Below are 57,671 nucleotides of genomic sequence, written 5' to 3' on the forward strand. Positions count from 1 at the left end.
CCCAAGCCCAAGCCCAAGCCCAAGCCCAAGCCCAAGCCCAAGCCCAAGCCCAAGCCCAAGCCCAAGCCCAAGCCCAAGCCCAAGCCCAAGCCCAAGCCCAAGCCCAAGCCCAAGCCCAGCTCCTTGCGGATATGCACTTTTGTGCATACACTCGCCGCATGGCTTATCAGTGGGATCCAGCGAAAGCGCACTCGAACGTTAAGAGGCACGGCGTTGACTTCGCAGACGCTGTTACCTCCCTGGAAGATGAACTGTCCCTTGTCACCGAAGATCAGCTTAGTGAAGGCGAGGAGCGCTTTATCTGCCTCGGGCGGAGTGCTGAAGGCTTCCTTCTGGTGACTGTGTTCTGTTACCGCGGCGATGACATTCGGATCATTTCCTCTCGTCACGCCACCGCGCATGAGCGTCGCAAGTACGAGGAACCGTAATGAAAGACGAGTATGACTTCAGCAACGCCCGCCGCGGCCCAGTCGTCGCCCCAGCGGCGGGCAAGACCCGGATCACCATCCGCCTGGATGACGAAGTGCTGGGTTGGTTCAAGAAGCAGGTGACTGAGGCGGGTGGCGGCAACTACCAGTCGCTCATCAATGCTGCTTTGCGAGACTACATTGCCGGTAGTCGTGAGCCTCTAGAGGAGACTTTGCGGCGAGTGGTGAGGGAAGAACTCCAGCGTGCTAGCTAACAAGTGCCTGCAGTGGTCACTTGACCCGAGCACCACTCCGGCTACCGCCGGAGCGGCACTCGCCTCAAGCGCCACTGAGGCGAGGCGTTAGGCGGCTTGAGCGCCATAGTATTTTGGAGAAGTTGTAGAATGCGGCCTGGGAACTCGACACGGCGAGGCGGAAATCAAGACATCGACGTCTCGCTGGTCGATGAGTTCTTCGCCGTGTTTGTTGGTGTGTTTGCGGCGTTGAGCTTTGAAGGTTGGCAAGTAGAGTTCCCGACCATCGTTGCAGGTGTTCTCGGAGTCATTCTGGTGGTCCTCATTTCCGCTGTTGTGACTGCGAATCAATGCGCTGCAACAAGCCGGTTCGCGGGCTATTCGCTCACGATTGCGATGGCCGTCGCAGGCTACTGGTTGATCATGGCGCTCTCCCATGGTGACCTCCACCCAGAGCGCTGGCTCATTGCTACCCTTCCAGTGGGAGTCGTTGTTTGGACGCTCGCGCGAGAGGGAGCAAACGCAACTACACGGGTATTGCGAACTAGAGAGGTCGTCGTGGATCCGTACCTGAGAGAATATCGACTACAGGACATAGTCGGGCTCCTTCAATTCCTGGGGGCGTACAAGGAGCACCAACTGTCTCCAGAGGACTGGTACAGCAAGCTCGACTACAAACCGAGAAGCGCAGCGACTTGGGCGGAAGTCTTTCGAGATCACCCCGAGTTCTTTCGAGTCAACGACAACGGCCAGGTTGGCCTTGTTTGGCGGAAAGCACTTCCTCGCGTCTCTACATCTCGGCAAGTGCTGTCAGAAGAGCAAATCGGCCAACTCATCGCCGTAGCACTGGACTTTCATAGCAAAGCTAGAGACCGAATAAGAGATTCTCGTTGGTGGATCCCGATCGCCGCTGCACTACTAGCCTTCCTCGGAGCACTTCTGGGCGCCATGATTCGAGCCGGCGGGACGCCAGGGCCTTCCTAGCCTGTAAATGGAGGGCCGCGGAGTGCGCAAGTACTTGTCTGCCGCGCACTAGAATGGTCGCCCTGAGTCCCAGGCCATGTCGCGCAGTCGCATTCTCCTACGCAAGCCCGAGCCAGAAGCTAGGATGTGTTGCGGAGGCGCCGCCTAACCATACGTACATGGACTCCTCCCGCAAGCCGCGATTGAGCGCTGCTGATCGTGAGCGGTGACAGAGAAGCGGCTGCAGTCGTACATCCGGCCTGTTAGGTGAGCGTCGTCGCTCCGACATGTTGGAGCGGGATGCTCTGGCCTTCATGGAATCAGCGTTCGAGGAGCCACACGTTGCTAGGTGCTTTGATGCACGCGCTGGTTATCGGCTTTCCCGCGAACCGGGCCGACCTGTCATGCCATGATCGCTAGTGCTCTCCTGCGCAACCTACGTGGTAGGTGAGTTGTTGTTGTGGTTGTTCGGTGGTTACGCGGCGGCGGGCGATGGCTCGCGCGCGTAACATGTTTCTTGCACCCAGCAGGCCCATGCGATGCGAGCCATCTTGTTGGCAACCGCGCACGCGGCCTTGTTGTGGGTCGTTCGCTCCTGCAGCTGCATTGCCCAGCGTTGGAGCCTGTCGAGCGGTCTACCGCTCTTGAGCCTCTGAGATGCTGCGCGGAGCAGGGATCTCGCACCATGTATCAACAGCATTCGAAGGTACGGATCACCGCGCTTTGAGATTCCCCCGAGGGTCCGCTTGGATCCACTGGAGTGTTCTCGCGGCGTCAGGCCGATCCAGGATGCCATATGACGACCTGAACGGAAGTAGGAAGCGCTCCCAGCGCTCCCAGCGCTGGCGAGCAATGCGGTTGCCGTGAGTAGGCCGATGCCAGGGACATCCATCAATCGCTTGGCAGAGGTGTTTTGCTTAGCGATGGTGGCAAGCTGTCGTTCGATCGTATCGATCTGGGATTCGAGGTGGTTGATCTCGTCGAGCAGCAGCACCAAGGCGGGTTTGATCGTCTGAGGAACGGCACTGTCATCGATAGACTCGGCGAACATCGATCGAGCCCGCTTGATCCCTTCAGGCAGGGCGATGCCGAACTCGCGCAGATGCCCGCGCAAAGCGTTGATGCGTGCGGTGCGTGTGGCCATCCAACCTGACCGGATGCGGTGTAGGCCTTGCAGCGCTTGTGCGTCGAGGGGCTTGATGGGCACGGAAAGGATGTCGGTGTTCTTGTCGGCCTCGAGCATTGCGAGGCAATCGGCATGGTCGGTCTTGCTGCGCCTGCGATAAGGGCGCACATAGGGCGCGGGAAGCATGCGGACCTCATGCCCTCGCTCGGCCATCATGCGTGCCCAGTGGTGGGCACCGCCGCAGGCTTCCATGACGAAGCGAGCGGTCTCGTGGTTGGAGATGAATGAGCGGAATTGTTCACGAGACAAGCGCAGTCGCTGGCGCTTGGGCTTGGAGTCGATAACGATCTCGAAGACGTTCTTTGCGGTGTCTACGGCGATCGTCGTAAGCTTCTGCACTGGGCTCCTCCTGGCGTACAGCTTGTGAATTCAGCAGCACTAGCTTGGCACATTGATGCCGAAAATCGGCGGGAGGAGTCCATTCCATCATTGCTGCTGTCGCTGGACCCTGCCACCACGCTGGCTACCGCCAGCGCGGCGTCAGCGTCAAGCGCAGCAGAACATAGGCGTTAAACGGCGATGGAAACCATAGAGCTACTTGGCCGGCCTGATCTGGACGCACTGAGATGCCTCCTTGGAAGGCCGCTTCTTCAGATGTTTACGAGATCGATTGATCTCTACCGGCACGTTGCGGTTGCTCGGAACTTCTCGATCCCGTTGGAGGGTGGCAAGTTCTGCGTCATCGAGAGTGATTGGAACGACACGGTCGAAAACGCGATCGATTACCATATTCTTGAGGTCCGAGTCTGTGACACTCCAAAGGGGTTCTCTCTAGTCACTGGGCGGGATGGTGCGCTGTTGCTAGGCAGTCCATCATCGATCAATCTCTTGACTGGCTCGCGAGTTACGAAGATTGAGGTACTTGAGCATCGCGACGAGTTTAAGGGCGAGAAAGTTCACTTCGATCTCGCAATCGTGTTTAGCACCGCCGATAGATACCGATTCGCTTTGTCAGCTCAACAGTCAATCGCCGGCGGGCTAGAGTTCTTTGATCAGGAGTCTCTGGTCGGCGAACTCCTAGAGAGGCACTCGGTGAGAGTGACCCTTGACTAAAGCAGGGAGGGCCTTCGGTTGCGGCCAAAGTAGTTCGCCATTGCTGACCTTTGTGTCACCGCGGTGCATCATATGACTATTCTCGCCGAACACGGGGTAGGGGAGCTGCTGTTGTGAGTAGGATGGTCTGGCTTGTCGCGTCGCCGTTTAACCAGCGCCTGCAGTGGTCACTTGACCCGAGCACCACTCCGGCTACCGCCGGAGCGGCGCTCGCCTCAAGCGCCACTGAGGCAGGGCGTTAAACGGCAATCCGGCCCCAATCGCGGAGTTCTTCTCACCACTGCCTCCACGCCGTAGGATAGAGCCATGGCAACGTAGAGCCGAGGTGGCGATGAGTACCGACTTGACAAAACTACCGCTAGATCAACGAATTCGGCTCGTTCAGGACCTGTGGGAGAGCATTGCCGCGGAGTCAGACGCCATTCCGGTGGATCCCGAGCACGTGGCTGAAGCGAAGGCGCGGTTGCAGGAGTATCGGCTTGATGGTGAGCCCGGGGATTCCGCTCGGGCCGCTGTCGAGCAGATTCGGCGGGGCCTGTAGACCGGGTGGAGGTGTTGCTGCGCCCCTCGGCGCGCCGGCAGTTGCAAAAGGCAGCAAAGGATTATGAGTCGCAGTCCGACGGACTGGGCGAGGAGTTCTTGGATGACTTTCTGCTGGTCATTGGGCACCTTGAAGAGCACCCGGAGCTATACACTCTTGTAGCCGAGGGAATACGGCGTGCCCCGATGAAGCGGTTCCCTTACTTGGTCTACTACAACTACAGCGTCGAACCGACGCATGTCCAAGTGCTCACGATCCGGGCGGGACGCAGGCGCGAACGTGTTCCGCGTCGCAGATGAATCCGTGCAAACCCACCGCTGCAGGATCGCCCGTGACCCATTTTACTAGGGGTCCATCGCAGCAGCCGTTTAACCAGTGCCTGCAGTGGTCACTTGACCCGGCCCCCACTCCTGCTGCCGCCGGAGCGGCGTCCGCCTCAAGCGCCACTGAGCTAGGCGTTAAGCCGCAGAGAGATCATTCCGCCAGCGGTCTCCGTTCGCTGGACATCCCATATTTGGTATGTATACCATTTGAGCTATGTGGGGGATCCTTGAGCACCGGAATGTGTCCCGACGGCTGTCCCGGTTGCCACGCGAAGTCCTTGTTCGCTATGAGAAATGGAAGGACATTGTCTCCGTTTCTGGGCCGGAAGGTCTCCGCCTGATCAAAAGCTTTCACGACGAATCACTACGGGGCGAGTGGAAGGGCTACCGCTCATCGAGACTCGGCCTCCAGTACCGCCTGATCTACAAGATCGAGAGAGAAGAGGTGCTGGTGTACGTGATGGAAATCAACGCCCACGACTATCGCCGAAAATGAACCGAAAAGACTTCAAGCCAGCCAAGCGACGCGTGGAGGTCACTCCAGGGGAGTCGGTGCGAGTGCTGCGTGAGCTCCAGGAGCTCAGTCAGTCCCAACTGTCCAAGCTGACGGGTATTCCACAATCGACGCTCTCTGCCATCGAGAACGGCAGGGTGAACCTTGGCGTGGAGCGAGCGAAGGTTCTAGCGCGTGCATTGAGGTGTCATCCGGCTGTTCTGGTGTTTCCGGGGTGGGATGTGTCAGCCGAGTCTGCGGCTTAACCCGTTGCTGCAGCTGTCACTTGACCCATGCACCACTCCGGCTATCGCCGGAGCGGCACATGCCTCAAGCGCAGCTGAGCTTAAGCGTTAGGCCCCAGCCCTTGAAGTTTTTTGGGGCTCTGAGATCCTTGCACCCTAGAATCATGGGTGCTGTGAAGTCAGACAATTCTATCTGGCTACGGGACCCCGAAGAGCTTAGCTCGATGCGACATGAAGATCTCAGTGATACTGGAGCCGCACATGTTGCGCGGTAGTCAGCTGTTCCACCGACTTCTGATGCTGCTAGTGCTCGCAGTTGCTTTCGGTTGGCTCTCTCCAGCGGTGGCAGTGTGTATCGGAAAAGATGCCAATTTCGTTGTAGGTATCCTGAGTCATTGCCGCTCAATCCCGGATGGTATCGGGTACGTTCAGGCTCGGATCGAAGGGGCCGAGATCGTTTTTGGGGACAGCACTGGTCCGGCGGAACCTCGGGTTGTCGGTGTTAAATTCGAATCGACTGTACGCGCGGACGAGTCCCTTGGTTGTCAATCACTCCCAAGCCGGAGTGTGATCAATGGGGTGCGCCAGCCCTTTTGCTGCGATACGAACTTCCGCAGCTATAGGTGTCGAGCACGTTTAGATCACCTCTACCTCCTCAATGATGCACCTGGCCCGAGATCTGAGTGGCTTGATAGTACGCGAGCCCGATTTTCTAGTCGTTATGCTGGGTTCGAGAGCCTCGTCGCTGCTCTGTCAGAGCATTACCGCTCGGTGTTAGACGAGGGACCACCGTCGAGCGCGAACAATAGGTTGGAGCTTTGATTGGTATGCGTTCAGGCTTTCGCAAGTGAGCGGTCCGGGAGATAGGTAACACTATCGTCCAAGGACATGGGTTACAGATTAGTCGGCTTTATACTGCCTCATAATCCTCCCATATGCATCTTCGATGCGGTTCATGCGTTCATGGAATCGACCGGTGATGATCGACCCGAACCATACGTCCCATACGCCATCGTCGATCTCCTCGAAGCCAATGTATTCGCTAGCTAACGTCGTGGAGGCGCAGACCCATTGGCGATTCCAACGTATTCCGCCGTTAGCAGAGACTAGCCTGACCTCGAAGCGATCTGGGTATTCGATAGGTGGGATCTTGTAGGGCATCTCTCGGCTTGAGGCTTGATAGCATTGGGCGGGTGTTCTGCCGTCCAGGGCATCGTGAGGTCGCTCGTGGTTGAACTCGTTGACGAAGGTATTGAACTTGCGCTGCTGCGCGTTGAGATTGCCGGCGGGAGGACGAGTAGCCTCGCGCTTCAAGGTCCGATGCATGCGTTCATGTCTACCGTTCTGTTGAGGTCGGCCCGGTTGGATGAACTCGGGGATGACGCCGAGCCTGACCCACCAGGCAGAGAGCTTGGAGAGTCGTCCTAGAGTGTTGGTGGCGAAGGGGACGCCGTTGTCGGTACGGATGCGGGCCGGCAGACCATACTCGCGGAAAATGCGCGTAAAAACGCGCTTTGCATCGACGACTTTGGTGGAGAGTAAGCTCTGGCAAGCGAGCAACATGCGGCTGTAGTCATCGGTGATGGTAAGTGGGTAGCAGTAGATGCCATTGCGAGTCTTGAACTCGCCCTTGTAGTCGGCGGCCCAGAGTTCGTTAGGTCCGAGGGGTGAGGTATCGGGCTTGCCTGGGTGCCCAGGCTTGCGCCGTCGGGTGGGTGCCGCGGCGACACCGTGTCGCTTGAGGATGTTGCAGACCGTTGTGCGGGAGGGGAAGGCGAGGTTCGGGTGGCGTGGGGTCAGGAACTGAAGGATCTTCTTACCGCCCCAGCTGGGGTGGCGCTTTCGCGTCTGCAGGATGAGCGCTTCGATCTCATCAGGTGTCTTAGTGGGGCTGGTGTAGGGGCGTTTAGAGTAATCCTCGAGGCCTTCTGGGCCGCGTCTGACGTAGCGGCCGATCCACTTGTAGCCGGTCTTCCTGCTAACGCCGTAGCGCTGGCACAGCTCGGTGACGGTGAAGGTGCCTCGCAGGTAGTCGGAGACGAATCGTACTTTCTGGTCCATAGGTGACGTTTCACTCCAGGGCATGGGGCACCTCCTTGCGGTGGGCCCAAGATTGGAAGAAGCTGTTACCTATGTCTCTTGACGAAAGTGTTACCTATGTGTGTGGACCGTACAAAGTGAGCGTCTAACAAGTGCGTGCAGTTGTCGCTTGACCCGAGCACCACTCCGGCTGTCGCCGGAGCGCTCCTCGCCTCAAGCGCAACTGATAGCGAATCGTAGGTGAAGCTCCCGAACCACAACCAGGCCTTAGTCGAGGACGGCAAGATACGGGACTACTTGCTTTCCGAGACGCACCCTATCGGTAGGCCCGGTTCTTCCTGACCTTTGGCTACGATGCGTCGGAGTGGGTTCAGCTCAAATCTGATCTTCTTGCTCTCGTGGCCGCCCACGACGCTGTTGATGCTGGGAGCGGTCCCTGGGGCCGCAAGTACACCGTCGATGGTATGCTCGGGATCTCGTCCAAAGCACGGGTGCGCACCGTGTGGCTAGTACCCAGCGGTGAGGCAAGCCCCCGATTCATAAAGGCTTATCCTGAGTGAGCCCTACGCACAAACAACTAGATTCGGTCGTTCTGACGGTAGAAAAGCCGGATGCTGGCCTGCGGGCCGGTGATATTGGATCCGTCGTGGAAGTACACGGCGCCGGTGCCTACGAAGTTGAGTTTGTGGCGGCCTCCGGGCGCACCCAAGCTCTTCTGACCTTGACCGCTGCGGAACTTCGCGCGGTGGAGGATACGGATCTGCTATCTGTGCGCTCCGTAGTAGAGGCTGCTGGTTAGGCTCCTCGTCTTGCCTGCTCCGTTCACTACCTGCCGCAACTCCGGGGCGATGGCTGTGAGCACACTGGATGTTGCGGCTTAACCAGTGCGTGCAGTTGTCGCTTGACCCGAGCACCACTCCGGCTACCGCCGGAGCGGTACTCGCCTCAAGCGCCACTGTGCATCGGCGTTAGGCTGCTTGGAGAAGTATGAGCGATCGGTTGGTGGAAGAGATCGAGTATCGCGGACGCTCTGGGGCTACACAGACTTGCCTGACCGCGCTCGCGGAGTTGCTGCAACGTCATTGGGAGATTTCTCATACGGCGCTTGTGACTTGCGGTCAAAACCACGGCTTCGTAGTGATAGTGCAGGAGTCGTGGCCTATAGTAATTCGCAGCGGGTTTTCATCTGGCTACAACGGCGAGGGCCCTCGCGGCCTGGCAACCGCGTTGTCCCTGCTCGGCGAGCGGAACACTGAGGTTGAAGAGTACTGCGTTCCTAAGTCGTTTATGCAGCGACTCAACAATGCGCAGCTGCTAGCCAAGGATATTGAGCGCCTGATTGCCCAGAAGCCAGTTCGTCCCACACGCATCTACGACTACATTTGGAGCGGCACTGACGGCAAGAGGCTGGGGTTCTACGACGCCTATCCGTTGACCCTTCCATGTGCCGTCCTGGATCCACGGCTCGACAAAGTTCTACCGCAATACTTGGTGGATCCGGACGCGACCCTCTTGAAGGCGTATGTCCAGCTGGAATCACGGATTCGGGAGCGCTCTCAAGCTGGGAAGGAACCCGGGGTAAGACTCATGCGAAAGGCCTTCAATCCTGACAACGCCTTACTGAAGTGGCATGGGCGTGATCGAGAGGAGGCGCAATCGCTTATGCATATATTCTCAGGTGTTTACGGGGCGTTCCGAAATCGAAGGGCACATGAGCCAGTCACGTCGACCCCCGACCTTGCGCTGCGGGAGTTACTCCTTCTAAATGAACTGTATCGACTAGAATCAGAAGCTGTCGGAGCACTCGAATCAAGCGGCCAAAGCGCTTGTGATGAGCAAGCTGGTGGCGAGTGACAGCGCTAGTGCGACGCAGCCTAACCCGGCGTACATGGACTCCTCCCGCAAGTAGCAGTTGAGCGGCTTTGGATCTGGGCGTCGACAGAGAAGCGACTGCAGTCGTACATCCGGCCAGTTGATGAACCGCGACGCCCAGTTGCTTGTGGGCTTCAGGGCTCTGGCCTTCATGGAATCGGCGTTCGGGGAGCCACACGCAGCAGAGTGCCCTAGGCACGGCCTGGTTATCGGCTTGGCCCCGAACAGGGCCGACCTGTCATGCCACGATCGCTCGTGCTCTCCCGCGCAACCTATGAGGTAGGTGAGTCGTTTTTGTTATCTGGTGGCTTACGCAGCGCTAAGGTTTGGCTCACGCGCGTAAGACGTGTCTTTTCACCAGCATGCCCATGCGATGCGAGCCATCTTGTCGGCGATCGCGCACGCGGCCTTGTTGTGTGTGGTTCGCTCCTGTAGCTGCAACGCCCAGCGCTGTAGCGTATCGAGTGGCCTGTCGCTCTTGACTCGCTGATTTGCTGCTCGCAATAGGGGGCGCGCGCCGTGGACCAGGAGCATTCGCAAGTACGGGTCCCCTCGCTTGGAGATCCCGCCGAGCGTTCCTCGAGAGCCGCTGGAGTGTTCTCGAGGGGTGAGACCGATCCACGAGGCGAGATGATGGCCGGAGCGGAAGTAGCTTGCCTTGCCGGCGCTCGCGAGCATTGCTGTCGCGGTGAGCAAGCCATTGCCCGGGATACCCATCAGTCGCTTGGCAGACGGGCTTTGCTTGGCGAAGCCGGCGAGTTGGTGTTCGACTGCGTCTACCTTGACCTCGAGGTCGTCGATCTCCTGAAGTAGCGTATGCAGCGCTGGTCGGAGCATCTGCGGGACAGCGTCGTCATCGATCGACTCAGCGAACATCGCTCGCGCCTTGTTGACGCCCTCCGGCAAGACGATGCCAAACTAGCGCAGGTGGCCTCGAAGTGCGTTGATGCGCGCAGTGCGCGTGGCCATCCAGCCGGAGCGGGCGCGGTAAAGCGCTTGTAGCGCTTGAGCGTCGACAGGCTTAATCGGAACGGACAAGATCTCTGTGTTCTTGTCGGCTTCAAGCATCGCTAGGCAATCGGCGCGATCGGTTTTGTTGCGCCGCCGATAGGGCCTGATGTAGAGGGCGGGGAGCATCCGGACTTCGTGGCCGTGGGCGGCCATCAGGCGCGCCCAATGGCGTGCGCCGCCACACGCCTCGAGGACGAACCGTGACCGCTCCTGTGTGACGATGAAGGCGCGGAACTCATCATGGGACAGGCGCATCGATCGGCGCTTTGGCTTGGCATCGATGACGACTTCGAATACGAGCTTTGCGGTGTCAACGGCGATCGTCGTAAGCTTCTGCACTTGGGCTCCTCCTGGCGTACAGCTTGTGGATTCGACAGCACTAGCTTGGCACATTGATGCCGAAAATCGGCGGGAGGAGTCCACCCCATCACAGCAGCTGTCGGCAGGTCAGGCACTACGGCGGACACCATGACCCACGATGTGGTGCCGAGAAGGCCGTTAGGGTCTTGTCGTCGAGAGCGCTATGCGCACGGCGGGAGGGGGCGCTGGAACCCTAGTTGTACCGTACACTTGGGTAATTGAGGCTCATTTTTTCGTGCAGGGAGTAGCAGTGATGGGGTTGGGTGGAATCTCGCTTTGGCAGTTGCTGATCATCGTTGCAATCATTGCACCGTTTTGGAGGATTTTCTCGAAGGCAGGCTATAGCCCGTGGCTGTCGCTACTCTTAGTGCTGCCCCTGGTGAATCTTGTCATGCTCTATTTCCTGGCGTTCTCCGCCTGGCCGGCCCTGAGGAGTAGCGCGCCTTAGCGTCGGCGAGACCGTGCCGCGCGTTTGAGCGGCGCTACCCATCTCGTCCGGGTTCGTTTGGGTCACTTGAGAACAGTGCAATCTTGTTGCCATGCGGATCGCGAAGGTAGCCAACGTAGAAACGAGGCCCGTAGGACTCACGGAATCCCGGTTTACCCTCGTCAGAGCCGCCGGCGGCGAGCGCCGCGGCATGAAGCTCGCGCACCTGCTGTTGGTTGCGCGCCTGGAATGCGATCATCGACCCGTTGCCGGCCGAGGCCGGACGGCCATCAAAGGGTGGTCTCACGTAGAACTCGGGCGGAGGAGCGCCCTGACCCGGTGGTTTGGGTTGTGCGTAGGCTAAGCCAGCTGAATTTTCCACGAGTTCGTAGTTGAGGGTGGGTAGGAACGCTGCGTAGAACCGTTTTGCGCGCTCGATGTCATTGGCGCCAACGGTGATGTAGGCGATCATGCTGCGTATCTCCGGCCGTGCCCATCCCTTTGCCATGGAGTGTAGCGCACTGCGCACTGCACCTGTTGTGCACGAACGCGTAGGCTACTCTGGCATCATCGCCCCGGGCGGCTAGGGCATGCGTTCGGACTGATGTTCGGCCATCGCATGAGCCCGAACCGCAAGCGAGTATCGAGTTTGCACTTAAAGGCGTCGCGGCGGTGTTCGCGGCCGTAGAGAAGATGCAGGATGGCGGCGACAGCATCGCGCGCACGTTCGTGAGGAGCCATGGGGTCGGACAGTGGCGCGATTTCTGAGCCCGGAGGGGGTACTCGTCGGCCCGAGCTACTTTCCTTGTTTGCACGAGAAGGGCGTAGAGGCCGCTACCTGACCTATGCCAGGCCGTCCCAGCGAATCCATTATCGAGGTAGCCGTCGAGTCGGCGGAGAGAGCCCATGATTGAGAGCATCTTCAAGCTATCGGACAGCATTCGCTACGTGGCGGTCTATAGGGACGGCCAGCTCGAGACCGAAGCCAAGTCCGACACCCTTGGTGCAAGTGGGTCGCAGAGCGATCGATACGAGGAGCTCCTGGTCAACCCTACGCTTCTCACCCTAGCTAGCCAACGTGGCAATATCGACTGCGGTGGCCTCAACTACCTGCTGGTGCGCTACGGTAACTTCTTCCAGTTCGTTCTGCCCGCCAGCTGGGGGCATGTGTCCGTGTGTATCGAGGTGGAAGCTGATCCTCTTGCCATCGGCGCCCAAGTAGAAGCCCTGGTGCATCGGCAATGACCGCTGTGCTTGTGGTGGAGAGTGGCGCGATCGCGGGACTTGTGAGTGGCTCCAGTGGTAGCTAGCCCCACAATTCCCGTGGACTTCTCCGCTCGAGAGTTAGATGGTGCGATCCGGCTCGATTCGCAGCGCACCACTCAGTTCATCATCGACTATGGTATTCAATTGTCCTCGGGCGCGAGTGTTCGCGTCTCCGATGGTGAGGCAACCGCCCTAGGCGTGTTGGAGTGGCGTTCTGCCGCTTGGGTCGCGAAGGCGCTCAAATGGGAGCCCGAGTAGTGCCCGGCTCCCAGCCGATCGTCCTATCCGGAGAACCTGTCGCCACGCTGGGCAGTGCCAGCGATCGCAAAACCGTTTGCTAAGGTAAGTGCGCGCGAAATGAACCAACGCTTGCTATACGTATCGTTGCTCGTGCGCGACTACGACGAGGCCCTTGCCTTCTTCACCGCTACGCTTGATTTCACCCTGCGAGAGGACACCTACGTCCGCGAGCAGGATAAGCGATGGGTGGTGATTGATCCGCCTGGGTCCTGTGAGGCTGGCATCGTCCTGGCGCGCCCTTCGACACCGGCGCAGGAAACGTTGGTAGGCAAGCAGTGCGGCGGCCGTGTGTGCTTCTTTCTCGGCACAGACGACTTTGCTCGCGACTACGAGAAGATGCGCTCGCGAGGGGTTACCTTCGTTCGAGCGCCACGGTACGAGCCCTACGGCACCGTGGCGGTGTTCGAGGATCTTTACGGCAACGGGTGGGACCTGCTACAAGCAAACAAGCAGACGCCGTAGACTTGGACGAAGTCTATTGGGAGCCTGACCAAGCGGGGGGCTGCCCGCAGCGAATCGGACGCTGCCAAGGAGCTCCGGTAACGCCTAGCAGGAGCAGGCGCCTGGATTGTCGAAGGTTGCTGTGAGTCGCTGGCCGCGCTCCTGTTGGCGCGAGGGCCTTTGTTGATCTGGTTGGATCCCGGCCAGATGGCGTGCCTCTCCCGTTGTCGCGCGAGGCCTTTGGGGGCCGCACAAGTATGCGAGCAAGGATGCTCTGGACCGTAGTCCAAGATGCTCTTGAGCTGGGTGAGCGACCACTACCGGCGCACCGACGAGATGTCGTACAAGGCGCATGCGGCCCTGTACAAAGCCTACAAGGGGTCGAAGGTTCACCTGCTGCGACACCGCAGTGTCGATTCTCGAGCTCTCTGAGCTAATGCAGCAGGCGAAGCCTTGAAGGCTGTCCTCGATAGGCACATCGCCATCGATCACCGTGTCTTCAATAATCTCTCTTCCAGCCTCCTCTGGAGAAAGGCTTGACAGCCCTTGCGCTCGTTCGACATCGTGGCTGAAGCCAACGCGACCTCATGCCAACGAAGCTATAGGGTTGCGTTGGTGTGCCATTGGTATCGACTCTCATGATGCCGAGCGTCATCGACATGCCAATGCGTCGGATGGTCGGGAAGCTCGCCGTGCATTCGTGCGTTGAGTTGTCGGAAGTGCGCCTGCGATGACCGGCGCAAGCGCTGCTCGGAGCACCGTTCGGCGTAAGGACGCTAAGGATGAGGAAACGCCATGAAGATTCAGTACGTCGAGATCGTCACCCCTGAGGTAGATGCAGTTTGCAACACCTATTCGCTGCTAGAGGACGTCACGTTCGGTGATGGTGATCCTAGCCTAGGCGGTGCTAGGACGGCGTCCCTGCCCAGCGGTGGCATGCTGGGTGTGCGAGCGCCCATGCATGATGCGGAAGCCCCCGTTGTGCGTAACTACGTTCTCGTCGCCGATATTCAGGCGGCCGTGGACGCGGCCGCTGGGGCTGGAGCTCACGTGGCCCTGCCGCCCATGGAGCTCCCAGGGCACGGCACCTGCGCCATCGTCATCCAGGGCGGTATCGAATCCGGCTATTGGCAGCTGTGATGTAGTGCGCGGCGAGTGCAGCAGAAGGGCTCGCCGAGGTGTTCCTCGCCTGCCGATGTTCGGCGCATTCCTAGGAGAAGTATCATGAGTGGTCCCTTCGTCGCGTGCGTTGGCGGCGTCGTCAGCGCCGATATTGCCGTGCCCGAGCACGAGCGCGAGATGCGCTTCTACTCAGCAGTGCTCGGCACGGGCGAGCGTCCTTTGTGGCGAGAGGATTTGATGAACAACCTCGGCGCGCCGATTATCGGGCTGGGTGCGCGCAGTCCCGAGTACGCCGACCTCCCTCTTCAATGGATGCCTCACATTCAAGTGACCGACGTGGCGGTCAGCGCTAGTGTTGCAGTCGAGCTCGGTGGTCGTGAGCTGATGCACGGTAAGGACGACGACGGCAACAGTCAGTGGGCAGTCCTGCAAGACCCGGTTGGTGTGGCGTTCGGCGTCATTCCGGTGATCTCGCCACAGGCGATGCCCTCGCTAGACGAGCAGGTCGCCGCGCCAATGGGACGTATCGCTTGGCTAGACCTGACGGTCCCCGACGCTTCCGGCATTCGAGACTTTTACCGCCGGGTCGTCGGTTGGGCTCCCCAAGACGTAGGTATGGAAGACGCGGGGGAGCGCTACGTCGACTATAATATGTGCATGGGCGAGGGCACACCAGCCGCGGGCATCTGCCACGCGCGCGGGCCCAACGCGGTGATCCCGCCCGTATGGCTGATCTATCTCCCCGTGGCGGATCTCGAGGACAGCGTCCGCCGCGCGCGAGAACAGGGTGGTGAGATCATCAAGACGACATCGCAGACCCACGGCGAGCATGCCTATGCAGTGGTACGCGATCCGGTGGGGGCCTGCTTTGCGCTTGTGCCGGGCTGAGGAGGGGCGCAGGCTTGCTGGGGCACGCTCGGCCCGAAGCCGCAGAAACGCCAGTGCATGTCCACGTCGAGACGCGGGCTTGGGTTTTGGTCGGCGGGGTCGCCCTACTGCTGGGGCGCGAGTATGCCAGGTCAGCACGTGTGTTTGCCGACGACGTGTGCAACGCCTACGAGGACTGTAACCTGGTGCAGGCCTCGGTTTACGTGACGCCGAGCAAACGGGCAAGAGCACTAGGTGAAGTGGAAACCGTTGCTGCTGGTCGCAGAGACTGAGCGATGAATGGTAGGCACCTACTGCGGCTTGCGATGGCGATCATCGCCTTCGCGATGCCTCAGATCGCGATGCCTCAGATCGCGACGTCCGACGCGGAGTGCGTGGTGCTGTTGCACGGTCTCGCGCGCACGGCGAAGTCGATGGAGCCGATGGCCCGGCGACTCGAAGCCGAAGGCTATCGAGTGATCAATCAGGCGTATCCTTCTCGCCAGCACGAGATAGCTGTGCTCGCCGAGCGGTACGTGCGCGAAGGGGTCGATGCGTGCGGGCCGCTGGCCCGTATCCACTTCGTGACGCACTCGCTCGGCGGTATCCTGGTGCGTCAATACCTTTCGAAGCGCACAGTGGACGGGCTCGGCCACACGGTAATGCTGGCGCCCCCAAATCAGGGCAGCGAGGTCGTTGACAACTGGCAGCACGTGCCAGGTTACGATCTGCTAAACGGCCCCGCCGGGCGTCAGTTGGGGACGGATGGGCGTTCCGTGCCACTGGCTTTGGGACCGGTGACCTACCCCGTAGGGATCGTCGCCGGTACGCGGTCGATCAACGTGCTGCTTTCGCTCAGCCTGCCCAACCCTGACGACGGCAAGGTCAGCGTCGCGAGCACCAAGGTGGCGGGCATGGCGGACCATATCGAGGTTCCTCAAGCCCACCCGTTGATCATGAGATCGGAGCGAGTGCAGGATCAAGTGGTGCACTTTCTCGCCCACGGGGCGTTTGCGCACTCGGTGGATTGAGGCGGACTGGAGGCTAGCGCAGAAGATGATGCGTGCGATTCTCTTAGGCGCTCTCTGTGTAGGCGTGTGGGTGCAACTTGCCAACGCCCAAGCAGTCGCCGAGCATGACTTCGCTGATAAACTCGTGGCGGCCGCCCACGAGCGGACCGGTCACTCGGTGACTTACGACGGCAGTTACTATCACATGGCATATCCGGGCGGCGACGTGCCAGCCAACATCGGTGTCTGTACTGACGTTATCGTGCGCGCCTACCGGGCTGTCGGTGTCGATCTCCAGCAGGCGGTCCATGAGGACATGTCGGCGCACTTCGGCGACTACCCCGCGTACTGGGGTCTGGCGCGCCCTGATCCCAATATCGACCACCGCCGTGTACCCAACCTGCAACGATTCCTTGAGCGGCACGGGGAGGTGCTGGGCACGAGTGACGTGGCTGCCGACTACCGGCCTGGCGATCTGGTCACCTGGATGCTGCCAGGCAACTTACCCCATATAGGCATCGTCAGCGATAAGCGCAGCGGGGATGGGCGACGGCCACTCATCGTGCACAACATCGGTGCCGGGCCACGACTCGAAGACGCGCTGTTCGCGTTCCCGATCACCGGACACTATCGGTTTCGCAAGATGCCGTGACGGGGCCAAGGCTCGCTTCAGGGGCACGCGAAGCGGTGCCTCCGATTGGCCAGTGGCCACTATTTTTCAATGAGAATTTGACCCCGATGGCCAAGCGAGAGCGTCGATTCGTCGCCCTATTGCGCGGTGTCAACGTGGGTGGACACGACCAGTTGCCAATGGCGGAGCTGCGTGCAGCCCTAGCTGCGTTGCCGCTTAGGCAGGTTGGGACGTACATCCAGAGCGGGAACGTGGTGTTCGTGTCGGCGCTTGGGGCGAGCGCCATCGAGCGTCACCTGGCGGGAACTCTGCGGGAGCACTTCGGCTTGCAAGTACCCATCGTCGTGCGCGATGGCGATCAATGGCATGCTCTGATCGACGGCAATCCCTTCGCCGAGCAAGCGCAGGGCGCACCGAATCGGGTGCAGGTGGGTGTCGCTAAGCAGCCTCTAGCCGCGGACGCAGCGATTCAGCTGCAGGCGCTGGCATCGCGCGGGGAGCTGGTGCTAGCGGCCGATCAGGCGCTGTGGCTGCACTATCCTGCAGGAATCGCCGAGACTAAGCTGACGCCCGCGCGCTTGGACCGCTGCGCCGGTTCATCGGTGACCACGCGCAACTGGCGGACGGTACTCAAGTTGCAGGCGATGATTCTCAGCCTAGCGGTGACCTAGAGAGAAAACGATGCGTGCGATACGGGATGACATCACCACGCTTACGGCAGAGGTGATCGTAAATGCGGCCAACACCACCCTGCTTGGTGGCGGTGGGGTGGACGGAGCGATCCATGCTGCAGCGGGCCCAGAGCTATTGGCCGCCTGTCGGTTACTCGGTGGCTGTGAGACGGGTGATGCGAAGCTCACCCGCGCCTATGGGCTCGCTGCGCGGTTCGTCATCCACACGGTGGGGCCTATCTGGCACGGGGGCGACCGCGGCGAGCCAGACCTCCTAGCCTCGTGCTACCGACGCTCACTTCAGCTCGCCTCCGAACACGGCTGTGCGAGTATCGCCTTCCCGTGTATCAGCACCGGGGCTTACGGCTATCCGCCGATGCTCGCGGCCTCCCTGGCCGTCGACACCGTGCGCGCAAGCCTTGCGCAGCCGGAGACGACGGTGCGCCAGGTCACCTTCTGCTGCTTCTCAGCCAATGATCTCACCACCTACGAAGGCCTTCTCAAAGGTGCATCCTAGGCGGCGTTGAGCGAACGGCCATCGCAACGCGCCCGGCGAGCGTGTCTTCCGCTCGCCGACCCGCTAGGATTGCAAGCTTAGCGATTCGTTGACCTTCGAGGTGAATACGATGGAAGCACCCCCCGTGGCCCAGGCGCTTCACAGCATGTACGAGGCGAGGCTAGCAGCAGATGTGGAGGCCTGCGTGGCGAGCTTCGCCGAGGCGGGCGTGTACCGCATGGCGAATGTCTACGACGCTAGCGGGCAACCGCTTCGCGCTCGCGGTCACGAGCAGCTGCGCGCCGCGTTGGCCGAGCTGGTGAACACCTGGCGCTGGGTGCGCCGCGATGAGCGGTCGCTGGTGGTAGAGGGCGATCGGGCGTGCGCACTCTATCGTCTGCAGCTCGTCCATCGCCCCACTGGGGAGGCAATCGACACGGAGATGATGGACCACGTCACCTTCGATGGCGACGGCAAGGCGACGACGTTCGCGCAGTTTTTGGATACGGCTTTGGTAGCTCGCTTGAGTACCTAGTGGCAACTGACAGCGCCTATTCATCTGGGGGCGCAGCTGTGAGGTTGGTGCCGCCCGCGTGTCCGCGCGACCTTCCCTTAGCGGAGAGGATCCTCGTACATGACACGTCCTGAGACGCTGCGCACCAGACGCGCTTGCTGATCCGGGTTCGCGAACGCCATATCGAGCGCCTCTCCCTTGCCGATGGCGCCCCGCGGGGTAGGTGTGGCGGCGTTTGCGTGAGCCCTAGGGGCTCGCCTCTGGCGCGCCGGCGTCGCCTCCACGGTCTGGTCCGAAGCCCGGAGACCGCGTCCTTGCGGTGAGCCGAGCCACTGCGTCGACCAGGCGTTTCACCCCCACGCCAGCCATCTCACCTCGTCGCGAATGCTCGTCACTCTGACGGATTCGCCTTCAATCGCCCCTGCGTCCCGGTCACTGTGAGCCCTCCCCAATGGCACTTCGCCGTTCGATTCACCGTGTGACGAGGGTTCGCAGCATGTCACTCACTCGCCTGTCCGCCGACCATCCGCCAGCCCTCTTGGCGAGCGCGGCAATGGTGATCATCCTCGGCGTGGTGGGCGTGGCGACGCTGCCTATCCAGATGCTGCCGGATATCGAGTACCCCCAAATCAACATCCACACGGACTGGCGCGCCGCGGCTCCCCAGGAAGTGGAGGCCAACATCATCAAGCCTCAGGAGGATGCCCTTCGCGCCGTCCCCGGGGTGGTGAAGATGAGCAGCCGCATCAATGCGGGCGGCGGCAACATCCGTCTAGACTTTGATCTGGAGACCGATCTGCGCCAAGCCATGCTCGATGTGTTGAGCGCGCTTAACAATACCGATGACTTGCCGAGCGACGCGCAAGAGCCGTCTATACAGGTGGGTGGTTGGGATGCACCGATGGCTACGCTGCTGGTGCATCCGCAGGTGCCCGTGCCCGGCACCGACGTGACCGCTTTTCAGCGCATCATCGAAGATGAAGTCGAGCCCCGTCTGCTGGCGGTGGACGGCGTGCAGCGGGTAGATCTGGCGAGCGAGCGCGAGCCCTTGGTGCTCGTGACCTTCGACCCCCATCGGGCGGCCAACCTGGGCGTGGAGATCTCGCAAATCAGCGAGGCCCTAAACCGGGCCGTGCACAGCACCGGGGGCACTGCCAGCGTGGGTCGACGCCAGTACACGGTGCGCTTCTTGGGGGGCTTTGATCTATCGCAGCTCGGTAATCTCATCGTGGCTCGTCGTGCGGATCAACCCGTTTACTTACGCGATATCGCTGAGGTGAGCACCGAGCTCTATCCGCGCACGGGATTTACTTACCGCACGGGTTACCCTGCGTACTACATCCGCGTGCAGGGCAAGTACGGTGCTAACACGGTGACCGTGCTCGATCAGATCAACGGCGTTATCGACGAGCTCAATGCCGGGCCCCTGGGGCAGGAAGCGCTGCGCATCGTGCTGAGCTTCGATGCGTCTGTACACATTCGTCGCGCCATCGCCCTGGTGAATGGCAACCTGCTCCTCGGGGTGGCGCTGGCTCTTAGCGTGCTGTGGTGCTTCTTGCGCGGGTGGCGCGCCACGCTGCTCATCGCTCTCACGATTCCCTTCTCGCTGCTCTCGGCGTTTATCGCCCTGAGTCTGCTCGGGCGTAGCCTGAACGTCGTCTCCCTGGCGGGTCTCGCCTTCGCTGTTGGCTTGGTGCTCGATGCTGCGATTATCGTGCAGGAGAATGTCGTGCGCTTGCGCCAGGGCGGAATGCCGATAGGGCAGACGATCCGGGAAGGGCCCAGGCAGGTGGTCGGGGCACTGTTTGCCTCTACGGTGACCAGCGTCGCGATCTTCCTGCCCATCCTCTTTATGCGTGGTATCGAGGGGCAGCTGTTCGCGGATCTGGCCCTCACCCTGTCCGTGGCGGTGGCAGCGTCTACGGTCGCGGCGCTGACCGTACTGCCGGTGGCGAGTGGCTATCTGTTGCGGGGTGTGCCTGCGACGGACCGTCTCTCCTCCCTTTGGGATCGCCTGACCTGCACGCTCATGCGGTGGACAGGCTCGCCGCGGCGTCGCCTCCTGTGGGTGGTGGTGTTGCTTTGTGTGCCCCCGGTACTCACGCTCACCTTGGCGCCGAAGCTGGACTTTCTGCCTCAGGCAGACGCCGATGGCGTGCGCGTGTCCTTCAGTCTGCCCGAGGGCATCCCTCTGGGCACGATTGAGCGGGAGCTCATGGCTGAGGTAATGCGCCGCCTCAAACCTCATGTGGACGGCGAGGCGCGCCCGGGCATCCGCGGCTATAACCTGTACTCCTACGGCACCAACGCCTCCGGGGTGTTCATCTATCCACAGGACCCGCGTGAGGCGCCGGAGCTAATGGAACTCCTGCGTGGGGATTTGCTCGCAGGCTTGCCCGGCACCGACGCCTTCGTCTCCCGAGCCTCCTTGTTGAACATCGGTGTCTCTGGCGGCAGGAACATCGACATTGACATCCAGGGGCCGGAGTTGATACCCCTCATGGACGCAGCTCGTGCGGGGCAGGCGGTAATCGACGCTGAGCTAGACGGCTGGTCTGCCCGCGCCATACCAGGCCTCACGCTCTCCAAACCCGAACTGCAGTTGCTGCCGGACGATCTTCGCATCGTGCAGGCGGGACTGGACCGCGCCGACATCGCCGACGCCACCCGCGCCTTCACCGGTGGGCTCTTCGGGGGGCGCTACTTCGACGGCAACGAGGGCTACGATGTGATCCTGTGGGGTGGCGGCTGGGACACACCAGAAGATCTCGCAGCAACGCCCATCGCCACCCCGTTGGCGGGGGTGCAGCTGCTCGGCGAGTTGGCTCAACCCCAGCGTACGGTTGGCCCGACCCAACTGCGTCGCGTAAACGGCCAGCGCACGATCTCCCTGCAGGTGCTGCCGCCTCCCGAGCTGACCATGGAGGAAGCCCTCGAGACCCTGCGCAGGGTGGTCGACCCGGTATTTGCCGACGCAGTATCTGGCGAGGTGAGCGTGTTCTACCGAGGCACGGCGGATCAGTTGGCGGGCGCCATCGCCACCATGGCACGTAACTTTGTGCTCGCGATTCTGATCCTGCTGTTGATCATGGCGGCGATGTTTCGCTCCTTGCGTGACGGTTTGATCGTCGTTTTGGTAATGCCTTTGGCCGTGGTGGGAGGCGTCCTTTCCCTGCGTGTGCTGAACCTGTTCACGCACCAGTCGCTGGAGCTGCTCACGATGATAGGCTTCATCATCATGCTCGGCCTGGTGGTGAACAACGCCATCCTGCTTGTGCATCAAACGCGGGCGGCCGAGCGCGAGGGGACGGCTCGGCGAGATGCGGTTTCGCAGGCCATTCGCCTGCGCACCCGTCCGATTTTCATGAGTACGTTAACTTCTGTATTCGGTATGTTGCCACTGATGCTGGTGCCGGGGGCGGGCAGTGAGATCTACCGCGGGCTGGCCACGGTAATCGTCGGCGGGATGGGGGTCAGCGCGGTTTTCACTCTCGTGCTGCTGCCGAGCATCCTGCGCTTCGGGGAGCAGTGCCATGCATCCGCCGATGGATCGCTCGCGCCCCTGTCCACCACCTAAGGCACCGAGGAGGCTGTCTTCATGAATCGTTCTGTGCTTTCGATATGCGCACTGCTGCTGCCGTGCGTAGGCTTCGGGCAAGTGCCCAACGGGCCTAGCGTGCCGGTGACCGTGTCCCAGGTGATTTCGGAGGCACTGACGCCTCGCGTCGCCAGCGCGGGCACCGTGCACAGCCGCAACGCCGCTTCGCTTACGGCCGGCCTCGACGGCCAGCTGCAGTGGGTCGCGGAGCCTGGCGCCTACGTGCAGGCCGGAGATGCCGTTGCGCGCTTCGACTGCGGCGCCCTGCAACTGCGGCTGGAGGAGCAGCAAGCGGAGGTCGCGCGGGAGAAGATTCGCTCACGGGCCTTAGCAGAGGAGGTCGTGCGCCTGGAGCAGGCGCAGCTGGCGGCCTCGGTCAGCCAGGTTGCGCGGGTGCGAGCTGATCGCGACCTCGCGCGCATGGAGCAGCGCATCGGCAGCGTACGCGTTCGGCAGACGCGCAAGATGCTCGAGCGCTGCACGGTGCCGGCGCCCTTCGCGGGAGTGGTGATCACCCAAGCGCGGCGCGGCGGCGAGGACGTCTCACGCGGCGATGTCCTTGCGCAGATGACGGACACGCGTCACCTCGAAGTGCGCGCAGCAGTTCCCGTGCGCCACCTGCCCCGGGTCTCTACGGGCGTCCTGGTGGACGTGACGCTGGGGGAACTCACCCTGCCCGGTCAGGTGCGCACGGTGGTGCCGGCGGCCGTCGAGGCCTCGCAGACCTTCGAACTGCGCATTGACCTGCCCGGTGACGCCTCCACCTACCTGGCAGCAGGGCAGCTGGTGAGCCTATCGATTCCCATTTCCGCGAACCACGCGCTCACCGTGCCACGCGACGCCGTGGTGCTTGGCGCCGACGGCGCCTTCGTGATGCGCATCGGCAGCGACAATCGGGCAGAGCGGGTGACCGTGCAGTTGCGCGAGGCGAGCGGTCCTCGCGTGGCTGTGGAGGGCTCGCTGAGCCCAGGCGATAGGGTGGCTGTGCGCGGCGCCGAGGCGCTCGATGACGGGGAAGCCGTCGCTGTGCTCACGGCGGAGGGCTGAACGCTGAGCGCGCGTCGATTCAAATCCCCCAGAGCGATGCGCCTGTGCGATTCTTCAACCCATGAACATTAGGGAGTTGATGGCGGACCGTAACCGCTTCTATTGGGCCCTGAACTTAGGCGGCTGGGCTGGCTATGTGGTCACGGCCTACATTGGCGCCTTCGCTTACGACAAGCCGGAGTCTTACCTGTGGGTGATCTCCGTCTCGGGCCTGCTCGGCATCACGTTCACCGTGCCGATGCGGGCGATCTACCGGCGCTGGTGGTCCTTCCCGCCGATGAAGCTGGCCCTGTCCACGCTGGCCCTGTGCTTCGCCCTCGCCAGCGTGCGCTCACTCGTGATCAACCATCTCTACTTCGATTGGGTGAAGGGCGGCTGGACGCCGAGCGACTGGAAGAGCTACTTCGGCGGCTATCTCGGCACCTTCTACCTCTTCGTGTGCTGGAGTGGCCTCTACTTCGGCATCAAGTACTACCAGGAGCTGCAGGACCAGACGCGCCGCGCCCTGAACGCCACGGCTGCCGCCCACCAGGCGCAGCTCACGATGCTTCGCTATCAGCTCAATCCTCACTTCCTCTTCAACACCCTCAATGCGATCTCCACCCTGATCCTCGATCACCGCACTGAGATGGCCAATGAGTGTGTCACGCGCCTAAGCGATTTCTTGCGATACTCCCTCGATAATGACCCAATGCGGCGCGTCACCCTGCGCCAGGAGCTCGAGGCCTTAGATCTCTATCTGGAGATCGAGAAGGTGCGCTTCGGCGAGCGCCTGACCATCCAGCGTGAGGTGGCGGGCGAGGCCCTCGACGCCCTCGTGCCAAGCCTAATCCTCCAGCCATTGATCGAGAACGCGGTGAAGTACGCGATCAGCCCGCGCGAGGAGGGGGGCACGGTCCGAATCGCTGCGCGCACCCATCATCAGTCGTTGATGGTCACCATCGCGGACGACGGTCCGGGCCTGAAAAACGGCAGCATGCCCAGCCACGGTTCGACCGGTGTGGGCCTTAAGAACACTCGCGAGCGCCTAAAGCAACTCTACGGTGATTCGCAGGCCCTGACGCTCGCGCCGAACAGTCCGAAGGGTTTGGTAATCAGCATCAACCTGCCTCTGGAGCACGCCCCCGCAAGCTAGGGCTGCTCCCGCCGGCCGGCTGACTGGGCGTACGTCTCCACCCCCGCCGCCGCGCAGGTCTCCGAGCAGGAGTCGATGACAAGGGGGCGAGCGGTAGCCAAAGGGGCCCGATTGGTCTCGGGCCGACGCCCGCAGCCAGCTTCCTTCGGCGCTTCGGAACCTCTCGTGCGACGCACTGTCTCCTGATTCATCAAGGCTAGGGGAGGTGGCCATCGGCGATGTCCGAGGGGCCGGGGAGCGCGGGAGTGAAGACACTGAGAACGATCATCGTCGATGACGAAGAGCTGGCCCGCCGCGGCCTTGAGATCCGCCTTCGCAAGGAGGAGGACGTCGACATCTGTGCGCGCTGCAGTACGGGCCGTGAAGCGATCGCCGCCGTGCGAGAGCACGAGCCGGATCTGGTGTTCCTCGATATCCAAATGCCTGTGCTTGACGGCTTCGCCACCCTGCGCGAATTCGCCGGCCCGCAGATGCCGATCGTTATCTTCGTCACCGCGTTTGCGGAGCATGCGATCCGTGCCTTTGAGGCCAACGCCCTCGACTACCTCCTAAAGCCGATCGACGATCGGCGCCTGCAGGCCGCCCTGCAGCGCGCTCGGGCCCACGCGGTGGCCCGCGAGGCATCGGATCATCGCTCGCGGCTGTTGAAGCTGATCTGCGACATCACAGGTGAGGAGGTATCCCTCGAGCAGGCACTCGAGAGCGAGGGGGCGTTGCAGGCCAAACCCCGTCGGCTGGCGATCAAAAACGCAGGCCGTACCACCTGTGTGGACATGGAGGACATCGCCTGGATCGAGTCCGCGGGGGATTACCTGTGCGTGCACGCCCTCGGCGAGACGCACGTGCTGCGCGGAACCATGAAGCAGATCGAACAGATGCTCGGTACGGAGCGCTTCGCACGCGTGCACAGATCCACGATCGTCAACATCACTCGCGTCGCGTCGATCCGCGGGCATATCAACGGCGAGTCGTTCCTCGCGCTCGATTGCGGCAAGGAGCTGAAGGTGAGCCGAAGCTACCGTGATTGCGTGGAGCGTATCGCCCAGCAGCTTTCCTAGGCGTACGCTGGCGCGAAACTCAGGCGAGAGAAAGCCCCGTCGCTCGCGAGCGACGGGGCTTCCCACTCAGTCAGTCACGCGATCAGAACTGACCGCGCAGCTTCAGGTACCACAGGCCGCCGAAGAAACCGCTCGGCGAGGTGGTCGGGTACAGGGCGCCCACGATACCGGCGAACGGGTTTTCGTCCGGGAAGGTATCGAACACGTTTTGTGCACCCAGCACCACTTCGATGCGGTTGTCGAACATGGTGGCGGCTGCCTCCATGTCCACGGTCACGATCGCATCGCTGTCAATCGGCAGGTCGCAACCGCCGAGGGCCGGATCGTCGTTCGTGGCGTCGAGGTGACACTCGAAGAACTCACCCCAGTAGTTCAACCGCACCATGCCGCGGAACGGACCCTGGAAATGGTTGAAGGTGAGGTTGCCGCGGAAGTTCGGGATGTTCTCCTCGAGCTGACGCTGACGACCCAGGGACAGGGGCGCTGCCGTGTCCAGGCCGCGATCGGTCACTTCCGTGTCGGTGTAGTTGAACGCCAGGGCCAGCGACGAGCTCGAGCCGTCGTAGATCGTGAAGTCCGTGTTGGCGACCAGGTCGATACCCTGCGTGCGCGTGTCGAAGGAGTTGTTGAAGAAGCCGAAGCTTGCCAAATCCTCCGAACCGGCGAAGTCCGCTGCGTTCAAGATCCCTGCATCGTCCAGGGCGAAGAGCGCCTGGCTGGTGGTGGGGTTGTCCGGCAGCATCACGCCGTTTTCGTTGGCCGTCGCGATCAGCTCACCCTGGAAGTCCTGCTGGGTGGAGATCGAGATGCGGTCGTCCACTTCGATGCGGAAGTAGTCCAGCGTGAAGCTGATCGGACCCGCGTCGAAGGCGGCGCCGATGGAGAAGTTCACCGAATCCTCAGGGCCGAGTTCAGGACGCACACCCGTCTGCGCTTCCAGGCGGTCAGCGATGAACTGACCGGCGGCACTCGAGAGCGGAATCGTGCCCTGGTCGTTCAGCACGCCGCCGGTGAAGGCGGTGGTGATGTTGGTCACGTTGGCCTGACCGGCCGTCGGTGCCTTAAAGCCCGTGCTGATGGTCGAGCGCAGAGTGACGTTATCGTTAGCCTGGAACAGGCCGCCCACCTTCCAGTTGGTGGTGCTCCCGAAGGTGTCGTAGTCCTCGAAGCGAACGGCGCCTTGCAGGACGAAGCGATCGGTGATGTCCGTTTCCGTTTCGAAGTACAGGGCGTAGTTGCTCTGGGTATTGCTTCCGGCGGAGGCGGAGGTGAAGCCACCGAAGCCGTTGGAGCTCGAGGAGAAGCCCTGACCGGCCGGGAAGGCGTCGGACGGGGCGGCGAGGGGACCGATCTCGAAGGAGTTGGCATCACCGGCGATGATCTCGAATTCCTCTTCGCGGTACTGGAAGCCGAAGGCGATACCGATGTCCGAGGCGAAGACGCTGTTCGGGATGCCGTAACCGAGGTTCAACTCGATGTTGTTATCCGTTTGCACGTAGCCGCCCGGGTTGAAGTCGCGGGGCGAATCCGGACCGAGGGACGCGTTCAGCGTGTTGTTGATGAAGAAGTTGATCTCGTTCTCACCCCAGTAGTAACTGAGGTCGTAGGTGAGACCGTTGCCCCAGGGGATCTCCCCGCGCAGGCCAACGGCGACCGAGGCATCCTCCAAGTCACCCCCAAAGCGCGGCGTGAAGCCGCCGGGGATGGTCTCGACGAAGGAGAAGCAGTTCGGGTCAGCCTGCAGCGCGGCGAGGCCGGCTGCGTCGGGCAGGCCGTCGACCACATCCACCACTGGGCAGTTGCCGGAGCCGTCGGGCGTGAGGTCGCCGACCAGCAGCGTGGCGCCGCCGTCGTTTGAGTACACCCCGCCGCGGTTGGTCGGGTTACGGAAGAAGAAGCCGCCGTCTACGTTGCGCTCGGCGTAGTTACCGAAGGCGTAGAGTTCGGCGTACTCGTTCAGGGGCAGGCCAGCGTTGACGAAGACGGATATGTCGTCATTGATGTTCGGCTGACCCCAGATCTGCGTGAACTCGTCGGTGACGCCGTTCACGGAGACGTCCATCACGTCAGTGTTGCCGGCCGCAATGAGGCCGATCGCGTCATCACGCTGCACTGAGCGAATCGTATCGTTAACTTCACTGTACTCAGCGCTGAGGTTGATGAAGCTGCCGTCGGTCCAGAGGGGGAAGCCGATGTTACCGGAGATGGAGAACTGCTCGCCGTCTCCCGCGTAGGCTTCACCGCCCTCGATCTCGAAGGAGGCCCCTTCTGAGGCGTCTTTGAGCACGAAGTTGATCACGCCGGCGATGGCGTCCGAGCCGTACTGGGAGGCGGCACCGTCACGCAGCACTTCCACCTGCTTCAGGGCGATGGAGGGAATCACGGAGATATCTGGGCCCTGGGCGCCATCGGAGATACCGCCGCCGAGGAAGCTGATGACCGCGGCACGGTGGCGGCGCTTACCGTTGACCAGCACCAGGGTCTCGTCCGGCGCCAGACCGCGAAGGTTGGCGGGGCGGATGAGCGTGGCCGCGTCGGAGATCGGCTGGGTGTTCACGTTAAAGGACGGCACGGACGTACGCAGGATGTTTTGGATGTCCGTGTTGCCCTGATTGAGCAGCTCGTCCTGGCCGATCACATCGACCGGTGCGGGCGTCTCTGCGGCGGAGCGTTCGGCACGGCGAGTACCGACGCTGATGACCTCTTCCACGGGACCTTCGCTCTGGGCGAGGGCTAGCGTGGGCAGGCCGCCGCTGACGCAGGCGGCGGCGACGGCAACGACCAGCGGTAGCCGTGCCTGGTGAGTCGATAACTTCATAGGATCAAGTTCCCCCTAGACTCATTTACATTCCCCGCTCGCCAGCACGGCGACGGTTCGCTTGAGACACACGACTTAGAACTGGACCGAAAGCGGTTCCCCTTCGCCAGCCCATCCTGAAGCTCGCTTTCGCGGGTGCCCCCCTCTAATGGATCATCCGCGAAACACGCTGCAGGCCGTTGTCTTTACAACGGGTTTACCCTGCAGTGCAGTGTCATCGACCCGCAATATAGCCCAGCGCCGCGCGAAGTTGTATTAAAGCTTCCTGTCGATCCTCTGTGGGGTGTCGAATTTCCTGTCCGGATGTTGTTTCCGTGCAACGTGGGCCGGGCGCCACGCGGCGCATCGGATGGCCGAACGAACGCGGGCTCGCGCTTACGCGCTGGCGTTCGCGCTGGCGTTCGCGGACACTCCAGCCCATGAGTACGAGGGATGATGATCGCGATCTCGCATCGGTCGCGCGGGCGCGGATGAATGGCAAAGTGAAACCGCTCGGCTCACTCGGGCGCCTGGAGCCCTTGGCGATACAGCTGGCGCGGCACCTGGGGACGCTGACGCCGCACCTCGACGGCTGCCACTTGTTGTTGTTCGCCGGTGATCACGGGTTGGCCGTCGAGCCTGGGATCTCTGCCTACCCGTCGACGGTTACCCGTCTCATGCTGCAGACCTTTCTCGAGGGACGAGCCGCGGCCAACGTCCTGGCCCGTTCAGTTGGGGCTAGCGTGTTCGTAGTAGATGCGGGTGTGGCCGGTGAGGCGATCGAATCCCCTGGCCTCATTTCGCGCCGAATCGCCCCTGGCACCGCGAACAGTCTGCGAGGGCCCGCGATGACGTCCTCCGAGTGTGCCGAGGCGATCGACACAGGCGCTGCCTTGGCGCGCGAGCACGCGGCGCCGGTGCTGTGCTGTGGCGAGATGGGTATCGGCAATACGAGTGCGGCAGCGTTGGTCGCGCACAAGATCACCGGTGTCGAGTTGGCGCACCTCGCGGGTCCGGGCACCGGATTGGATGCCGCTGGCGTCGCTCGCAAACGAGCGTTGCTGATCGAGGCTGCCGCGCGCACGGCGAGCGCACTCCCGGCAGCGCAGGCAATGGCCGAGTACGGCGGGTTCGAGTTGGCGATGATGGCCGGCGCCATGCGTGGCGGCGTCGAAGCCGGCAGCGTGGTGATCGTCGATGGCTTCATCGCCACGGCCAGCGCGTGTTGTGCCCTGAGCCTCGCGCCCCACATCGCGGACGGTTTGGTCTTCGCCCATCGCTCGGCCGAACCAGGTCACCGGCACCTGCTTGCGCATCTCGACGTCCAGCCCCTGTTGGCGCTCGATATGCGCTTAGGCGAGGGCACCGGCGCGCTCCTGGCCTGGCCCCTCGTGCGCAGCGCTGCCGCCCTGATCAGCGAGATGGCGAGCCTTGAGGATATCGGCGTTACGGCGCCCCCCACGTGAGGGCTCGCTGGCGCCTCACCGATGAGCTCGCTGCGGCGGGGCTCGCGCTCCAGTTTCTCACTCGCCTACCGATCTCCTCCAGCGCCTGGTACAGCGAGCGACGGTCGGCAGCTTCCGTGCGCTACTACCCGCTCGTGGGCGCCCTGGTGGGCGCTGTCGCTGCGCTCGCGTGGTTGGCTAGCGATGCGCTCTTTCACGATTCGTTGCTGGCTGCCTTGATGGCGAGCTGTGCAACGATCCTATTCACTGGGGCGTTCCACGAGGACGGCCTCGCCGACACCTGCGACGGCATTGGGGGCGGAGTCACTCGCGAGGGAAGCCTGCAGATCATGCGAGATAGTCGTCTCGGTACCTACGGGGCGGTCGGCTTGACCGCGGTGTTGGCGATGAAGGTCGTAGCGCTCGTGGCCCTCTCTCGCGCGATGCCCATGGGCGTTCTTGCGATGACGCTTCTGGCCGGCCATGGCCTGAGTCGCGCCTCCAGCGTGCTGGTGGTGGCGACGAGCTGCTACGTGCGTGCCGAGGGGATCGCTAAACCTGTTGCCAAAGCCGTGGACGGTGTCAGCCTGGCCGTGGTCCTGGTCAGCGCTGCCCTTATGGCGGGCGGTCTAGCCTATGCGGGTCCCGCGTCGCCGGATATCGGCCGCCTCGTCGGTGGCCTTGGCGGGGCACTTATTGGCCACCTGTCCGCCCGGGTGTTCTTCGAGCGGAAGTTGGGTGGCTACACGGGGGATTGTCTCGGGTGCGTTCAGCAACTCAGCGAGTTTGGGCTATACCTCGGCGTGCTGGCGGCGGTGTAGGGTGGGATCGCTGCACCTGCTTCGACACACGCGCCTACAGGTGGATGAGGGCGTTTGCTACGGCCAGCTCGATGAGCCTTTGGCGACGAGCTTCGAGGCTGAGCGGGCGGCTGTCCTAGAGCGGTCGCACGCCTGCATGCCGACGGCAGTGTTCTCCAGTCCGCTGACCCGCTGCATGCGCCTTGCAGAATCGATAGCGGATGAACACGGGCTTAGCGCTCGCCGTGACAGGCGTCTGCTCGAGATGCACTTCGGCGCCTGGCAGGGTCGGGCCTGGGCAGAGGTACCGCGCCACCAGCTTGATCAATGGAGTGCGGACTTCTACCATGCGTCGCCCCACGGCGGCGAGAGCGTCGCCCAGTTCACCGTCCGCGTCCGCCAGGCGCTGGGTGAGTGTCAGGCGGCGTCGAGGCGCGCCTTGGTGGTGACCCACGCGGGGGTGATCAGAGCGGCGCTGGCGCTCACGCATCGGCCCGACGCTTGGCAGCAGCGCATCGGTTATGGGCAGCTGATTACCATCGACGAAGATCTCGCCGGCGAGGAATTCGTCGCGCCGACCGCGCGTTGACACGGGCGCGGCTGAAGTCCCATAGTGCCGCGCAGATGGTGTCCCCTGTGGACTTGATAGGGAACCCGGTGCAAGTCCGGGACTGTGCCCGCAACTGTGAACGGTGAGCTGGCAGCATGCTCGCCACTGGCGCTCGCGATGCAACGTGAGGGCTGGGAAGGCCGCTGCCCGAAGTGTTGACCCGTGAGTCAGTAGACCTGCCGTCGCGTCGCTCGTCCGGGGCCGGGCCCAGCCCTCAAGGACAGGGATCGACTATTCCCGTGAAGCGACTCGGTGTCCATTATCGCGCCGCAGGTTGCCCTGGCGATGGACTCAGGTTGCGAACGCGCTTGCGTCGGTAACGCCCGCGCGTCATCGGGAATTGACGATGCTCCTACCGCTGCGCCCCACCTCGCGCTTGCTCACCTGCGGGATGAGCCCTTCGGCCGCGCCTGTCGAGAGGGCATCCCGTGCACCGCGCGAGGCTAAGGGCCCTGCCCGCCGGCCGAGTGCGGCGGGCACTCAGGCCGCGCACAGGGTGCTGGGTTCCTGACCTTATCCGGCACCACCGCGCCGCCGTTAGTCAGCGGGGCGCTGATCGCCGAGGCGAGTGAGCGATGACTATCGCTCACCGCCCGCGCGATGCTGCCCTGGTAGTTGTGCTGCTCATCGCTATTGCGTTGTCCCTGTTTGCGGCGACCTTGCTCGGCTCCACTCCAATGCCAACCAGTCGGGTCTTGGCGGCCCTGGCAGGCGTCGGGATGCCAGGGGACGGTACCGTGGTGTGGGAGATCCGCTTGCCGCGCGCCGCTGCCGCTTGCCTCGTGGGCATCGCCCTCGGCGTAAGCGGTGCGGCCTTGCAGGGCCTGCTGCGCAACCCGCTGGCGGAGCCGGGGGTGCTCGGGGTATCGGCCTCAGCGACCCTCGGCGCCACCCTGGTGCTCTACTACGGCCTCGGCGCGGTAAGTGCGCTGTTCGTCCCGATCAGTGCAGCCTTGGCCGCCGTGCTGGCCACTCTGCTGCTTGCCGTGGTGGCCTTGCGTGTGCGTTCGGTGGTCACCTTGATACTCGTAGGCGTTGGTCTATCGAGCTTCGTCGGCGCGGTGATGGCCCTGCTGTTAAACTTGGCCCCGAACCCGGTGTCCTTGGCGGATATGATCAACTGGACGCTTGGCAGCGTTGCCAATCGCAGCGCACGCGATCTGGCCTTCGCCTTGCCGTTTATAGGTGTGGGCATAGTGATTTTGCTAGCCTCGCGGCGTCCCCTGACTGCCCTCGCCCTAGGCGAGGAGGCCGCGTCGGCGGTCGGCGTGCACCTGGCGCGAGCTCGCCTGCAAGTGGTCATCGGCGCGGGTATTGCAACCGGTGGCGCTGTCGCCCTCGCCGGTGCCGTCGGTTTCGTGGGGATCGTCGCACCGCACGTGGTCCGCCCCCTCGTTCAGTACGACCCTGCACGCACGCTAATCCCGGCTGGACTGTTGGGCGGGCTGGTGCTGGTACTAGCGGACATCGCTGTGCGACTGGTGCCCACCACCAGCGAGCTGAAGCTCGGCGTAGTGGCGGCGCTGCTCGGAGCTCCCGCCTTCGTTTGGATTGCGATGCAGCGCCGAACGGTGCAGGGAGAGCGCACTTGAGCGCGCAGGCGCCCATTGCGCTGGTGCTGGCGGGCGTCCGCGCGGCGATCGAGCGGCGCGAGGTATTGCGCGGCATAGACCTGCGCATCTCCCAAGGGGAGCTTGTGGTGCTGCTAGGTGCGAATGGCGCGGGCAAGACCAGCCTCATGCGCTGTGCGCTGGGCTTGGCGCCGCTAAGTGATGGGGAAGCGACCATCGGCGATACGGCGGCCCATCGCCTGACGCCGGTGGAGCGGGCGAAACTCGTCTCCTACCTGCCTCAGACGCGCTCGTTGGCTTGGCCCGTTCGAGTCATCGACGTGGTGTCCTTGGGCCGGTACGCCTACGGCGCGACGCCTGGGCGCCTAGCGGATGAAGACCGCCGGGCGGTGAACGACGCGCTGGCTGCATGCCGCCTGACTGAACTTATTCACCGTCGCGCCGATGCTCTGTCCGGTGGAGAGTTAGCGAGGGTGCATCTGGCACGGGCGCTCGCCGCCGAGGCGCCCTTGCTCGTGGCGGATGAGCCTGTGGCGGCGCTTGATCCCCGCTACCAGTTCGGTGTGATGCACGGCCTGCAGCGCTACGTGCGCGAAGCGGGGGGCGGTGCCTTCGTGGTGCTGCACGATATCGCCCTGGCGGCGCGCTTCGCCGACCGGCTGGTGTGGCTACAGGACGGGCGCGTGGTCGCGGACGGTCCCCCGCGCACCACGCTCACCCCCCAGCGCCTACGAGATGTGTTCGCCATCGAGGGCCGCGTGAGTGAGGATCCGGATGGTCTAACGGTACGCATTGTCGATGCCCTGGCACCGTAGCGGGCACTTGCACGGCACAGCCTGTGGTGGCGGGCGCTCTCCCGGATGAGGGAGTGGATACTGGTCGATGAATCGGAAAATCGCCATCCGGTCGGTTGCCCTGCGATCGCCGACCTTGGCACGCTCGTAGGGTCTTGCGGCGAACAGGAAGGATGATGATGCGAGAGCTTCAAGCGGTACTCACCGCCACGATCGTGCTCCTGGGCAATGCTGCCTGCAGCAGCGTGCACACCTATAGCGGCACTGTTGTCGATGGCTCTGGTGCGCCGATCGAGCGCATACGAGTGGAGCTGATGCGCCAGGCGCCGACCCCGTTCGCTTCGCCGAAGCGTCTCACCACGACGACGGCCGATGAGCAGGGGCGATTCTCTGTGGAGGTGCCGCGCCGATCGACCTACCTACTGATCGGTGGCTGGGAGGTGGACGCCGCGGAGGCAGTCGGCGGGGAGTATCCGCAGATTGCCTTGCCCGGCCCGGAGTAGCCGATGCGCATGAGACGTGCGCTGTGTCAACGTGATTGAAAAGGTTAGGTAGATCTCAAGACTCTAAGCTCGCTCATGGGATCCGAATCCCAATCCCGCGACATAACAGGGATTTCTTGGGAAGTGTGTCCCGGATCCGCGACCGGTCGTCGGATGGGTCACAAATTCCTGACCTTGACACGAGAAAGCGTGGCGCGCGGCACCGCATCGGAGTGATCACCGTGGCTACAATCGGCCCACCGATCGGCCATTCCGCTGAAGGAACTAGCTCTTGCCTCTGACCGGGTCCAAGCGACTTCTCGCGAGTGCGTGCGCCCTACGGCCGCGGCCCGGCGCTGCCACACTCGTGGCGGTGCTCAGCGCCCTGCTGTTGCCTGCGAGCGTTCAGGCGCTCGATCCAGAAAAGCAGATCCACCACTACTTCACCGATACTTGGGGTTTACAGGACGGTCTGCCGCAGACGCAGGTGACGGCCCTGGCCCAAGGCGCGCGCGGCTATCTGTGGGTGGGAACTCGCGGCGGCTTGGCTCGCTTCGATGGCGTGCGCTTTCGCAGCTTCACTCCGCAGACTACGCCCGAGCTGACGGGGGCGATCATCCGAGACTTGCATCGAGATCGTCACGGTCGCCTGTGGGTCGCTACCTACAAGGGGCTCTCGGTCTACGCGGACGAGGTCTTTGGCGCCTTACACCTGGCGCTTCCAGATACCGCTGCGAACACCACCTTCGATGCGCGCGCGATCGCCGAGCAGGACGACGGCGCGCTGCTAGTGGCGACAGACCTCGGGTTGCTACAAACGGCAGGAGATCGACTGCAGCCGTGGAGTGATGCGCGGGAACCGGTACACGCCGTGATGACGCGAGGCGCCGAAGTGTGGGTAGGGGGCGTCGGTCGGGTCTGGCGGATGGACGCTGATGCACCCGCAACGATGTTGCACCTGCCCGACGACTTCGCCACCGCCACCGTCACCAGTCTCCTCGAGTACGAGGGTGCGGTGTGGGCGGGCACCAATCGCGGTGTCATTCGACTCGACGACGCCGGATGGCGACGGGTCTTCAATGCCGAGCAGCCGGTGACCAATCCCGTGACGGCGATGCACGTCGACGGTGACGGGATGCTCTGGGTCGCCACGGACGAACGCTTGTTGCGTTTTTTCAATGGCGCACTCGTCGCCGACTCGCCCGGAGCACCGACCTACCCGGCCATTCGCGCCTTCACCGAAGATCACGAGGGCAGCCTCTGGCTGGGTGATCACACCCTGAGCGTCGTGCGGGTGCGCAACGGTCTGACCAAGCGCTTTAGCGAGCGACACGGGCTAGTGGAGCGAGGGATTTGGTCAGTCGCTGGCGATCCGCTGCGCAGCGATGCGCTGTGGGTGGGTACACTGCAGGGCTTGTACTACTTCGTCGGCGATCGTTTCGACCTTATCGCCCCGCCCCAGGCCCTTCCGCATCCGGAGATCTACACTCTGTTCCCGGAAGGCGACCGCGTATGGCTGGGGACGCGTGGAGGCGGCGTGGCCCTGTGGCAGGACGGCGAGATCAGCATCCCTGCTGGCATGCAGTACCTGGTAGACGCCAAGGTCACTGGGATTCTGCGTGAGCCGGACGGTCCGCTGTGGATCGCCAGTTCCAAGGGGGTGTGTGCCTACCTCGCGGCCGAGCTCACCTGTCATGGCCGCGAGGCTGGACTCGGCAATCCGTGGGTGCGCGTCTTGCACTTGTCGAGCCGCGGTGAGCTTCTGGTGGGGTCTCAGCAGGGGTTGTTCCGCCTGGTCGACGGACGCTTCGAGCAGGTGGCGAGCGAGCTCGTTCCGCTCAGCGAGGACATCACCTCGATCAGCGAGCTCTCGGACGGCACCTTGGTGGTGGGCTCGCTCTCCTCTCACGTCTACCTTCGTCGTCAGGGCGAGTGGTACGCCTATGGTATGGAAGACGGGTTGCCAGAGCTAACGCCTTTCTTCGCAGCTCGCGACCAGTCGCGCTTTCTCTGGCTAGCGGGCCTTCGCGGCTTGTACCGGATCCCCTTCGCCCAGTTCTCGGCCTACGAGCGAGGCGCAGTTGACAGCCTGCAGGGGCAGATGCTGCTCACCGAGCGTGGCGACGTATTGGGTTCGGACAAGGCTTACTGTTGCAACGGAGCCGGTCGAGCTAAGGGTGTGTACCGCGACGGCGTGCTTTGGTTGCCCACCCGCGACGGGGTCATCGCTGTGGATAGCGAGCGCGTGCAGAGCAACCCGCACCAACCGGAGGTGGTTGTCGAGCAGGTGGATGCGGGCGAGGGCTGGCGCGATTTCTCCCGCGGTGGCGCCGTCGAGCTTGCGCCGGGTAACCGTAACCTATCATTGCGCTTTACTGGCTTGAGCTTTGCAGCGCCGCAGAGCGTTCGCTTCCGCTACCGCATGCGGGGCTTCGATACCGCTTGGCGCCGCCCCGGTGACAAGGCGCTGCGCACGGCGTTCTACACCAACCTGCCGCCTGGGCGCTACACCTTCGAGGTGACGGCAGCCAATAATGCGGGCGTGTGGCGTGAGCAACCAACCTCCGTCGACGTGCATGTGCGACCCCAGTTTTATGAGACGCGTTGGTTCGGCCTGTCGCTGGTGCTCGCCGTGCTTGGACTGATAGGACTGGGGCTTCGCCTGCTCCTCGATGGACAGCGGCGGCAGCGCGCGCGCCTGAGGGCTTTGGTGCAGGCGCGCACGCAGGAGCTGCAGGAGGCGAACCGCCACCTGCGCGAGTACAGCCGTCGTTTGGAGAGCGCCTCGAGTACTGATCCTCTGACAGGCCTTTGGAATCGGCGCTATCTCGACGATCAGCTGCCCATCGACTTATCGGTCTTGGAGCGAAAGCTCGAGTCCGACCCTCACAGCGGTTTGGTGACCGTGTTCGCGGTGGTCGACCTCGATCACTTCAAGGCCTTGAACGATCACTACGGTCACGGCGCTGGTGACCAGGTGCTACGGGAGTTCGCTGCCCTGGTCAGTGCCTTGGTGCGAGAGAGCGACTACGTGGTGCGATGGGGTGGCGAGGAGTTCGTGATCGTGCTTCGCGACGTGTTGCCCGCCGACGCGCAGCGTACCTTACAGCGCCTGTGTCAGGCGGTGGCCGATCACCCCTTCGACCTGATGAGCCACGGCGACGAGCCTCTGCGGGTCACCTGCTCCATCGGCTTTGCGTGCTATCCCTTCGTGCCGATAGGTGAGAACACCTTGACCTGGGAGCGTACGATCGAGGTGGCGGATGTGGCGCTCTACATGGCCAAACGCGCTGGGCGAAACCGGGTCCACGGATTGCTTGCTGGGGCTGATGTGAGCGACGGCGTGAGCATCAAGCAGATGCGCGCGCAGACGAAGTCGCTAATCGAAAGCGGCGCCCTGCGCCACCTGGAGCTTGCCAATCCCAAGCGTCCGCCGGCGGAGCACCATCACTAGCTCTGCTGGGCGAGAAAACGGTCGAGCGCATTGGCGAAGGCTTGTTTCTCGCGTTGGCCAAAGGCGCTAGGGCCGCCTCCCATCTCCACTGCGCTGGAGCGCATAGTGTCCATGAAGTCGCGCATGTTGAGTGCGGCGCGGACGTTCTCGCGCGTGTAGAGTTCTCCGCGAGGGCTAAGGGCCTGGGCTTGCTTGTCGATGGTCTCGGCGGCGAGCGGGATATCGGCGGTGATCACCAGATCTCCCGGGCTCACGCGGCGCACGATCTCGTGATCGGCTGCATCGAATCCCTTAGGCACCTGGAGCATGCTCACATTGGCCGCGCGCGGAACGCTTAAGGGCTGATTGGCCACCAGCGTTACGGGCACACCGGTGCGCGCCGCCGCCCGAAATAGGATGTCCTTGACGACTCCGGGGCAGGCGTCAGCATCAACCCAGATATGCATGGCGGATTATCCGTGGCCTCTTGGCAGCGAAAGACAGGCGGAAGGACTCGGCGACCTGGAGCAGGCGGCTCTAGGTTGCCGAAGGCAGACTATCGGCGTGGCTCTTCGTGCTGCCGCGTGTATCCGCCGAATACGCGGGCAGGCCCGCCTGGGGGCGCGCCTGCCCGCGTCACCACGCGTCGCATCAACTCCCAGCGGAGACCAAACCGCCGGCGCCGGTGGTCATGGGCAGCCAGCTGTAGATCTGTAGGCCGGGCTTCACCCGCGCGTGTTCCTGGGCGTTGTAGCAGCGCTTCTTAGACAGGCGCGATCCAAGCTCCGTATTGTCTACGCAAATTGTCTTCGGGATGCGCTTGTTGTTGGAGTAGTGCAGTGACGAGCTGAGCACAGTCATCGCCTTCGGCTGGCCGTCCACCTCGCCGGGGATGAAGCGAGACGCTTCTACGGACTCATGAGCCTGCTCCATGAGGTTGTCCGCATCGGCGGTCAGGGGGTTCTTACGGCTGCGGGCGTTGGCGGGGGCGCCCGAATCGTCCACGTCCACATAGACCACCAGGCGGAAGGCGCCGTCGTCGACGCACGCCTCACGCGGCGCGCGACCGTCGGCGCATATGTCTGCCGCTAACAGGCGCTCGTACCAGGTCTCCCGCCGGGTGAGAATTTCTTGTGGAGCGACGTAGTTGTCGCCGTGCTCTTTGGCGTACAAGCCCAGATTTGGGTAAGCGCTGGTCTCACACCGATCGCCCACGCAGCGCACCTTCACTCGCACGCTCATGACCACGTCGACGGGGTTGCCATTCTCTTCGGCAGGCTTGAACTTTGCGCGACGCAGGCCAGCGTAGGTAGCGCCCAGGACGCTCTCCGAGGTGCTCCCCTTGGCGCCTTCCGCGAGGCCACATTTGGAGCCGGCCGCCTTGCCCTTGCTGGTGACCAGGACCTGGCAGTTGATGGAGGCAGTGCCGTTGGCCCAGCGCATGTTCTTGGGGCGTTCCACCACACTGCTAAGGGGGATCTTGCCCCCGTCAGGCAGCGCGGGAGAGTAGTTTGCATGGGCGGCGGGCCCGACCAAGAGCGCGGCGACCAAGGTAGTGGCGAGGGGCGCCGCAAGGCGGCGTGCAGGGGATAGCTTCATTGGGGAGACTCCTCCGTGTTGAGCTGTTGCGACGGCACAACGTCTGGTCCGATTCTTACTTGATCGGCTTGCCGGGCTTGAGCTTACACCGTTCAGGGATTCGCAGCATTTGATTTAATTTGCGCGCAAATACATCGCGCTGTGGCGGGATCGAGGGAGACGTATCTATGGTGCAACAAAGAGGTGCATCGGCGGCGGTGCTGCTGCTGCTGGGAGCCTTCAGCGGGTTATTCGCGCGGGCAGGTGAGGTCGAGGTGGCAGCCGTTTCCATCCACCACCAGCAGGGCGATCGATACCGTTTTGCGGTCACCCTGCGTCACCACGATGAGGGTTGGGACCACTACGCGAACGCTTGGGAGGTGCTCACCCCGCGCGGTGAGGTGCTCGGGCGGCGCGTGTTGGCACATCCGCACGTGGACGAGCAACCGTTCACGCGGTCCTTGGCGGGAGTCAAGGTGCCTGCCGGTATCCTCGAGGTGACCGTCCGTGCCTACGACACGGTGCATGGGACTGGCGCGTCGAAGACGGTTCCAATGCCGGCGCCCGATTAGCGTGATAATAGTCGTTTGATCAGGGACATATACACGATAATATATACTAGAACGTAAACGCATGAGGACCTGGTGGGTAGGAAATCAACGCTCGATGAGGCGGCTGTCTTTCGCTTCGTCGGGGCGACGCTGGCGAAGGCTGGCGCAGTGACCTTGCAGGGCGTTGTGGAGGGCACCGGGTTTTCCATGGGGTCCCTCTACCATCGCTACCGCTCTCGAGAAGGGCTGCTCGCTCACACCTGGTTGGACGCGCTCGAAGCGTTCCAGAATCAGTTTGCAGCGTTGATCGAGCACGGCGGCGTGGAAGCTGGCGCACGAGCCGCCGCCTTGACGCCCGTGTTTTGTCGCCAGCATCCAGCGCGAGGCGTTGTGCTAGCGTGCTGTCGCGCCTCGGAGTTCGTGGGGGACAAGACGCCGCCGGCCCTTCGCGAGCGGATCGATCTCGCCAATCGTCGTGGCGCTGGAGCCTTAAAGCGTTTCTCCCAGCGAACGCAGGTGGATCTGATTACCTGTCAACTGGCCGTGGTGGGCATGCCCCTGGGGGCGGTGCGGTTGTTCCTGCCAGCGCAGCCGGTACCCCTTGCGCTCGATGAGCGCGTGCAGACGGCCTATCAGGCCCTAATGCAGTCGCCCTAGGCTAGCTTCGTGCGTATGCGCTTTGAGCTGACGCGCAGGTGCGCGAACTTTCGTCCAATACCCGTTGTTTCGCCGCCTGTGAACGGCTGGCCTCACGGAACGGCCTAGAGTTAGCTCCTCACTAGCGGGCTCTCCTCCATGACTGCCTCTACGCTCTACATCGAAGACGGTCGCTTTGACCGGTTGGTCTTTGCTACGCACTTCAAGGCCATGCGGCGCGATGATTTAACGCTCGACTGCGTGGACAGCGTGGAGTCCGCGGTGCACGCCATTCAGGCGTGCATGCCAGCCATTGTATTTCTGGACAATCGTGTTCCGCCCTACGACTCCTTTGAAGAGAGTCTCGCCGTGCTCGTTGACGCGGGCTTTGCTGGGCCCGTGGTGCTGGTGACCGGCTTGCCAACGGACGAGATGCAGCAAGCGGTTGACGGCGTAGGCCCCGTATGTGCGCTACTCGATAAGATCCAGCTGACTTCCCGGCGTTTGACCGAGGTGATCACCCCATTGCTCGCCCGTTTGCCGAATGGATAGATTTGTGGCGCGAGGCAACGACTCGACGAGAAACGTGATCTCCATCACGCTTTTGGTGCGAGGCTATCAATACATTCGTCGTGTGGATTCTGTTAACTAGGCGAGTTGTCGGGTTGGGGTCGCCGCTAGCGCACGCACCCGCCGGGCCGGAGTAAGTGGATGACCCCCGGATCCAGTACCTATCGACCCTCGGCAACCGATAGCGAAACACTGCAAAGCTACATTGCCGAGCTGCAGCAGCAGTACCTGGAGATGTGTCGCGTTCGCGATGAGCTCGAGACGTCGCGCGAGTGGTACCGCTTCATGTTCCAGAACTCGCCCGTCGCTTACCTGTGCTTCGACCGTTTCGGTGTGGTCAGCGATGCCAACGACCGCGCTCTCGAGATCCTCGGCCAAAGCGCCGACCGGGTGATTGGCAAGCCCGGTTTGCTGTTTTTCTCCGCGGCCGGTCGACGTGCCTTCGCGACGCATATCCGCCACGTGCTCGAAGAGGGGCAGCGCGAGATCGAGCTGGAGCTGAACTCGCCCGTGCACGGCTGGCAGCACGTGCTCATGTCGAGTATTCCCATCCCCCACGAATCAGGTACCCCCACTCATTGCCAGTCGGCCCTCATAAACATCTCAGAGTTGAAGCGTACGCAGGAACGCCTGGTGCAGACGCGCGACCACATGGAGACTCTGGCGCATCACGACGCTCTAACCGGTCTGCCGAATCGCCTGCTGTTTATGGATCGCCTTGAGCATGCGATCAATCGCGCAAGCCGAGAGAATTTGATAGGTGCCGTAATATTCTTCGATCTCGATCGCTTCAAGGTCATCAACGATTGCCTGGGGCACGAGGCCGGCGACACGCTGCTCAAGCAGATGGCGCAGCGGCTGCGTGAAACCACCCGCGCGGAGGATACGGGCGCACGCTTTGGCGGCGACGAGTTCACTATTCTCCTCGAGAACATCGTAAATCACGAGAATGCGGAGAACGTTGCGCGCAAGCTGCTTGCTAGCTTTGAGCGCCCGGTGGCGCTGAACGGGCAGACCGTGCGCGTGACGCCGAGCATTGGCATCGCCATGTTTCGAGGTAATGACTTGGAAGCCGGCGAGATCATTCGCAGGGCTGACGTAGCGATGTACGCGGCGAAGGCGAGCGGCGGCGCCACTCACCACGTATTCAAAGCCGCCGACGACGAGTTGGGTGACCGCCACGAGCTTGAGACGCAGCTCTACTCGGCGCTGAACGAAGAGCAGTTCCGAGTGGTGTTTCAGCCCCAGTTCCGTGCCGACGGGGCCACCGTGGCTGGCCATGAAGCGCTCGTGCGTTGGGAGCACCCTCAGCGCGGTACGTTGCTGCCGAGCGACTTCGTGCCCTTGGCCGAGGAGGCAGGGTTTATCGGCGAGTTGGGCCTTTGGGTGCTCCGCGAGGCGTGTCGTCAGAACATGCGCAACTGCGATGGCAACACGCCCGTAGCTCGCATCGCCGTGAACGTATCCCCGCTTCAGCTGGCCGCTGGCAACTTGGTGGAAGCGGTGCAGACCGTGCTGGATGAGACGGGCCACCCGCCTGACTACCTCGAGCTAGAGATCACGGAGACGGCCGTGATGTCAGAGCCTTCTACCGTGGTCGGTGTGCTCGATCGCCTGCGCGCGATGGGCGTGAGTATCGCCGTGGATGATTTTGGCACGGGCTACTCCTCGCTCGTGCTCCTTAAGCGCTTTCCCATCAATCGCTTGAAGATCGACGGCTCTTTCGTGCAGGGAATCGAGGATCAGTCCTCGGATCGCACGATCGCCCAAGCGATCATTTCGCTCGCTCAGCAGATGGCGATGGAGGTGGTTGCGGAAGGCGTAGAGACGCGCGCCCAGTTCGATTTCCTGCAGGATGCAGGCTGCGAGCTGTTTCAGGGCTATCTGTTCTCACCGCCCGCGGAAACGCTCTACCACGCCTGAGCGGCCACGCTTCAGCTCACCGGCAAGGTGAAGCTGACCGTCGTACCCATGCCAACGGTGGACTCCAGCCAGATGTGGCCGCCGTTTCGCTCGATGATGCGCTTGCAGATCGGCAGGCCAGTCCCTATCCCCGTCGGCCCATCGCTTGCGTTAGGTGCGATCAAGCCAAATACTTCGAAGGCCCGTTCGAGCTCACGTTCCGACATGCCGTTCCCCGTATCCTTGATGCGCAGGGTGATCATGTTGTCGTTGCGCTCGTGACTGACATTTACGCGGGCGGGGCGTTCGCTGTAGCGGATGGCGTTGTCGAGCAGGTGGTAAAAGACCCGTACCAGTTGGCTTCGATCCACGTACACTTCCGGGATCTCGCTAAGCTCGATCTGCGCACCGTCGGCGTCGATCAGTGGTCGCAGGAGCTTGATGGCCTCAAGGCAGGCGGACGCGCTGCAGATGGCAGTGGGTTGGGCGCCGCGGGTTTCCACGCGGGAGAACTCGAGCAGCCCCTTGATCATCTGCACCGCCTGATCGGCCGCCTGTCCGGCAGCGCGCAGCATCTCATGCTCATGCTCATGCAAACGATCGCCCATCGATTGCTGCAACGCGCCGCTCGCCGTGCCGACGATTCGCACGGGCTCTTGCAGAGCGTGAGAGACAGCGTAAGCAAAGCGCTGCAGCTCCTCGTGTGATTCGCGCAGCTTGCGGCTAGCGCTCATTACCCGCTCGACGCTGACGAAGGTCACCACGACACCCACGACCTGCTCATCGGCATCCCGGTACGGCGTCATGCGAAGGAGCAAGGTGGCCCCGAATCGATCGCGCACCTCCGTTTCGAAGAGCTGGCGATCCTGCAGCACTTGCTCCAGGTGCGCATTGAACTCGTCGAACTCGATGTGCTTGTCAAGGTGGGCGATCGGGCGGCCGATGTCCTGCTCAAGCAGATTGAACTGATAGGCGGCGGTGGGCGTGAACTTGCGGATGCGCAGTTCGCTGTCTAGGAATACGGTCCCGATCTCCGTGCTCTTGAGGAGATTGTGCATATCCGAGGTGAGTTCTGTGAGCTCGTCAATCTTACCCTCGTGCTCGCGGTTGACCGTGTAGAGCTCCTCGTTGACCGAGTGCAGTTCCTCGTTGGTGCTTTGCAGCTCCTCGTTGGCGGCCATCAGCTCTTCGTTGGTGGCCTGCAGCTCTTCATTGCTCGTTTCGAGGTCTTCCACCGCGGTCTGCAGGTGCTCGCGCGTGTAGCGAAGCTCCGTCTCGAGATCTAGCACCTGATCATCCGTGGCTTCCGAGTAGTCCATCTCAATGGGCGCGGCGCTGGGCATCGGCCGTGCCGACTCCTCGAAGCTGAGCAGGGTGTAAGGTGCCGCTTCCCGCCCTTGCTGGGGCAGCGGTCGAGCGTGGAGATCGATGCGCTTGAGTTCGCCGTCCAGCGCGACCTTGATGCCATTTAGGGCCAGCGGCTCTTCCGTGCTGTGTACCTTCTGCAAGGCACTGATCACGGCCAAGCGCAGATCGGCGATCACGAGCTCCGAGAGGTATAGGCTGGCCACGCCCGTTTGCGGCTGCAGAAAGCGACGTGCATCGCCGAAGGTATGGGCGATCTCCCCCGAGCCGCTGACCAGTATGCTGGCGGGCATGTACTGCTCCATCAGCACGTCGTAGGCGCGAATCAGGCTGGTGGGGCGCCCACCCAAAGCGCCGCGGGAGAAGCTGGGTGTCACCGGTGAGCGCTGCTCGTCCACGGGCGGTCGGCGCACGGGCGGCACGCGGAAGGAGGCGTTGGCGATGCGCCGCTCCGTGCGCTTGGTAAACACCTTGAAGCGATTGCTCTCCGTGCTGTAGTCATTCACCAGATCGCCCAAGGACTCGCTCGGGCCGAGGAACAGAAAGCCGTCCTTGAGCAGAGCGAAGTGGAACATGGCAAGCGCGTTGCGTTGGGCGCCTGCATCCAGGTAGATGAGCATGTTCCGACACATCACCATGGCGAGCTTAGTGAAGGGCGGATCGGTGGTGACGTCTTGGCGGGCGAACACCACCATCTTGCGAATGTCCGGCTTGACCAGGTAGCCCTTGGTCACGCGAGCGAAATGGCGTGCCAGGCGCTCAGGCGGCAAGGACGCCACGTGGTTTTCGTCGTAGACGCCGCTGGCTGCGAACTCCAAGGATCCCTTGTGCACGTCCGTGGCGAAGATCTTCACCGGCAGCTGGATGCGGCGAGCTTCCATGGCCTCGCGCAGCAGCATCGCAAGGCTGTAGACCTCCTCGCCAGTGGCGCAGCCGGGTGTCCATACGCGCAGATCCCCCTGTGACTGCGCGCGGCCCAAGATCTTCGGTATGACCTCCTCCTCGAGGTAGGTCCAGGCGGTGCTATCGCGGAAGAAGGCGGTGACGCCTATCAGCAGGTCTCGGTATAGCTGATCCAGTTCGTCCGGATTGGCGGAGAGGAAGTCGACAAACTCCTCCATCGTGGTCAGGTGCGCCTCGTGCATGCGCCGCTCGACGCGGCGCGCGACCGTGGCGATCTTGTAGCTGTTGAAGTCGAGGCCGTACTCGCGTCGCAAGAGGGCGAACACGCCGCCGTAAATCGGGTTGTCCGTGGGTTCAGGGATCGGCAGCTCTTGCTTGTCGCGGATGCGCATGAGCGCCGAGGGAATGTGCTCGGGGGCCAAGACCAGATCGACCACGCCGGTGGCGACCGTGTTGTTCGGCATGCTGTCAAAGCCCGAGGAGTCGGAGGTCTGGGCGATCACGAGCCCGCCCGCGTCGTGGACCGCTCTCGCTCCGTCTGTGCCGTCGTCGCCCGTGCCGGACAGTACGACGGCGATCGCCGCTTCACCCCATTGTTCGGCGAGGGAGACGAAGAAGTGGTTGATCGGACGGTGCCGAGCGGCGTCGGGCGTGAGCGGCACCGGTTGCAAGGTTTGGCGCGTGGTCAGAAGTTCGCAGCCCTCGGGCGTCACGTAGATGCGATTGGCCTGGATGGTCAAGGCATCGCGCACGGCGTGTATCGGCATGCGCGTGCGGCGGCCGAGCACCTGATCCATTACGCTTTCGAAGGTGGGCGAGAGGTGCTGCACCACCACGAAGGCCATGCCCGAATCAGTCGGCAGAGACTCGACGAAGCGCTCGAGCGCCTCCACGCCACCAGCGGACGCTCCGATGCCGACCAAGTGCGTCGCTGCGGTCAGCTGATTCCCCACCACAGTGTCATCCACGTTGTTGATTCCTCACCAGTCAGTGGGTGCGGGTGCCGATAGGGTGCACGGCGGAGTTTTAGATCAGCATACCTCGGGACGTCGCTTGGGGCGAAGATTATTGTTACCTCGAGGCCCAAGGTGATTCTCCCGCGCAAGGTGCGTGTGGTTCGAGGTGAGAGGCGCCAAAACTAGCGCTTTGTATGGCGCGACATGAGCGGCTTTAGTGCCCGGTGAAGATCGCGCGGCGCTTGGCGGCTCGCATTCGCCGCGACCATGCGACATGCTCCTTCCCCCTTTAGCGATGGAACACACTCGGGAGCCCTCCGTTGCGCCGATCTGCAGTCTCTTCGCTCGGCATCCTGGTGCTCAGCGCTTCGGCTGCCCTGGCGCGCCAGGGCGACGGCCTCGCCGATTCGGTGCAGTTTGTGCCGACACCCGCAGGCACCCAGAGCGCTCAACCTCATCTCGCGAGCGTCGGCGACACGCTAGTGCTCAGTTGGCTCGAGCCTGTCTCTGGCGGCGGCAAAGTGCTCCGCCAGGCAGTCCTTAGCGAGACGGGTTGGCAGGCGCGTCCCGCCGTGGCGACGGGGCGCCAGTGGTTCGTCAATTGGGCGGACTTTCCGTCCGTGGTGCCGATCGACGACCAGGGGCTTTGGGCAGCTCACTGGCTGCAGCGCCGCCCCGGCGGGCGCTACAGCTATGACGTGTACCTGAGCCTCTCGCAGGACGCTGGCCACACCTGGTCGGCCCCGCTGCTCGCGCACACGGACGGGACAGCGACGGAGCACGGGTTCGTGAGCCTCTTCCCTTGGGGCGACGCAGTAGGCGCCCTATGGTTGGATGGGCGATACACCGGCAGTGACGGCGGCCACGACCATGCGGACGCGACGGCGAAGCCTGAGCCGACGGTCCGCGGCATGACCTTGCGCGCGGCGCGCTTCGCGCCGGCCGGCGCGCGCTTGGAGGCGCTCGAGGTAGATGACCTGGTTTGCGATTGCTGTCAGACCGACGTGGCTGTGACCAGCTCAGGACCTGTGGCGGCCTATCGAAATCGTACGCTAGATGAGGTTCGCGACATCCACATTGCGCGTCTGGTGGATGGTGGGTGGGTCTTGGGCGGTCCCGTGGGTACACGGCGCTGGAAGGTGCGAGGTTGCCCGGTAAACGGCCCCGCCATCGACGCGCACGGCAATCGTGTGGCGGTTGCTTGGTATAGCGGCGCCGATGATCAGCCCCTCGTCAACCTGGCGTGGTCGACCGATGCGGGCGCCAGCTTCGGCGCACCAGTGACGGTCGATTCGCGCGCTCCGCTCGGTCGAGTGGATGTCGCGTTGCTGACCGGCGCCCGGGGCGCACTCGTGAGCTGGTTGCGTCACGTCGGGAAGGGTGAAGCGGGAGCACGCGGAGAGATCAGCCTTCGGTTCGTCGGCGAGACGGGGCAGGTAGGGCCGATCTTACCGCTGGTGGAAACGCTGGCAGCGCGACCCTCGGGGTTCCCCCAGCTTGCCGTTTGGAAAGAGCAGCTGGTGTTGGCATGGACCGATGCGGAGGCAGAACGCGTGCGGTCGGCGAGCGTGCCCTTGGCCGCGCTGCTCGGCGAAGATCTCAAAGAGCAGGCTGGTGCCGCGATTTCGGCTCACTAGGTAGCGAGTCTTACGGTTCACCTAACGGCAAGCGCTGGCTTCGTGCAACGCGCTGGGCGTGAGCGCTGGAGTTGATACTCACCGGGCGCCTTGCGCCGCTCAACCCGCGTTGCTCCAAGGCCTGTCGCTGCGCCTGCCCGAGGGCTGGATTGCTCGCGCGGGGTGCCGGGTTACCTAGAAGTGGGGTAAAGAACCAGCCGTCGCGCCGCGCCGTCAGGGGCGGCGCGACAGGGGGGCTTGGCGCCAACACCTCCACCTGTTGCACCACGCGGCTGGCGGACGCGGGGTTGAGCGGAGCCTCGTTGGGCGCACGCGCAGGCAGTGCGCGCGCCGCAGGCACAATCTGCGCGGGTGATGCCGTCGGTGTCACCACGGGAACGATGAGCGTCTCTGCCCGCGCGCTGAGCGGCGGCGTATCGCTCAGGTGCACGACGCCCTCGTTATCAACCCAGCGATATACCTCGCGCGCGTGGATGTTATCCACGGCAGCGAAAGTGAGCACGGCGGCTCCAACCGTGCCGGCGATCAATGATGTCAGACGGTGTGCGGACATGGCGCCTCCGAGCAACAGACGTGCACGGGAGTATAGACTGAGGCCAGGGTCTGAAGTTCCCTGCTAGCACCATCGGCGGCAGCCGGCGTTAGTTGGTGCTCGCTGATCGTCGCCAAGGCGCCGGCATCAGGGCGGTGACCTCGCCCACCTGGTCGAAGCGTTCAAAGAACGGCCCGTAATTAATGAGTGCATTAAGTTGGCTCTGGTCGAGCCAATCGCTGAGTTGATCGATGTCTGCGCATCGGTCCGCTTTGGCGAGGGCGCTGAGGAGGGGCTCACCATAGTCTGTTACCCGCGCCGGGGCAGCCGGTAGCTGCGCGCAATGCCAGTGTCGTAGCTGGCGATCTTGCGTGAGTCTGTGCAAAGGGGCGGGCTCGGGCTCGGGCTGCGGAAGGCGCTCGCGCCAGTAGTCGGTGCGCGCGAACAGGGCATGTGGCTGGCACTCACTCGGCACCCGACCGAGGCCGAGCCAGTGGGTGAAGCGGCCAATACGCGTGCTAGCGCTCACCATCGAGAGGGGGATGGAGCAAACGAGACCAACCGTGAGCGGCGCAAGCCAGTAAAGCAGATCCCGCTCCACCCAGGCCGCGACGGCAACCAGCGAGAGGCCCAGCAGGGTGTCGAGCCAGTGGACACGGCAGGCATCGGTGAAGGCGACAGGGGCGCCCTCTCGCTGCTGTGGCTTCCAGCCACTATCGGCGCCGACGAGTACCGCAGCCACCGTACGACACTGAGCGGCCATCAGTACGGGCGCGTACAGGGCGGAGACTACGGTCTCGAAGACCACGCTGGCTGTGAGGTTGACTGGACCGGCGAAGCCACGCCAGCGATGCGGCTGGAGCAGCGTGTGCACCAAAGACAGCAACTTCGGTGCCACGACGACGGCGACGGTCACGCACAGCAGTTGGATCGCGCGCTCGGTGTCGAAGACGGGCCAGGTGGGAAACAGGGAGGGCTCCGCGAAGTAGTCGGGCTGCACCAGCTGCACCTGTAGGGCAAGCCCGAGGCCGCAGATGATCAGGGCGAACCACACGGGCGCGCTCAGGTAGGCGTAGATGCCTTGCAGCAGATGCAGTCGGCTCGCGGTGCGCACGCCACGAGCGCCGAGCACGCGCACGTGCTGGAGGTTGCCCTGGCACCAGCGTCGATCGCGCACGATCGTCTCCACCAGCGAGGGCGGTGCCTCCTCGTAGCTGCCCTCGAGATCCGCATCGAAGCGCACGCCCCAGCCTGCGCGGCGTAGAAACGCTGCTTCGATGAAGTCGTGGCTCAGCAGGTGGCCTCCGAAGGGCGGCTTGCCGGAGAGCACGGGCAGTCGCGCCGCCTCAGCAAAGGCTTCGACGCGAATGATGGCGTTGTGTCCCCAGTAGTTGCCGGATCGACCGTGCCAGGCGGCGAGTCCACGAGCGTGAAGGGTGCCGTAGCAAGCGCCAGCGAACTGCTGCAGGCGAGCGAAGAGCGTGCGCCCACCGGCGACCACCGGCAACGTCTGGATCAATCCAAGATCTGGGTTAGCTTCCAGTCGAGCCACGAGGCGCGAAACGCAGTTGGCGCTGATCAGGCTATCCGCGTCTAGGATGACCATCGCGTCCCAGTCGGCGCCCTGACGTGCCACCCAGTCAGCCACGTTGCCCGCCTTGCGCTCTTGGTTCTCAGCCCGTCGGCGGTAGTACAGCGGGCAGCCTTCAGGTGCCTTGGCGATAGCCTGCGCAAACACGGCCTCCTCAGCGAGGATCGCGCCGGGCTCGCGCGTATCGCTCAGCAGGAAGATGGCCACCGCATCCTCCTGCGCAGTGGGCGGTGCCGCGGCGATAGCCTCCGCCATGGCGAGGGCACGCGCGGCGACACTTCTCGCGTCCTCTTGGTAGACCGGGATCAGCAGGGCGGTTCGTAGATGCCGTGCGATCGGTGATCGCCGGCCGGGTGCGCTGCTGACGGCAAAGCCGATCACCGAGTGCGCGAGGGTCAGAGCGACCCAGCTGAAGTTGAGGGCGAACAGGACCAGAAAGCCCCACTCCAGCGGCGTGATCCCGCCTGCGGCGATGACCGCGTGGGCCTCCCGAATGCCGAAGGCGGACAGGGCGAGCGTGAGGCCGAGCACGAGCAGGCGTGTGATGGCGACCCGAAGCCGCTGTGCCCAAGGCCTCGCCGTGGGTTGCAGGCGCTTCGGGCGTCGGTGTAGCGCCGGCGGCGCCAGCGCGCGTTCGGCCAGGTGCGGCATGGCCGCTTGGCGTGCCTGTGGGTCGTTGAACTCAAAGGCTGAGGCGATAGAGCCAGGTTTCACCGATGGGCACTCCCTCGTGCTCGGGAACGAGGCGCAGCTCCGCCTCCTTCCTCAGGGGCAATCGATAGTCGATCACCACCCGAAATCCTTGGGTATGCGGGTTGCGTTGCACCCGCGCGTTGGCGGCCAATTCCGTTGGCGCTTGAAGGCTGAGCGTGATGGCGTCGAGCATCGTCGCTGTCGGCGGGCGTATGAACTCGTAGTCGACCACCAGTTCTCCCCGATCTGGGCGACCGACTTTGTTACCGCGGGCGCTGCGCACCACCCTGCCGAGCTTCCGCGGCAGCTGGCTGCGGCCCGTGCCGGGCCAGGTGAGACGGTAGGTGAACTGCGTTTCGCTGCCGGCTTGCAGCGGCGATGCGGGCCGGAAGTAACTCACGATGTTGTCGTTTGTCTCCTCTCGAGTAGGGATCTCCACCAGCTGCACGGCGCCCGGGCCCCACTCGTTACGTGGGCTGACCCAGGCCGATGGCCGTCGGTGGTAGAGCGCTTCGAGATCTTGATAGGCAGCAAACGATCGGTTTCGCTGCATGAGACCGAAGCCCTTGGGGTCCTGGTCGACGAAGGCAGAGAACTGCAACTTGGCGGGATTGCTCAATGGCCGCCACAGGTGCTCATCGGACCCTGTGTGCACGGCGAGCCCTTCCGAGTCATGTACCTGCAGGCGGTAGTCCGCTCGCGCGGGTGGGTCGATGCTGCCGTGGAGGTACATAGAGGTGAGCGGTGCAATGCCCACGTGGCGCAGATCCTCGCGAGGGAACAGGGTGGCGGTGACGTCGATGGTCAGTACCACACCCGGGTAGATTCGAAAGGTGTAAGCGCCCGCCACGCGCGGACTGTCGAGAGTGGCGTGGACGACGATCGCATTAGCGTCGGCCGCGGGGCGCTCGATCCAGAAGGCGCGGAAGACGGGAAACTCCTCGCCACTGGCTTCGCCTACATCGATGGCAAGCCCCCGCGCGGACAGGCCGTAAGTCTGGTCCGCAGACACGCCGCGAAAGTAGCTGGCGCCCTGAAAGACCAGGAACTCATCGCGATAGTCTTCTCGGTTCAAAGGGTAGTGCAGGCGGAAGCCGGCGAATTGCCCCGCGCTGCGCAAGGCTTCGCCCACTGCCTCGCTAGGCGCGTCGAAGGAGTCACGATCGACGCGCACGTCGCGTGCCACGCCGTTCTCCACCACCTTGATGTCGATCAGGTCGCGATACAGAAATCCCGGCGCAAAGAGCTCCACGGCGAAACGGGTGGGGCTATCGCCCCAGATAGCTTCGTCGTGGCGGTAGCGGATTTGGCGATAGGCGTCGTAGTCGAGTTCGGCGAGGGCCCGTGGGGTCTGCGCCGGGGGTACGTACGGGGAATCGGCGAGGACGCGTGCGCGGGCGACGACCGTAGCGCGCGAGAAACGCTCTACAGAGGTGGTCGGCTCGATCGATGCCTCGGCATCGTCTTGGGCGCTAGCGAGCCCGGCCCACACGGCGAGTGTGGCGATCAGCGCTCCCCGCGTAGGTGAGCACTTCGGGCGGGGGTTGTGTTCCATGACGATATCGTCCGCGTCAATGCTGCACGACACAACGTGCAGTTTCGACGACGGTTGACGCAGAAAGAAACTAAAGGGAGCGCTAGCTGTCGCCGCCGAGCGACGTCAGGGCGACGCGTAGGACCACGGCCACCAGATTGTTCACCATGTGCAGCAATATGGCAGCGCGCAAACCGCCGCTGCGCTTGACGGTCCAGCCCGCCACCAAGCCGAGTCCCAGAAAGAATGGTGCCAGCACGAGTTCGCCGTGGATCAGTGCGAACAGCGAGGCCTGCAGCAGATTGGCGAAGGCGAACGAGAGATGACGCGCGAAGGCGCTCAGCAGTACGCCTCTGAACAACAGCTCTTCACTGATAGGCGCCACCAGGCCCATCAGCGCCACAGAGGGCAACAAGCCCAGGGTCTCGATGGTGGCGAAGATCTCCGTTTGCAGCTCACTGAGCTGCGCGATCACCGCGGCCCCTGCGCCGTGAAGTCCGAAGGTGCCGATCAGTAGCATCGCTAGGACCCGCAGCCCAAGCCAACTTAGCAGCACCACGGTTAGCGTTTGACGCCAATCCCATCGGCTGCTCAGCAAACGCCGAAGCCCAGCCATGCCGCCGCAGAAGGGCAGCAAGAGTACGGCGGTCAGGGCGTTGGCACTTAGCGATGCGACCGTGAGGTGGGCGACGGCGAGATCCCCTGCACTCTCCAACACAGGGGAGTCACCGTCCGGCAGGCCCGGGCTCCAGGCGCTCGGGTGCAACAGATACGCGGCTCCCAGGTTCAGCACCAGCGCCAGGCTCAGCGCCAACCACGCGTGCTCTAGGCGCCAGGCAAAGGGCGTTGGGCGACGCGGCTTAGCGGCATGTTGGCGCATCAGTCCGCGATAGTGAACGGGAGCGATGAGCGTCAGCCAGGGCAACAGGAGCGCGCCCAGGACGACGCCGAGAACCGCTAGGGCTCCCGGCAACTCTCGCCAGGTGATCGGCACGTCGGGATAGGCGCGGCCGAGCATCAGCCGTAAGCGCAACAGGGGATCGTTCTTCCAGCTGCCCTCGCGCAGGCGGTCGTAGGTGCTGACCGCGGCAGTGCGATCGTCCCGGTTGAGCGCCACCCGAAAGCGCTCGTAGAGCACGGAAGCGGTGAACTCGGGATACCAATCGGCCTGGGCGTTCGCCGCAGCGTCGTACTGCTCGTCAGCCAGCGTATCTTGGCCGTAGCGAAGGAGCTGACGTGCGAGGCTGAGCTCGTCGTGTCCTGGCCCGTCATCCTCGTTGAGCGCCGCATAGCGGGCGATGGCGAGATCATCGGCCCCGAGTTCGAACAGCAGCGCGATCTCGCCGGCCGGGTCGAGGGTGGGAGCTAGCCGCGGTGCGGTTAGCACCTTCTCGGCAAGTACGGTTCGGCCGCGGTCGATCAGCCAGCGCACCGCCATCTCCCGCACGGGGGAGAACAGATCGAGGTTCATCGCGGCGTTGGCGTAGTAGCCAGCTTTGTCTAGATCTTGCTCGGCGTAAGCGTAAGCGAGTAGCTCGTATAAGTTTGCCGCCTGCCGGTTGGTCCAGCCGACCGCCTGGCCGCGCTCCAGTAGCGCTTCCGCCTCACCGATGAGGGCTTGGCCGTTGAGCTGCTCCAAGCGGTAAAGCACGACTTCAGGATGATCCGGGTAGCGGGTGGAGACGGTGCTAGCGCAGCGCTCCCGGTCTGCTTCGATGCGCTCGTAGTCGAGCATCTCCAGGTATTGGAATTGTCCGAGGTAGCGGCAGTCGCTAATGGCGCCGGCGACGTCGCCGCGCGAATTACTGTCGTCGCTGCCGGCGGCGATGCGGGCTTGTTCGTACAGTGCGTCCAGGGTTCGCTCGAGCCGCTCGAGGGCCGCGTGCTCGGGGTGGATGGGAGCGCCGTCTGCAGGGCTGAAGATCGCACTCGCTAGCGCGATCGCCACGGTTAGGTACACGGGGAGTACCCTGGCTAGGGAGGCGATCACGGCAGGGCCTCCCGGTAGGGTTTGCGCGCCTGATAGTCCGCTAGGCGAGCCCGCATGCCGTCGAGGAGCGAGGGGTCCGCCTCGCCTTCTAGTAAGGCGATGGCCTCCTCCTGCGTGGCCACCGCGGCGTCGAAGCGACCGATCTCGGCGTAGGCAGCGGCCAGCGTGTCGACCCACTCCCCGTTGCGCGGGTCCGGGCTGTCCAACAGGATTTCCATCAGACGTACGGCGCGTGCGCCGTCGCGCCGTTCGGCTTGCGGAGCGGTTGCCAGCACCCAGGCTGTGTTGTTGGTGTAGACGCCAGCGGTGCGGAGAAAGAAGCCCGCTTCATCAGTGTGTTCGGGCGCCGCATCGTCCAGCAGCTGCTCGGCCAGGCGCAACTGAGCGCGTGGCTCGCCGAGGGCGGCGGCTCGTCTTAGCAGTTCGCGCGCGCGCCCGGCATCGTTCGCCTGCGCGGGTTCGCGCTGCGCGAGGTAGGTGGCCAAGGTGAGCATGGATGCAGCATCGCCCTGACCCACCGCCGCCTCGAGCAGGGCCAGACCTGGGCTCGGGTCCGCGCCGCGCAGGTAGAGCGCCGCCAGGTTTCGCTGGGCGAGTGCGTGACCGGCTGCCGCGGCCTGGCGCAGGAGCTCCAGGGCCTCGTCCATCTTCTGCTCGCGTAAAGCGTGCACGCCGAGCATTGCCAGGGCGAGGGAGTCCCCCGCTGCCCTGGCCTCGCCGAGCAGCCCCAGCGCCTTCGGCAAGTCTGCTGCCACATCGCGGCCGAAGTAGTAAGCCATGCCCAGCTGGGTGAGCGCGCGTGCATCGCCTGCCGCGGCGCGAGCGCGCACTACGCCAAGGTTGTCGGCGTACACCGCCGGTGCGTAGGCCCCTAGCGCAAACGCCGCGAGCGTGCCGCACAGCAGGACCATCCTGAATCTGTTGATGAGGTCTTGCGTGCGGCGGCCGGTGCCGCTGAGCTTTCGTGCGGGGCTGGTGAGCGCATCGCTCTTGTGGCGCAAGGGTGTTCTACGGCGTTTCGGCAACATCACTCACTTTCGTGAAGGCTCAGCCCAAAGGGTACGGCGAGGCACTTTCGCTCGCTGGTCCAGACAGCACCTATCGAAAAAAATAGCAGCGGTCTCGGCAGTGCGCACGTGGTAGCCGTCTACGGCGGATCTCCCGATGGCTCGACTTGCGCGTCACCGAAGTGCCGTTGGGCGCGTGCCGAGGGGCCGCGGCGAGCGGTGGACGCCACTGCGTTGGGCTGCGCGGCGAGACAGGGAGGCGCGCCCCCAGCACGGGAGCATCAGCGTTGGAGAGTAGCCGATTGCGTGTCGCCGCGCCTCCAGCGCCTAGATGCGACGGTGAAGCCGAAAAATATGACGCATCACCAAGGAATCTGCAATCGCGAAATCTATGTTTGACAATAATTTCTCCGCTGGTGAACACTCCACGAGCGATTTGCACGTTGCAGGTTGCCGGTTCCGGGGATCCGGTGTTGTCGGATAGCCAACCCGAGGGATCGTCAACCGCTGCTGCTGCTCTGCGGCAAGCGCCACCACGTGTACGTCGCCCAATTGCCCGTTCGTGAGAGCACGACAACCGCCCGTGACCCGTTCGATGGTCACCGCTCGGGCACCGCACCGCGTCAGGAGCGCGGTCGCATTTCACTAACGCTAGGAGAGATGACCCATGGGGATCAGAACGGTTGCCGTGTTGGCATCGCTAGCTGCCACGGCGGCGAGCTATGCAGGGGACGGCACGATCCGCGTACCACAGGGTGCGCAGACTATTGCCGGCCAGTACATCGTCGTGTTCAGCGATGATGTTGGGTTGGTGCGAGGCGCTGAATCGGATGTGCGAGACTTGGCGACGCGCCTGACCGACCAGTACGGGGGCGACGTTGAGCGTACCTACGCGTGGGCCCTGCGCGGCGCCACGGTGCGCGTGGACGAGGCGACGGCGCGCAAGATCGCCGCCGACCCGCGCGTGAAGTACGTGGAGCAGGACGCGCTCTCGCGCATCGTGGGCGATCAGTCGAACCCCACCTGGGGTATCGATCGGGTAGACGAGCGCTCCCTGCCTCTCGACAACAACTATCACTGGGACTTCACCGGCAGCGGTGTAGAGGTCTACGTGATCGATACGGGCATTCGCACCAGTCACGTTGATTACGCCGGTCGTGCCGTGTGGGGTGCGGACTGCATCGGTACTGGACTGTCGGACAACAACGGTCACGGTACGCACGTCGCGGGCACCGTAGGCTCTGCTACCTGGGGCGTAGCGAAAGACGCCACCCTGGTGGCGGTGAAGGTCTGCAATGGCGGTGGGAGCTGCCCTAACAGTGCCATTACGTGCGGTATCGACTACGTGACCCAGCGCAAGCTGAACAACCCATCCATCCCGATGGTGGCGAACATGAGCCTCGGCGGTGGCTTCTCCCAGTCCGAGAACGATGCGGTCGATGGGTCGGTAAACGCGGGCGTGTTCTACGCTGTCGCAGCCGGCAACGACAATGGCTTCAATGCTTGCAACCTCTCACCTGCGTCGGCGCCCAACGCCTACACGGTAGGTTCAACGACGAGTTCGGACGCACGCTCGTCCTTCTCCAACATAGGCGTCTGCCTGGATATCTTCGCGCCCGGCTCGTCGATCACCTCCACCTGGAACACCTCGAACACGGCCACCAACACGATTAGTGGCACTTCCATGGCAACTCCGCACGTCGCCGGTGCCGCCGCCCTGGTGTTCGATCAGAATCCCACCTGGACGCCCTTCCAAGTGCAGGACGAACTTACCGCTCGTGCGACCGTGGGCGTGGTGTCCAACCCTGGCTCGGGATCGCCCAACCTGCTGCTCTACACCCTCGATGACGGCGGTGGACCACCACCGCCGCCAGCGCCCGAGTGCGCGAGCGATGCGCTGAATCTCAATGGCTTCAGCTTCACTGGCGCTGCCGGCCAGAACCAGGCCAACAACTTCAACGTGACCGATGGCGGGGTTCAGATCGACCTGTTGGGTAACACCTGGGTGCGCACCACGAGCGACTTCACGGTGGGCTCTGGGACGACGCTGGAATTCTACTTCCGCTCGAGCAACCAGGGTGAAATCCACGGCATCGGGTTCGATGAGAACGACACGCTCAACGACGACCCACGCTACTTCCAGTTCTGGGGTACGCAGAACTGGACCGGAACGGGCCAGATCGACCTCTCTCCGACCTACGGCGGCAGCGGTGACTGGCAGTTCTATTCGGTGGATGTAGGGGCCAACTACACAGGCTCAATGAGCCTGGCCTTCGTTAACGACAAGGACTCCGGCAGCGGGACCAACGAGAGTCAGTTCCGCTGTGTTCGCGTGGTTGACGACAGTCCGCCGGGCGGTGGCTGCAGCGTCGACATCGACTTCGAGTCTGGTGCCGATGGCTGGTTCAACGACGGCGCGTCCACCTGCTCTACGGGCGCCTATGTTTTGGGCAACCCCACCCAGCAGTCCAACGGCGGGGTCACCACGCAGGTGGGAGGCTCCAACTCTGGCAGCAACTCGGTCTTCACGGCGACCAACACGAGCCCCGGCAACGCGGATGTCGATGGCGGCAACTGCATCCTCGGATCACCCGTGTGGTCGGTGAGCGCGGCGTCAACCCTGTCCGTGGCCTGGTTCCACGGTCAGCGGGACGGCAACGACGATAGCGGTGACGGCTTTGCCGTCGAGTACTCGCTGAACGGGGGCAGCTCTTGGAGCACGCTCGTCTCTAACGGCGATACGCAGTCGAACGCAGCGTGGGCCACCTCGTCGGCCAGCATACCGGCAGGGTCAGACGTGGCGTTGCGGGTGCAGTGTACTGATGCGACGGGCGGTGGCGATCTCGTCGAATGCGGCATCGACGATGTGAAGATCTGTAACTAGCTGATTGGAGGGCAATCACCGTCCCCGCACACTTGCTGTGCGGGGACGGTTGATCCAGTCCACGCACGAGATCACGCGA

At 63.2% G+C, this 57,671-nt stretch carries 50 protein-coding genes and 1 riboswitch; of the genes, 36 read left to right on the forward strand and 14 right to left on the reverse strand.

The genetic code is table 11. From position 1 onward, the window contains the following. The first annotated feature begins 158 nt into the window (after nucleotides 1-158). The 3 genes from AAGA68_00005 (at nucleotide 159) to AAGA68_00015 (ending at nucleotide 1,645) form a co-directional block, all read left to right on the forward strand. Nucleotides 159-428 (forward strand): BrnT family toxin, encoded by a 270-nt coding sequence (locus AAGA68_00005; protein ID MEM9383414.1) that lies wholly within the window; start codon nucleotides 159-161, stop codon nucleotides 426-428. Beyond that, nucleotides 428-682, forward strand: coding sequence for a BrnA antitoxin family protein (locus tag AAGA68_00010; protein ID MEM9383415.1), 255 nt, complete (start codon nucleotides 428-430; stop codon nucleotides 680-682). Before AAGA68_00005 ends, AAGA68_00010 begins: the two co-directional genes overlap by 1 nt. Nucleotides 683-811: 129 nt before the next feature. Then, complete coding sequence (locus AAGA68_00015) at nucleotides 812-1,645, forward strand: hypothetical protein (protein MEM9383416.1); 834 nt, start codon at nucleotides 812-814, stop codon at nucleotides 1,643-1,645. 454 nt (nucleotides 1,646-2,099) lie between these two features. On the opposite strand, the gene AAGA68_00020 is transcribed toward AAGA68_00015, so the two are convergent. Further along, nucleotides 2,100-3,149 carry an IS110 family transposase gene (locus tag AAGA68_00020; GenBank protein MEM9383417.1) on the reverse strand — a complete coding sequence of 350 codons (1,050 nt, stop codon included), beginning with the start codon at nucleotides 3,147-3,149 and terminating at the stop codon, nucleotides 2,100-2,102. A 180-nt stretch (nucleotides 3,150-3,329) separates the two neighbouring features. Here AAGA68_00020 and AAGA68_00025 point away from each other — a divergent pair, with 180 nt between their 5' ends. The 4 genes from AAGA68_00025 (at nucleotide 3,330) to AAGA68_00040 (ending at nucleotide 5,486) form a co-directional block, all read left to right on the forward strand. Continuing rightward, nucleotides 3,330-3,863, forward strand: coding sequence for a hypothetical protein (locus AAGA68_00025; GenBank protein ID MEM9383418.1), 534 nt, complete (start codon nucleotides 3,330-3,332; stop codon nucleotides 3,861-3,863). Between the two features lie 343 nt (nucleotides 3,864-4,206). After that, nucleotides 4,207-4,404 carry an addiction module protein gene (locus tag AAGA68_00030; protein ID MEM9383419.1) on the forward strand — a complete coding sequence of 66 codons (198 nt, stop codon included), beginning with the start codon at nucleotides 4,207-4,209 and terminating at the stop codon, nucleotides 4,402-4,404. A 537-nt stretch (nucleotides 4,405-4,941) separates the two neighbouring features. Continuing rightward, nucleotides 4,942-5,223 (forward strand): type II toxin-antitoxin system mRNA interferase toxin, RelE/StbE family, encoded by a 282-nt coding sequence (locus AAGA68_00035; protein ID MEM9383420.1) that lies wholly within the window; start codon nucleotides 4,942-4,944, stop codon nucleotides 5,221-5,223. Further along, on the forward strand, nucleotides 5,220-5,486 hold the full coding sequence (locus AAGA68_00040; GenBank protein ID MEM9383421.1) for a helix-turn-helix transcriptional regulator: 267 nt from the start codon (nucleotides 5,220-5,222) through the stop codon (nucleotides 5,484-5,486). The genes AAGA68_00035 and AAGA68_00040 overlap by 4 nt, the downstream gene beginning before the upstream one ends. 879 nt (nucleotides 5,487-6,365) lie before the next feature. Here AAGA68_00040 and AAGA68_00045 read toward each other — a convergent pair. Beyond that, entirely contained in the window at nucleotides 6,366-7,526 is a 1,161-nt protein-coding gene (locus AAGA68_00045) for an IS481 family transposase (GenBank protein MEM9383422.1), read from the reverse strand. A 535-nt stretch (nucleotides 7,527-8,061) separates the two neighbouring features. Here AAGA68_00045 and AAGA68_00050 point away from each other — a divergent pair. Next, nucleotides 8,062-8,304, forward strand: a complete 243-nt coding sequence (locus AAGA68_00050; protein ID MEM9383423.1) for a DUF4926 domain-containing protein — start codon at nucleotides 8,062-8,064, stop codon at nucleotides 8,302-8,304. A gap of 188 nt (nucleotides 8,305-8,492) precedes the next feature. Then, complete coding sequence (locus AAGA68_00055) at nucleotides 8,493-9,359, forward strand: TIGR02391 family protein (GenBank protein MEM9383424.1); 867 nt, start codon at nucleotides 8,493-8,495, stop codon at nucleotides 9,357-9,359. 372 nt (nucleotides 9,360-9,731) lie between these two features. Here the strand turns inward: AAGA68_00055 and AAGA68_00060 are convergent, their stop codons facing one another. From AAGA68_00060 to AAGA68_00070, 3 genes are all read right to left on the reverse strand, one after another. Further along, nucleotides 9,732-10,283, reverse strand: coding sequence for an IS110 family transposase (locus tag AAGA68_00060; protein ID MEM9383425.1), 552 nt, complete (start codon nucleotides 10,281-10,283; stop codon nucleotides 9,732-9,734). 12 nt (nucleotides 10,284-10,295) lie between these two features. After that, on the reverse strand, nucleotides 10,296-10,727 hold the full coding sequence (locus AAGA68_00065) for a transposase (protein MEM9383426.1): 432 nt from the start codon (nucleotides 10,725-10,727) through the stop codon (nucleotides 10,296-10,298). Nucleotides 10,728-11,230: 503 nt separating this feature from the next. Next, nucleotides 11,231-11,647, reverse strand: a complete 417-nt coding sequence (locus AAGA68_00070) for a VOC family protein (protein ID MEM9383427.1) — start codon at nucleotides 11,645-11,647, stop codon at nucleotides 11,231-11,233. Between the two features lie 434 nt (nucleotides 11,648-12,081). On the opposite strand from AAGA68_00070, the gene AAGA68_00075 reads away from it, so the two are divergent. From AAGA68_00075 to AAGA68_00140, 14 genes are all read left to right on the forward strand, one after another. Next, nucleotides 12,082-12,420, forward strand: coding sequence for a hypothetical protein (locus AAGA68_00075; GenBank protein ID MEM9383428.1), 339 nt, complete (start codon nucleotides 12,082-12,084; stop codon nucleotides 12,418-12,420). 45 nt (nucleotides 12,421-12,465) lie between these two features. Further along, entirely contained in the window at nucleotides 12,466-12,699 is a 234-nt protein-coding gene (locus AAGA68_00080; GenBank protein MEM9383429.1) for a hypothetical protein, read from the forward strand. A gap of 99 nt (nucleotides 12,700-12,798) precedes the next feature. Next, nucleotides 12,799-13,203, forward strand: a complete 405-nt coding sequence (locus AAGA68_00085) for a VOC family protein (GenBank protein MEM9383430.1) — start codon at nucleotides 12,799-12,801, stop codon at nucleotides 13,201-13,203. A 774-nt stretch (nucleotides 13,204-13,977) separates the two neighbouring features. Next, complete coding sequence (locus AAGA68_00090; GenBank protein ID MEM9383431.1) at nucleotides 13,978-14,322, forward strand: hydroxylase; 345 nt, start codon at nucleotides 13,978-13,980, stop codon at nucleotides 14,320-14,322. Nucleotides 14,323-14,406: 84 nt separating this feature from the next. Beyond that, complete coding sequence (locus tag AAGA68_00095; GenBank protein MEM9383432.1) at nucleotides 14,407-15,192, forward strand: VOC family protein; 786 nt, start codon at nucleotides 14,407-14,409, stop codon at nucleotides 15,190-15,192. A 275-nt stretch (nucleotides 15,193-15,467) separates the two neighbouring features. Next, entirely contained in the window at nucleotides 15,468-16,202 is a 735-nt protein-coding gene (locus AAGA68_00100) for an alpha/beta hydrolase (protein ID MEM9383433.1), read from the forward strand. Between the two features lie 28 nt (nucleotides 16,203-16,230). Next, complete coding sequence (locus tag AAGA68_00105; GenBank protein ID MEM9383434.1) at nucleotides 16,231-16,833, forward strand: DUF1287 domain-containing protein; 603 nt, start codon at nucleotides 16,231-16,233, stop codon at nucleotides 16,831-16,833. 86 nt (nucleotides 16,834-16,919) lie between these two features. After that, nucleotides 16,920-17,483, forward strand: coding sequence for a DUF1697 domain-containing protein (locus AAGA68_00110; GenBank protein ID MEM9383435.1), 564 nt, complete (start codon nucleotides 16,920-16,922; stop codon nucleotides 17,481-17,483). A 10-nt stretch (nucleotides 17,484-17,493) separates the two neighbouring features. Further along, nucleotides 17,494-18,000, forward strand: coding sequence for an O-acetyl-ADP-ribose deacetylase (locus AAGA68_00115; protein MEM9383436.1), 507 nt, complete (start codon nucleotides 17,494-17,496; stop codon nucleotides 17,998-18,000). Nucleotides 18,001-18,109: 109 nt separating this feature from the next. Then, a complete protein-coding gene (locus AAGA68_00120; protein ID MEM9383437.1) occupies nucleotides 18,110-18,514 on the forward strand; it encodes a nuclear transport factor 2 family protein in 405 nt (134 codons plus the stop codon). A gap of 475 nt (nucleotides 18,515-18,989) precedes the next feature. Next, on the forward strand, nucleotides 18,990-22,070 hold the full coding sequence (locus tag AAGA68_00125) for an efflux RND transporter permease subunit (protein MEM9383438.1): 3,081 nt from the start codon (nucleotides 18,990-18,992) through the stop codon (nucleotides 22,068-22,070). Nucleotides 22,071-22,091: 21 nt separating this feature from the next. Further along, complete coding sequence (locus AAGA68_00130) at nucleotides 22,092-23,138, forward strand: efflux RND transporter periplasmic adaptor subunit (protein MEM9383439.1); 1,047 nt, start codon at nucleotides 22,092-22,094, stop codon at nucleotides 23,136-23,138. A gap of 61 nt (nucleotides 23,139-23,199) precedes the next feature. Further along, nucleotides 23,200-24,273: a histidine kinase gene (locus AAGA68_00135; GenBank protein ID MEM9383440.1), complete on the forward strand. Its 1,074-nt coding sequence runs from the start codon at nucleotides 23,200-23,202 to the stop codon at nucleotides 24,271-24,273. A 245-nt stretch (nucleotides 24,274-24,518) separates the two neighbouring features. Next, nucleotides 24,519-25,331 (forward strand): LytTR family DNA-binding domain-containing protein, encoded by an 813-nt coding sequence (locus AAGA68_00140; protein ID MEM9383441.1) that lies wholly within the window; start codon nucleotides 24,519-24,521, stop codon nucleotides 25,329-25,331. 82 nt (nucleotides 25,332-25,413) lie between these two features. On the opposite strand, the gene AAGA68_00145 is transcribed toward AAGA68_00140, so the two are convergent. Continuing rightward, on the reverse strand, nucleotides 25,414-28,149 hold the full coding sequence (locus AAGA68_00145; protein ID MEM9383442.1) for a TonB-dependent receptor: 2,736 nt from the start codon (nucleotides 28,147-28,149) through the stop codon (nucleotides 25,414-25,416). A 419-nt stretch (nucleotides 28,150-28,568) separates the two neighbouring features. Between AAGA68_00145 and cobT the strand changes: the two genes are divergently transcribed. The 7 genes from cobT (at nucleotide 28,569) to AAGA68_00180 (ending at nucleotide 37,284) form a co-directional block, all read left to right on the forward strand. Then, nucleotides 28,569-29,594 (forward strand): nicotinate-nucleotide--dimethylbenzimidazole phosphoribosyltransferase, encoded by a 1,026-nt coding sequence (cobT, locus tag AAGA68_00150; GenBank protein ID MEM9383443.1) that lies wholly within the window; start codon nucleotides 28,569-28,571, stop codon nucleotides 29,592-29,594. Then, nucleotides 29,591-30,394 carry an adenosylcobinamide-GDP ribazoletransferase gene (locus tag AAGA68_00155; protein MEM9383444.1) on the forward strand — a complete coding sequence of 268 codons (804 nt, stop codon included), beginning with the start codon at nucleotides 29,591-29,593 and terminating at the stop codon, nucleotides 30,392-30,394. The genes cobT and AAGA68_00155 overlap by 4 nt, the downstream gene beginning before the upstream one ends. 1 nt (nucleotide 30,395) lies before the next feature. After that, the gene (gene cobC, locus AAGA68_00160) at nucleotides 30,396-30,962 is read left to right on the forward strand and encodes an alpha-ribazole phosphatase (protein ID MEM9383445.1); all 567 of its coding nucleotides are present in this window, start codon (nucleotides 30,396-30,398) and stop codon (nucleotides 30,960-30,962) included. Between the two features lie 19 nt (nucleotides 30,963-30,981). Continuing rightward, a riboswitch (cobalamin riboswitch) is annotated at nucleotides 30,982-31,182 on the forward strand. 376 nt (nucleotides 31,183-31,558) lie between these two features. After that, entirely contained in the window at nucleotides 31,559-32,575 is a 1,017-nt protein-coding gene (locus tag AAGA68_00165; protein ID MEM9383446.1) for an iron ABC transporter permease, read from the forward strand. After that, nucleotides 32,572-33,369, forward strand: coding sequence for an ABC transporter ATP-binding protein (locus AAGA68_00170; GenBank protein ID MEM9383447.1), 798 nt, complete (start codon nucleotides 32,572-32,574; stop codon nucleotides 33,367-33,369). Before AAGA68_00165 ends, AAGA68_00170 begins: the two co-directional genes overlap by 4 nt. A gap of 152 nt (nucleotides 33,370-33,521) precedes the next feature. Continuing rightward, nucleotides 33,522-33,851, forward strand: a complete 330-nt coding sequence (locus tag AAGA68_00175; protein MEM9383448.1) for a carboxypeptidase-like regulatory domain-containing protein — start codon at nucleotides 33,522-33,524, stop codon at nucleotides 33,849-33,851. Between the two features lie 271 nt (nucleotides 33,852-34,122). Beyond that, nucleotides 34,123-37,284 carry a diguanylate cyclase gene (locus AAGA68_00180; GenBank protein MEM9383449.1) on the forward strand — a complete coding sequence of 1,054 codons (3,162 nt, stop codon included), beginning with the start codon at nucleotides 34,123-34,125 and terminating at the stop codon, nucleotides 37,282-37,284. Here the strand turns inward: AAGA68_00180 and AAGA68_00185 are convergent. Further along, a complete protein-coding gene (locus AAGA68_00185) occupies nucleotides 37,281-37,730 on the reverse strand; it encodes a YaiI/YqxD family protein (protein ID MEM9383450.1) in 450 nt (149 codons plus the stop codon). The two genes, AAGA68_00180 and AAGA68_00185, sit on opposite strands and share 4 nt — an antisense overlap. Nucleotides 37,731-37,914: 184 nt before the next feature. After that, nucleotides 37,915-38,862 (reverse strand): hypothetical protein, encoded by a 948-nt coding sequence (locus AAGA68_00190; protein ID MEM9383451.1) that lies wholly within the window; start codon nucleotides 38,860-38,862, stop codon nucleotides 37,915-37,917. Between the two features lie 167 nt (nucleotides 38,863-39,029). Here AAGA68_00190 and AAGA68_00195 point away from each other — a divergent pair, with 167 nt between their 5' ends. From AAGA68_00195 to AAGA68_00210, 4 genes are all read left to right on the forward strand, one after another. Beyond that, nucleotides 39,030-39,413, forward strand: coding sequence for a hypothetical protein (locus AAGA68_00195; GenBank protein ID MEM9383452.1), 384 nt, complete (start codon nucleotides 39,030-39,032; stop codon nucleotides 39,411-39,413). Nucleotides 39,414-39,485: 72 nt separating this feature from the next. After that, nucleotides 39,486-40,049: a hypothetical protein gene (locus tag AAGA68_00200; protein MEM9383453.1), complete on the forward strand. Its 564-nt coding sequence runs from the start codon at nucleotides 39,486-39,488 to the stop codon at nucleotides 40,047-40,049. 138 nt (nucleotides 40,050-40,187) lie between these two features. After that, nucleotides 40,188-40,580 (forward strand): hypothetical protein, encoded by a 393-nt coding sequence (locus AAGA68_00205; protein ID MEM9383454.1) that lies wholly within the window; start codon nucleotides 40,188-40,190, stop codon nucleotides 40,578-40,580. Between the two features lie 159 nt (nucleotides 40,581-40,739). Continuing rightward, nucleotides 40,740-42,521: an EAL domain-containing protein gene (locus AAGA68_00210; GenBank protein MEM9383455.1), complete on the forward strand. Its 1,782-nt coding sequence runs from the start codon at nucleotides 40,740-40,742 to the stop codon at nucleotides 42,519-42,521. Nucleotides 42,522-42,532: 11 nt separating this feature from the next. On the opposite strand, the gene AAGA68_00215 is transcribed toward AAGA68_00210, so the two are convergent. Further along, on the reverse strand, nucleotides 42,533-45,736 hold the full coding sequence (locus AAGA68_00215; GenBank protein MEM9383456.1) for a chemotaxis protein CheB: 3,204 nt from the start codon (nucleotides 45,734-45,736) through the stop codon (nucleotides 42,533-42,535). A 308-nt stretch (nucleotides 45,737-46,044) separates the two neighbouring features. On the opposite strand from AAGA68_00215, the gene AAGA68_00220 reads away from it, so the two are divergent. Continuing rightward, complete coding sequence (locus AAGA68_00220; protein ID MEM9383457.1) at nucleotides 46,045-47,361, forward strand: exo-alpha-sialidase; 1,317 nt, start codon at nucleotides 46,045-46,047, stop codon at nucleotides 47,359-47,361. Nucleotides 47,362-47,371: 10 nt separating this feature from the next. Here AAGA68_00220 and AAGA68_00225 read toward each other — a convergent pair whose 3' ends face one another. From AAGA68_00225 to AAGA68_00245, 5 genes are all read right to left on the reverse strand, one after another. Beyond that, nucleotides 47,372-47,914, reverse strand: coding sequence for a DUF4124 domain-containing protein (locus tag AAGA68_00225; GenBank protein MEM9383458.1), 543 nt, complete (start codon nucleotides 47,912-47,914; stop codon nucleotides 47,372-47,374). An 88-nt stretch (nucleotides 47,915-48,002) separates the two neighbouring features. Then, the gene (mdoH, locus tag AAGA68_00230) at nucleotides 48,003-50,198 is read right to left on the reverse strand and encodes a glucans biosynthesis glucosyltransferase MdoH (GenBank protein ID MEM9383459.1); all 2,196 of its coding nucleotides are present in this window, start codon (nucleotides 50,196-50,198) and stop codon (nucleotides 48,003-48,005) included. Further along, nucleotides 50,167-51,732 carry a glucan biosynthesis protein gene (locus AAGA68_00235; protein MEM9383460.1) on the reverse strand — a complete coding sequence of 522 codons (1,566 nt, stop codon included), beginning with the start codon at nucleotides 51,730-51,732 and terminating at the stop codon, nucleotides 50,167-50,169. Before AAGA68_00235 ends, mdoH begins: the two co-directional genes overlap by 32 nt. Before the next feature lie 82 nt (nucleotides 51,733-51,814). Beyond that, nucleotides 51,815-53,701: a type II CAAX endopeptidase family protein gene (locus tag AAGA68_00240; protein MEM9383461.1), complete on the reverse strand. Its 1,887-nt coding sequence runs from the start codon at nucleotides 53,699-53,701 to the stop codon at nucleotides 51,815-51,817. Beyond that, nucleotides 53,698-54,729 (reverse strand): hypothetical protein, encoded by a 1,032-nt coding sequence (locus tag AAGA68_00245; GenBank protein MEM9383462.1) that lies wholly within the window; start codon nucleotides 54,727-54,729, stop codon nucleotides 53,698-53,700. The genes AAGA68_00240 and AAGA68_00245 overlap by 4 nt, the downstream gene beginning before the upstream one ends. A 646-nt stretch (nucleotides 54,730-55,375) precedes the next feature. On the opposite strand from AAGA68_00245, the gene AAGA68_00250 reads away from it, so the two are divergent. Further along, entirely contained in the window at nucleotides 55,376-57,592 is a 2,217-nt protein-coding gene (locus tag AAGA68_00250; protein MEM9383463.1) for a S8 family peptidase, read from the forward strand. The last annotated feature ends 79 nt before the right edge of the window (nucleotides 57,593-57,671 follow it).

This window comes from Pseudomonadota bacterium (assembly GCA_039193195.1).
GTDB lineage: Bacteria > Pseudomonadota > Gammaproteobacteria > Steroidobacterales > JBCBZW01 > JBCBZW01.

What these genes read in the sequence shown, in the direction of transcription:
- AAGA68_00005 (MEM9383414.1), top strand. Translation starts at nt 159, where the DNA reads ATGGCTTATCAGTGGGATCCAGCGAAAGCGCACTCGAACGTTAAGAGG.
- AAGA68_00010 (MEM9383415.1), top strand. Translation starts at nt 428, where the DNA reads ATGAAAGACGAGTATGACTTCAGCAACGCCCGCCGCGGCCCAGTCGTC.
- AAGA68_00015 (MEM9383416.1), top strand. Translation starts at nt 812, where the DNA reads ATGCGGCCTGGGAACTCGACACGGCGAGGCGGAAATCAAGACATCGAC.
- AAGA68_00025 (MEM9383418.1), top strand. Translation starts at nt 3,330, where the DNA reads ATGGAAACCATAGAGCTACTTGGCCGGCCTGATCTGGACGCACTGAGA.
- AAGA68_00035 (MEM9383420.1), top strand. Translation starts at nt 4,942, where the DNA reads ATGTGGGGGATCCTTGAGCACCGGAATGTGTCCCGACGGCTGTCCCGG.
- AAGA68_00040 (MEM9383421.1), top strand. Translation starts at nt 5,220, where the DNA reads ATGAACCGAAAAGACTTCAAGCCAGCCAAGCGACGCGTGGAGGTCACT.
- AAGA68_00045 (MEM9383422.1), bottom strand. Translation starts at nt 7,526, where the DNA reads ATGGACCAGAAAGTACGATTCGTCTCCGACTACCTGCGAGGCACCTTC.
- AAGA68_00055 (MEM9383424.1), top strand. Translation starts at nt 8,493, where the DNA reads ATGAGCGATCGGTTGGTGGAAGAGATCGAGTATCGCGGACGCTCTGGG.
- AAGA68_00070 (MEM9383427.1), bottom strand. Translation starts at nt 11,647, where the DNA reads ATGATCGCCTACATCACCGTTGGCGCCAATGACATCGAGCGCGCAAAA.
- AAGA68_00075 (MEM9383428.1), top strand. Translation starts at nt 12,082, where the DNA reads ATGATTGAGAGCATCTTCAAGCTATCGGACAGCATTCGCTACGTGGCG.
- AAGA68_00085 (MEM9383430.1), top strand. Translation starts at nt 12,799, where the DNA reads ATGAACCAACGCTTGCTATACGTATCGTTGCTCGTGCGCGACTACGAC.
- AAGA68_00090 (MEM9383431.1), top strand. Translation starts at nt 13,978, where the DNA reads ATGAAGATTCAGTACGTCGAGATCGTCACCCCTGAGGTAGATGCAGTT.
- AAGA68_00095 (MEM9383432.1), top strand. Translation starts at nt 14,407, where the DNA reads ATGAGTGGTCCCTTCGTCGCGTGCGTTGGCGGCGTCGTCAGCGCCGAT.
- AAGA68_00100 (MEM9383433.1), top strand. Translation starts at nt 15,468, where the DNA reads ATGAATGGTAGGCACCTACTGCGGCTTGCGATGGCGATCATCGCCTTC.
- AAGA68_00105 (MEM9383434.1), top strand. Translation starts at nt 16,231, where the DNA reads ATGCGTGCGATTCTCTTAGGCGCTCTCTGTGTAGGCGTGTGGGTGCAA.
- AAGA68_00110 (MEM9383435.1), top strand. Translation starts at nt 16,920, where the DNA reads ATGGCCAAGCGAGAGCGTCGATTCGTCGCCCTATTGCGCGGTGTCAAC.
- AAGA68_00115 (MEM9383436.1), top strand. Translation starts at nt 17,494, where the DNA reads ATGCGTGCGATACGGGATGACATCACCACGCTTACGGCAGAGGTGATC.
- AAGA68_00120 (MEM9383437.1), top strand. Translation starts at nt 18,110, where the DNA reads ATGGAAGCACCCCCCGTGGCCCAGGCGCTTCACAGCATGTACGAGGCG.
- AAGA68_00125 (MEM9383438.1), top strand. Translation starts at nt 18,990, where the DNA reads ATGTCACTCACTCGCCTGTCCGCCGACCATCCGCCAGCCCTCTTGGCG.
- AAGA68_00130 (MEM9383439.1), top strand. Translation starts at nt 22,092, where the DNA reads ATGAATCGTTCTGTGCTTTCGATATGCGCACTGCTGCTGCCGTGCGTA.
- AAGA68_00135 (MEM9383440.1), top strand. Translation starts at nt 23,200, where the DNA reads ATGAACATTAGGGAGTTGATGGCGGACCGTAACCGCTTCTATTGGGCC.
- AAGA68_00145 (MEM9383442.1), bottom strand. Translation starts at nt 28,149, where the DNA reads ATGAAGTTATCGACTCACCAGGCACGGCTACCGCTGGTCGTTGCCGTC.
- cobT (MEM9383443.1), top strand. Translation starts at nt 28,569, where the DNA reads ATGAGTACGAGGGATGATGATCGCGATCTCGCATCGGTCGCGCGGGCG.
- AAGA68_00165 (MEM9383446.1), top strand. Translation starts at nt 31,559, where the DNA reads ATGACTATCGCTCACCGCCCGCGCGATGCTGCCCTGGTAGTTGTGCTG.
- AAGA68_00175 (MEM9383448.1), top strand. Translation starts at nt 33,522, where the DNA reads ATGATGATGCGAGAGCTTCAAGCGGTACTCACCGCCACGATCGTGCTC.
- AAGA68_00185 (MEM9383450.1), bottom strand. Translation starts at nt 37,730, where the DNA reads ATGCATATCTGGGTTGATGCTGACGCCTGCCCCGGAGTCGTCAAGGAC.
- AAGA68_00190 (MEM9383451.1), bottom strand. Translation starts at nt 38,862, where the DNA reads ATGAAGCTATCCCCTGCACGCCGCCTTGCGGCGCCCCTCGCCACTACC.
- AAGA68_00195 (MEM9383452.1), top strand. Translation starts at nt 39,030, where the DNA reads ATGGTGCAACAAAGAGGTGCATCGGCGGCGGTGCTGCTGCTGCTGGGA.
- AAGA68_00205 (MEM9383454.1), top strand. Translation starts at nt 40,188, where the DNA reads ATGACTGCCTCTACGCTCTACATCGAAGACGGTCGCTTTGACCGGTTG.
- AAGA68_00210 (MEM9383455.1), top strand. Translation starts at nt 40,740, where the DNA reads ATGACCCCCGGATCCAGTACCTATCGACCCTCGGCAACCGATAGCGAA.
- AAGA68_00225 (MEM9383458.1), bottom strand. Translation starts at nt 47,914, where the DNA reads ATGTCCGCACACCGTCTGACATCATTGATCGCCGGCACGGTTGGAGCC.
- AAGA68_00235 (MEM9383460.1), bottom strand. Translation starts at nt 51,732, where the DNA reads ATGGAACACAACCCCCGCCCGAAGTGCTCACCTACGCGGGGAGCGCTG.
- AAGA68_00245 (MEM9383462.1), bottom strand. Translation starts at nt 54,729, where the DNA reads ATGTTGCCGAAACGCCGTAGAACACCCTTGCGCCACAAGAGCGATGCG.
- AAGA68_00250 (MEM9383463.1), top strand. Translation starts at nt 55,376, where the DNA reads ATGGGGATCAGAACGGTTGCCGTGTTGGCATCGCTAGCTGCCACGGCG.